54 protein-coding genes, 1 tRNA gene and 1 pseudogene (2 of these 56 only partly in view) are annotated in these 57,671 nt (G+C 44.1%); 42 read left to right on the top strand and 14 right to left on the bottom strand.

Annotated features, from left to right (window positions below; all coding sequences use genetic code 11):
• The 11 genes from MHI44_RS08200 to MHI44_RS08150 form a co-directional block, all read left to right on the top strand.
• On the top strand, window positions 1-121 hold the final stretch of the coding sequence (locus MHI44_RS08200; RefSeq protein WP_116315814.1) for a hypothetical protein. 239 nt of this gene lie to the left of the window's left edge; the window shows 121 of its 360 coding nt (coding positions 240-360); the start codon falls outside the window, past its left edge; the stop codon is at window positions 119-121.
• A 164-nt stretch (window positions 122-285) separates the two neighbouring features.
• Window positions 286-2,055 (top strand): multidrug resistance ABC transporter ATP-binding protein/permease BmrA, encoded by a 1,770-nt coding sequence (bmrA, locus tag MHI44_RS08195; protein WP_339203300.1) that lies wholly within the window; start codon window positions 286-288, stop codon window positions 2,053-2,055.
• Window positions 2,056-2,180: 125 nt separating this feature from the next.
• A complete protein-coding gene (locus tag MHI44_RS08190; protein ID WP_003242799.1) occupies window positions 2,181-3,635 on the top strand; it encodes a tetratricopeptide repeat protein in 1,455 nt (484 codons plus the stop codon).
• Window positions 3,636-4,015: 380 nt separating this feature from the next.
• A complete protein-coding gene (gene cwlO / locus MHI44_RS08185) occupies window positions 4,016-5,425 on the top strand; it encodes a peptidoglycan DL-endopeptidase CwlO (RefSeq protein ID WP_003228138.1) in 1,410 nt (469 codons plus the stop codon).
• A gap of 204 nt (window positions 5,426-5,629) precedes the next feature.
• On the top strand, window positions 5,630-6,580 hold the full coding sequence (gene trxB / locus MHI44_RS08180; protein ID WP_003228139.1) for a thioredoxin-disulfide reductase: 951 nt from the start codon (window positions 5,630-5,632) through the stop codon (window positions 6,578-6,580).
• A gap of 317 nt (window positions 6,581-6,897) precedes the next feature.
• On the top strand, window positions 6,898-7,374 hold the full coding sequence (locus MHI44_RS08175; protein ID WP_010886622.1) for an 8-oxo-dGTP diphosphatase: 477 nt from the start codon (window positions 6,898-6,900) through the stop codon (window positions 7,372-7,374).
• 24 nt (window positions 7,375-7,398) lie between these two features.
• Window positions 7,399-8,286 (top strand): RNase adapter RapZ, encoded by an 888-nt coding sequence (rapZ, locus tag MHI44_RS08170; RefSeq protein WP_003243903.1) that lies wholly within the window; start codon window positions 7,399-7,401, stop codon window positions 8,284-8,286.
• 1 nt (window position 8,287) lies between these two features.
• On the top strand, window positions 8,288-9,241 hold the full coding sequence (gene mgfK / locus MHI44_RS08165; RefSeq protein ID WP_003244450.1) for a gluconeogenesis morphogenetic factor: 954 nt from the start codon (window positions 8,288-8,290) through the stop codon (window positions 9,239-9,241).
• A 22-nt stretch (window positions 9,242-9,263) separates the two neighbouring features.
• The gene (gene whiA / locus MHI44_RS08160; RefSeq protein WP_003243775.1) at window positions 9,264-10,214 is read left to right on the top strand and encodes a DNA-binding protein WhiA; all 951 of its coding nucleotides are present in this window, start codon (window positions 9,264-9,266) and stop codon (window positions 10,212-10,214) included.
• Between the two features lie 23 nt (window positions 10,215-10,237).
• The gene (locus tag MHI44_RS08155; RefSeq protein ID WP_003219835.1) at window positions 10,238-10,495 is read left to right on the top strand and encodes an HPr family phosphocarrier protein; all 258 of its coding nucleotides are present in this window, start codon (window positions 10,238-10,240) and stop codon (window positions 10,493-10,495) included.
• Window positions 10,496-11,260, top strand: coding sequence for an arylamine N-acetyltransferase (locus MHI44_RS08150; RefSeq protein ID WP_015251150.1), 765 nt, complete (start codon window positions 10,496-10,498; stop codon window positions 11,258-11,260).
• 35 nt (window positions 11,261-11,295) lie between these two features.
• Here the strand turns inward: MHI44_RS08150 and MHI44_RS08145 are convergent, their stop codons facing one another.
• Window positions 11,296-11,505, bottom strand: a complete 210-nt coding sequence (locus MHI44_RS08145) for a hypothetical protein (protein WP_029318346.1) — start codon at window positions 11,503-11,505, stop codon at window positions 11,296-11,298.
• Window positions 11,506-11,651: 146 nt separating this feature from the next.
• Between MHI44_RS08145 and psdR the strand changes: the two genes are divergently transcribed.
• The 4 genes from psdR to psdB all read left to right on the top strand — a co-directional run bounded on the left by psdR (window position 11,652) and on the right by psdB (window position 16,206).
• Window positions 11,652-12,365 (top strand): two-component system response regulator PsdR, encoded by a 714-nt coding sequence (psdR, locus tag MHI44_RS08140; protein WP_003244535.1) that lies wholly within the window; start codon window positions 11,652-11,654, stop codon window positions 12,363-12,365.
• On the top strand, window positions 12,359-13,429 hold the full coding sequence (psdS, locus tag MHI44_RS08135; RefSeq protein ID WP_029318347.1) for a two-component sensor histidine kinase PsdS: 1,071 nt from the start codon (window positions 12,359-12,361) through the stop codon (window positions 13,427-13,429). Before psdR ends, psdS begins: the two co-directional genes overlap by 7 nt.
• Window positions 13,430-13,511: 82 nt before the next feature.
• Window positions 13,512-14,291, top strand: coding sequence for a lantibiotic ABC transporter ATP-binding protein PsdA (gene psdA / locus MHI44_RS08130; RefSeq protein WP_003228167.1), 780 nt, complete (start codon window positions 13,512-13,514; stop codon window positions 14,289-14,291).
• A complete protein-coding gene (psdB, locus tag MHI44_RS08125) occupies window positions 14,266-16,206 on the top strand; it encodes a lantibiotic ABC transporter permease PsdB (protein ID WP_024571588.1) in 1,941 nt (646 codons plus the stop codon). The genes psdA and psdB overlap by 26 nt, the downstream gene beginning before the upstream one ends.
• A 37-nt stretch (window positions 16,207-16,243) precedes the next feature.
• On the opposite strand, the gene MHI44_RS08120 is transcribed toward psdB, so the two are convergent.
• Window positions 16,244-17,221 carry a bifunctional glyoxylate/hydroxypyruvate reductase B gene (locus MHI44_RS08120; RefSeq protein ID WP_010886621.1) on the bottom strand — a complete coding sequence of 326 codons (978 nt, stop codon included), beginning with the start codon at window positions 17,219-17,221 and terminating at the stop codon, window positions 16,244-16,246.
• Window positions 17,222-17,603: 382 nt separating this feature from the next.
• On the opposite strand from MHI44_RS08120, the gene MHI44_RS08115 reads away from it, so the two are divergent.
• Complete coding sequence (locus MHI44_RS08115) at window positions 17,604-18,197, top strand: carbonic anhydrase (RefSeq protein WP_010886620.1); 594 nt, start codon at window positions 17,604-17,606, stop codon at window positions 18,195-18,197.
• A gap of 18 nt (window positions 18,198-18,215) precedes the next feature.
• Complete coding sequence (locus MHI44_RS08110; protein ID WP_003244488.1) at window positions 18,216-19,808, top strand: SulP family inorganic anion transporter; 1,593 nt, start codon at window positions 18,216-18,218, stop codon at window positions 19,806-19,808.
• 26 nt (window positions 19,809-19,834) lie between these two features.
• On the opposite strand, the gene MHI44_RS08105 is transcribed toward MHI44_RS08110, so the two are convergent.
• Window positions 19,835-20,155, bottom strand: coding sequence for a MazG-like family protein (locus tag MHI44_RS08105; RefSeq protein ID WP_015714766.1), 321 nt, complete (start codon window positions 20,153-20,155; stop codon window positions 19,835-19,837).
• A gap of 116 nt (window positions 20,156-20,271) precedes the next feature.
• Between MHI44_RS08105 and MHI44_RS08100 the strand changes: the two genes are divergently transcribed.
• From MHI44_RS08100 to pgmB, 10 genes are all read left to right on the top strand, one after another.
• Window positions 20,272-20,847: a TIGR00730 family Rossman fold protein gene (locus MHI44_RS08100; protein ID WP_003228180.1), complete on the top strand. Its 576-nt coding sequence runs from the start codon at window positions 20,272-20,274 to the stop codon at window positions 20,845-20,847.
• Between the two features lie 202 nt (window positions 20,848-21,049).
• The gene (locus MHI44_RS08095) at window positions 21,050-22,000 is read left to right on the top strand and encodes a LacI family DNA-binding transcriptional regulator (protein ID WP_044052450.1); all 951 of its coding nucleotides are present in this window, start codon (window positions 21,050-21,052) and stop codon (window positions 21,998-22,000) included.
• Between the two features lie 112 nt (window positions 22,001-22,112).
• Entirely contained in the window at window positions 22,113-23,882 is a 1,770-nt protein-coding gene (mdxD, locus tag MHI44_RS08090) for a maltogenic alpha-amylase (RefSeq protein ID WP_339203295.1), read from the top strand.
• Window positions 23,883-23,977: 95 nt separating this feature from the next.
• The gene (gene mdxE / locus MHI44_RS08085; RefSeq protein WP_326248625.1) at window positions 23,978-25,231 is read left to right on the top strand and encodes a maltodextrin ABC transporter substrate-binding protein MdxE; all 1,254 of its coding nucleotides are present in this window, start codon (window positions 23,978-23,980) and stop codon (window positions 25,229-25,231) included.
• Window positions 25,232-25,272: 41 nt separating this feature from the next.
• Window positions 25,273-26,580, top strand: a complete 1,308-nt coding sequence (gene mdxF / locus MHI44_RS08080; protein ID WP_029318351.1) for a maltodextrin ABC transporter permease MdxF — start codon at window positions 25,273-25,275, stop codon at window positions 26,578-26,580.
• Window positions 26,581-27,417, top strand: a complete 837-nt coding sequence (mdxG, locus tag MHI44_RS08075) for a maltodextrin ABC transporter permease MdxG (protein ID WP_015251161.1) — start codon at window positions 26,581-26,583, stop codon at window positions 27,415-27,417.
• A gap of 4 nt (window positions 27,418-27,421) precedes the next feature.
• On the top strand, window positions 27,422-28,306 hold the full coding sequence (locus MHI44_RS08070) for a DUF1189 domain-containing protein (protein ID WP_339203293.1): 885 nt from the start codon (window positions 27,422-27,424) through the stop codon (window positions 28,304-28,306).
• Window positions 28,284-30,557 (top strand): maltose phosphorylase, encoded by a 2,274-nt coding sequence (mdxK, locus tag MHI44_RS08065; protein WP_339203528.1) that lies wholly within the window; start codon window positions 28,284-28,286, stop codon window positions 30,555-30,557. Before MHI44_RS08070 ends, mdxK begins: the two co-directional genes overlap by 23 nt.
• Window positions 30,550-32,235 carry an oligo-1,6-glucosidase gene (malL, locus tag MHI44_RS08060; protein ID WP_192858031.1) on the top strand — a complete coding sequence of 562 codons (1,686 nt, stop codon included), beginning with the start codon at window positions 30,550-30,552 and terminating at the stop codon, window positions 32,233-32,235. Before mdxK ends, malL begins: the two co-directional genes overlap by 8 nt.
• Window positions 32,232-32,906, top strand: a complete 675-nt coding sequence (gene pgmB / locus MHI44_RS08055) for a beta-phosphoglucomutase (RefSeq protein ID WP_048655002.1) — start codon at window positions 32,232-32,234, stop codon at window positions 32,904-32,906. The genes malL and pgmB overlap by 4 nt, the downstream gene beginning before the upstream one ends.
• Before the next feature lie 61 nt (window positions 32,907-32,967).
• Here pgmB and clpP read toward each other — a convergent pair whose 3' ends face one another.
• On the bottom strand, window positions 32,968-33,561 hold the full coding sequence (gene clpP / locus MHI44_RS08050) for an ATP-dependent Clp endopeptidase proteolytic subunit ClpP (RefSeq protein WP_003228214.1): 594 nt from the start codon (window positions 33,559-33,561) through the stop codon (window positions 32,968-32,970).
• A gap of 269 nt (window positions 33,562-33,830) precedes the next feature.
• Here clpP and MHI44_RS08045 point away from each other — a divergent pair.
• Window positions 33,831-33,906: transfer RNA gene (locus MHI44_RS08045), tRNA-Arg, on the top strand.
• A 283-nt stretch (window positions 33,907-34,189) separates the two neighbouring features.
• Here the strand turns inward: MHI44_RS08045 and cotR are convergent.
• Window positions 34,190-35,152, bottom strand: a complete 963-nt coding sequence (gene cotR / locus MHI44_RS08040) for a sporulation hydrolase CotR (RefSeq protein WP_015251166.1) — start codon at window positions 35,150-35,152, stop codon at window positions 34,190-34,192.
• Window positions 35,153-35,507: 355 nt separating this feature from the next.
• Between cotR and MHI44_RS08035 the strand changes: the two genes are divergently transcribed.
• Together MHI44_RS08035 and MHI44_RS08030 are read left to right on the top strand one after the other, a co-directional pair.
• Window positions 35,508-36,851 (top strand): FAD-binding oxidoreductase, encoded by a 1,344-nt coding sequence (locus MHI44_RS08035; protein ID WP_003228217.1) that lies wholly within the window; start codon window positions 35,508-35,510, stop codon window positions 36,849-36,851.
• A 251-nt stretch (window positions 36,852-37,102) separates the two neighbouring features.
• Window positions 37,103-37,615 (top strand): DUF3231 family protein, encoded by a 513-nt coding sequence (locus tag MHI44_RS08030; RefSeq protein ID WP_003243249.1) that lies wholly within the window; start codon window positions 37,103-37,105, stop codon window positions 37,613-37,615.
• A gap of 35 nt (window positions 37,616-37,650) precedes the next feature.
• Here MHI44_RS08030 and MHI44_RS08025 read toward each other — a convergent pair whose 3' ends face one another.
• The 6 genes from MHI44_RS08025 to sacB form a co-directional block, all read right to left on the bottom strand.
• A complete protein-coding gene (locus tag MHI44_RS08025; RefSeq protein WP_003228222.1) occupies window positions 37,651-37,971 on the bottom strand; it encodes a QacE family quaternary ammonium compound efflux SMR transporter in 321 nt (106 codons plus the stop codon).
• Window positions 37,971-38,306, bottom strand: a complete 336-nt coding sequence (locus tag MHI44_RS08020) for an SMR family transporter (RefSeq protein ID WP_014480966.1) — start codon at window positions 38,304-38,306, stop codon at window positions 37,971-37,973. The genes MHI44_RS08025 and MHI44_RS08020 overlap by 1 nt, the downstream gene beginning before the upstream one ends.
• An 82-nt stretch (window positions 38,307-38,388) precedes the next feature.
• A complete protein-coding gene (locus tag MHI44_RS08015; RefSeq protein ID WP_003228226.1) occupies window positions 38,389-38,973 on the bottom strand; it encodes a TetR family transcriptional regulator in 585 nt (194 codons plus the stop codon).
• Between the two features lie 94 nt (window positions 38,974-39,067).
• Window positions 39,068-40,630 carry an aspartate/proton symporter AspP gene (gene aspP / locus MHI44_RS08010; RefSeq protein WP_015384716.1) on the bottom strand — a complete coding sequence of 521 codons (1,563 nt, stop codon included), beginning with the start codon at window positions 40,628-40,630 and terminating at the stop codon, window positions 39,068-39,070.
• A 107-nt stretch (window positions 40,631-40,737) separates the two neighbouring features.
• On the bottom strand, window positions 40,738-42,288 hold the full coding sequence (gene levB / locus MHI44_RS08005) for a 2,6-beta-fructan 6-levanbiohydrolase (RefSeq protein ID WP_192858030.1): 1,551 nt from the start codon (window positions 42,286-42,288) through the stop codon (window positions 40,738-40,740).
• A 73-nt stretch (window positions 42,289-42,361) separates the two neighbouring features.
• Window positions 42,362-43,783 (bottom strand): levansucrase, encoded by a 1,422-nt coding sequence (sacB, locus tag MHI44_RS08000; RefSeq protein WP_001022105.1) that lies wholly within the window; start codon window positions 43,781-43,783, stop codon window positions 42,362-42,364.
• Between the two features lie 538 nt (window positions 43,784-44,321).
• On the opposite strand from sacB, the gene MHI44_RS07995 reads away from it, so the two are divergent.
• The 4 genes and pseudogenes from MHI44_RS07995 to padC all read left to right on the top strand — a co-directional run bounded on the left by MHI44_RS07995 (window position 44,322) and on the right by padC (window position 47,412).
• Window positions 44,322-45,677, top strand: a complete 1,356-nt coding sequence (locus MHI44_RS07995; RefSeq protein ID WP_015251172.1) for a serine hydrolase — start codon at window positions 44,322-44,324, stop codon at window positions 45,675-45,677.
• A 15-nt stretch (window positions 45,678-45,692) separates the two neighbouring features.
• A complete protein-coding gene (gene racX, locus MHI44_RS07990; RefSeq protein WP_015251173.1) occupies window positions 45,693-46,376 on the top strand; it encodes a broad specificity amino-acid racemase RacX in 684 nt (227 codons plus the stop codon).
• A 130-nt stretch (window positions 46,377-46,506) separates the two neighbouring features.
• Window positions 46,507-46,904 (top strand): annotated as a pseudogene (locus MHI44_RS07985) (DUF3237 domain-containing protein).
• A gap of 22 nt (window positions 46,905-46,926) precedes the next feature.
• Window positions 46,927-47,412, top strand: coding sequence for a phenolic acid decarboxylase (padC, locus tag MHI44_RS07980; protein WP_003228238.1), 486 nt, complete (start codon window positions 46,927-46,929; stop codon window positions 47,410-47,412).
• A gap of 26 nt (window positions 47,413-47,438) precedes the next feature.
• Here the strand turns inward: padC and MHI44_RS07975 are convergent, their stop codons facing one another.
• From MHI44_RS07975 to slrR, 3 genes are all read right to left on the bottom strand, one after another.
• A complete protein-coding gene (locus MHI44_RS07975; RefSeq protein WP_003228241.1) occupies window positions 47,439-47,630 on the bottom strand; it encodes a hypothetical protein in 192 nt (63 codons plus the stop codon).
• A 2-nt stretch (window positions 47,631-47,632) separates the two neighbouring features.
• Window positions 47,633-49,102, bottom strand: coding sequence for a para-nitrobenzyl esterase (gene pnbA / locus MHI44_RS07970; protein ID WP_339203288.1), 1,470 nt, complete (start codon window positions 49,100-49,102; stop codon window positions 47,633-47,635).
• Window positions 49,103-49,177: 75 nt separating this feature from the next.
• The gene (gene slrR / locus MHI44_RS07965; protein WP_003228245.1) at window positions 49,178-49,636 is read right to left on the bottom strand and encodes a transcriptional regulator SlrR; all 459 of its coding nucleotides are present in this window, start codon (window positions 49,634-49,636) and stop codon (window positions 49,178-49,180) included.
• Between the two features lie 245 nt (window positions 49,637-49,881).
• Between slrR and MHI44_RS07960 the strand changes: the two genes are divergently transcribed.
• From MHI44_RS07960 to MHI44_RS07925, 8 genes are all read left to right on the top strand, one after another.
• On the top strand, window positions 49,882-50,586 hold the full coding sequence (locus MHI44_RS07960) for a YveK family protein (protein WP_003228247.1): 705 nt from the start codon (window positions 49,882-49,884) through the stop codon (window positions 50,584-50,586).
• Between the two features lie 5 nt (window positions 50,587-50,591).
• On the top strand, window positions 50,592-51,275 hold the full coding sequence (gene epsB, locus MHI44_RS07955) for a protein tyrosine kinase EpsB (RefSeq protein WP_003228249.1): 684 nt from the start codon (window positions 50,592-50,594) through the stop codon (window positions 51,273-51,275).
• A gap of 234 nt (window positions 51,276-51,509) precedes the next feature.
• Window positions 51,510-53,330 (top strand): nucleoside-diphosphate sugar epimerase/dehydratase, encoded by a 1,821-nt coding sequence (locus tag MHI44_RS07950; protein ID WP_192858026.1) that lies wholly within the window; start codon window positions 51,510-51,512, stop codon window positions 53,328-53,330.
• Between the two features lie 11 nt (window positions 53,331-53,341).
• Window positions 53,342-54,487: a glycosyltransferase family 4 protein gene (locus MHI44_RS07945; RefSeq protein ID WP_339203286.1), complete on the top strand. Its 1,146-nt coding sequence runs from the start codon at window positions 53,342-53,344 to the stop codon at window positions 54,485-54,487.
• Window positions 54,484-55,320 (top strand): glycosyltransferase EpsE, encoded by an 837-nt coding sequence (gene epsE / locus MHI44_RS07940; RefSeq protein ID WP_032722561.1) that lies wholly within the window; start codon window positions 54,484-54,486, stop codon window positions 55,318-55,320. The genes MHI44_RS07945 and epsE overlap by 4 nt, the downstream gene beginning before the upstream one ends.
• A complete protein-coding gene (locus MHI44_RS07935) occupies window positions 55,313-56,461 on the top strand; it encodes a glycosyltransferase family 1 protein (RefSeq protein ID WP_339203285.1) in 1,149 nt (382 codons plus the stop codon). The genes epsE and MHI44_RS07935 overlap by 8 nt, the downstream gene beginning before the upstream one ends.
• Window positions 56,458-57,561 (top strand): biofilm exopolysaccharide biosynthesis protein EpsG, encoded by a 1,104-nt coding sequence (gene epsG / locus MHI44_RS07930; protein ID WP_015714749.1) that lies wholly within the window; start codon window positions 56,458-56,460, stop codon window positions 57,559-57,561. The genes MHI44_RS07935 and epsG overlap by 4 nt, the downstream gene beginning before the upstream one ends.
• Before the next feature lie 24 nt (window positions 57,562-57,585).
• Window positions 57,586-57,671, top strand: partial view of a glycosyltransferase family 2 protein gene (locus tag MHI44_RS07925; protein ID WP_181217455.1) — the 5' end (the start) only. It continues 949 nt past the right edge of the window; the window shows 86 of its 1,035 coding nt (coding positions 1-86); its start codon is at window positions 57,586-57,588; the stop codon falls past the right edge of the window.

Below are 57,671 nucleotides of genomic sequence, written 5' to 3'. Positions count from 1 at the left end.
TGAGATGATAAAAGAAGAACATACCGCAAAAGTTGATCGGTACAAAATGATCATTGAAGACTTGCGGCAGCAGGATGTAACATTGACTTACAGAAAAAAGAAGCCTGTGAAAGATGTCTAACATAAAAATCTCCTATTCAAACAATGAGTGGGAGATTTTTATTTTGATCACGGCAAAAATATACTGAAAAAGTCTTTCTCCATTGATATGATTGAGAAGAGTAAAAATCATCCTTTTGCTATGACATTTCACCTTTCTGAACGCTGAAACAGGAGGAAAAATATATGCCAACCCACAAACAAAAATCTAAAAGTAAATTGAAACCTTTTTTTGCATTAGTAAGACGGACCAATCCTTCTTATGGAAAGCTTGCATTTGCGCTTGCCCTCAGTGTTGTAACCACGCTGGTCAGCCTGCTCATTCCATTATTAACGAAGCAGCTTGTCGATGGTTTTTCTATGTCAAATCTGTCAGGCACGCAAATCGGTTTGATCGCGCTGGTGTTTTTCGTTCAGGCGGGTTTAAGCGCTTATGCCACCTATGCGCTTAACTATAATGGACAAAAAATCATTTCCGGGCTGCGGGATTTATTATGGAAGAAATTAATTAAGCTGCCTGTCTCTTATTTCGATACAAATGCTTCCGGAGAAACAGTCAGCCGTGTAACGAACGATACGATGGTTGTCAAAGAATTGATTACAACCCATATCAGCGGATTTATTACAGGCATCATTTCTGTCATTGGATCATTGACAATCTTGTTTATTATGAACTGGAAGCTGACACTGCTTGTGTTAGTGGTCGTTCCGCTGGCCGCTCTTATTTTGGTGCCGATTGGACGGAAAATGTTCTCCATTTCACGGGAAACACAAGATGAAACAGCCCGTTTTACAGGCCTGCTTAATCAAATTCTCCCGGAAATCAGACTTGTCAAAGCTTCAAATGCGGAGGATGTCGAATACGGGCGCGGGAAGATGGGGATTTCCTCATTATTTAAGCTTGGCGTTCGTGAAGCCAAGGTTCAATCGCTTGTCGGCCCGCTTATCTCACTCGTGTTAATGGCAGCCCTTGTCGCAGTCATCGGATATGGCGGCATGCAGGTATCTTCAGGCGAGCTCACGGCCGGAGCTCTCGTGGCTTTTATTTTATATTTGTTCCAAATTATTATGCCGATGGGCCAAATTACAACATTCTTTACACAGCTGCAAAAATCAATCGGTGCAACAGAACGAATGATTGAGATTTTGGCAGAGGAAGAGGAAGATACAGTGACAGGAAAACAAATTGAAAATGCGCATCTCCCTATCCAGCTGGATTGCGTGTCTTTTGGATATAAGCCTGATCAGCTGATCTTAAAAGAGATCAGCGCCGTCATTGAAGCAGGGAAAGTCACAGCGATTGTCGGTCCGAGCGGCGGGGGAAAAACGACGCTGTTTAAGCTGCTTGAACGCTTTTATTCTCCGACTGCAGGGACCATTCGGCTGGGGGACGAGCCGGTCGATACTTACTCGCTTGAATCGTGGAGGGAGCATATCGGGTATGTATCACAGGAAAGCCCGTTAATGTCCGGGACAATCAGAGAAAATATTTGCTACGGGTTAGAACGAGATGTGACGGATGCTGAGATCGAAAAAGCCGCGGAGATGGCATATGCGCTCAATTTTATAAAGGAGCTGCCGAATCAGTTTGATACAGAAGTGGGCGAACGCGGCATTATGCTGTCAGGCGGACAAAGGCAAAGAATCGCGATTGCGAGAGCGCTTCTCCGTAACCCAAGCATTCTTATGCTCGATGAAGCTACCTCAAGTCTCGACAGCCAATCTGAAAAATCAGTTCAGCAGGCGCTGGAGGTGCTGATGGAGGGCCGCACAACGATTGTTATCGCTCACCGCCTATCTACCGTTGTAGATGCGGACCAGCTTTTGTTTGTTGAAAAAGGGGAAATTACCGGTCGTGGAACACACCATGAGTTAATGGCTTCCCATGGTCTTTATAGGGATTTTGCTGAACAGCAGCTGAAAATGAATGCAGACTTAGAAAACAAAGCCGGGTAAATTTTGGTCGAATCAGCCAATAAAAAAGAGGAGGGATTTTCCCAATCCTTCCTTTTGAACTATTGAGGGGCTTACGATTTATGGTATACTACTGACGGTAATATTGTATAAAACGGAGGGTAGTTGTGGGAAAACACACTTCTGAACATAAAAATCACGCACAAATTGTCCAGCTGCTTCAAGATGGACAATATTTTTTTCATAAAGGCTTGAAAGCGTATAAAGAGCGCAATCTAAAACGGGCAAGCAAACTGATTCAGCGCGCGGTTCATTTGGAGCCGGAGGATTCAGAGATGCTTTCACAGCTTGCGGTCATTTATTCGGAAATGGGCCAGTATCAAGAGTCGAACGATCTTCTTGACTATATCATGGCAAATCTGGAGGCCGAAATGCCGGAGTGCCATTACTTTAAAGCGAATAACTTTGCCCATCTGGGGCTCTTCCAGGAAGCTTATAAAGAAGCGGCCGCTTATTCTGATGCGGACCCGGATGGTGAATTCGCCGAAGAAAACGATAGTCTGCTTGATTTGCTCGATTTAGGAGACGACGGCATTGAGGATTCGTTGTATGATCAGGATGAACTGCTGGTGAAACAGGATCGGGCAAAGTCATTGCTGGAAAGCGGCCAGCTTGCTGAAGCGGTTGCGGCGCTTGAGGAAATCACAACTGAATATCCGGAGCTTTGGTCAGCATACAACAATCTCGCGCTTGCCTATTTCTATTCAGGAAACGTTGTAAAAGCGAAGCAAACCGCTTATGAAGTGCTTTCTCATAATGAAGGAAATCTTCACGCCTTATGCAATCTTCTCGTTTTCTACTATTATGAAAGAGAAGACGAAAAAGTGGCGGAATTGAGTGATCAGCTCTCCAATGTCTATCCGATGCTATTGGAGCAGCGTTATAAATTGGGTGCTACTTTGGCGCTTGTCGGCCGCTACGAGATCGGATATAAATGGCTCAAATCATTATATAAAACCGGCTTTGAAGGTGACGACACCTTCTTTTACTGGCTTTCCTGCTCTGCTTATTTTACGGGACATACCGACTTTGCCGAGACGATCTGGAGAAAAGTCGAGTCGCAATATCCCGGCGAAGACCGCCCGGCGCCTTGGATTGAGCGGAGGGAAGCTCTTCCTTCATCTGTGGAGCAGCGTCTCGCAGCCTATTATATCAGCAGCACAAAGGGAGAAACAGAGCATCTTGAAGCGGTGATACGCTCAAAGAGAATTACCGCTCCTTTTGAAACTCATTTTGTAAAGCTGCTTCTGAATGGAGATTCTGCTGCTGCTGACGTTTCAGAGGATGCACTTTTCGCTTATCAAACGGTCAAATTATTAGAGCAAGCTGAAAAAGAAGAGATGAAAACAGAAGTCATGAGCTGCTGGGTTTTCCATGTCATCCAGCAAATTCGTGCAGCTGCTCCGTTGAAGAATGAGAAAGGCTGGGCAGCAGCCATCTGTTATATTTGGAAAGAAGCCCATGGCAAGCAAGACACGAAAAAAGACACAGCGGCCCGATTCGGCATCTCTCCGGCAACTTTGACGAAATATATGAAATATATTGATGATATTCTAGAATAGTAAATTTTAAAGAGTCGATTTATTTAATCGACTCTTTTTTTGTTTGATAGATTATATTGAGAAAATAATATCGACAGTTTTTTTACACGCTTAAGAAAAATGACAAATGATGTGTGACTTGACATCTGTTTGAAACATAAATGTAATAAAATTTATCGCTAATTTGTCGAAACTTGATGGTATAATGATTCTCGTACATAAGGAATTAGTGTTTTTTACATATGATGTGAAATAAACGCTATACAACCAGAATAAGAGATGCACAGAATAATTAACCATAAACAACCATCATTCCTCGTAGAGTATGAGGAACGAAACTTGATGTTCAAAATACGATTCCAAATGAGGACAGGTTCACAGTAAAAGGGAGGATATAAAAAGTGAGAAAGAGTTTATTGACACTTGGTTTGGCTTCCGTCATCGGGACAAGCAGTTTTTTGATCCCATTTACAAGTAAAACTGCATCGGCGGAAACATTAGATGAAAAGAAACAAAAAATCGAAAGCAAGCAATCTGAGGTTGCTTCCAGCATTGAAGCGAAGGAAAAAGAATTAACTGAGCTTCAGGAAAATCAATCAAAGATTGAAAAAGAACTGAAAGACATTAACGCTAAGGCGCTTGATACAAGCAACAAGATCGAAGATAAAAAAGAAGAAAATGATAAAACAAAAGAAGAAATCAAAAAACTGAAAAAAGAGATTAAAGAAACTGAAGCACGCATCGAAAAACGCAATGAAATCCTGAAAAAGCGCGTTCGTTCTTTACAGGAAAGCGGCGGATCTCAAGGATACATAGATGTTCTTTTAGGATCAACAAGCTTTGGTGACTTTATCTCTCGTGCGACTGCGGTTTCATCTATTGTGGACGCAGACAAAGATTTAATCAAACAGCAAGAGCAGGATAAAGCGAAGCTCGAAGATTCTGAAGCGGATTTGAATGACAAGCTGAAAGAAGTTCAAGCTGCATTGGCTAAATTAGAAACAATGCAAAAAGACCTTGATAAACAGCTTAATGAAAAAGACAAGCTTTTCGACGAAGCAAAAGCAAGCCAAAAGAAAACGGCTAAAGCGATTTCTGAATTAAAATCAGAGGCGTCTGAACTTGCAAATCAAAAAGCAAATACTGAAGCTGAACAAGCACGCATCAAAAAAGAACAAGAAGCAGCGGCTGCTTTGATCAAAAAGCAGGAAGAAGCACAAAAAGCATCTGATGAAACACAAACAGATGACAGTCAAACGGCGACAACTGAATCAGCAAAAGCAAGCTCATCTGATGATTCTTCAGACAATTCTTCTAACGGTTCATCAAACAGCTCGTCAAACGGCTCATCTTCTAAGAAGAGCAGCGGCTCAAACAGCAATTCAGGCGGCACTGTTATCAGCAACTCTGGCGGAATTGAAGGCGCGATCAGCGTTGGTTCAAGCATTGTAGGACAATCTCCGTACAAGTTTGGCGGCGGACGCAGCCAATCTGATATCAACAACCGTATTTTTGACTGCTCATCATTCGTACGCTGGGCATACGCTTCTGCAGGTGTTAACCTTGGACCTGTAGGCGGGACAACTACTGATACGTTAGTTGGCAGAGGACAAGCTGTCAGCGCGTCTGAAATGAAACGCGGAGACCTTGTGTTCTTTGACACTTACAAAACAAATGGACACGTAGGAATCTACTTAGGAAACGGTACTTTCCTAAACGACAATACATCTCATGGCGTATCTGTTGACTCTATGAGCAATCCTTACTGGAAAAAAGCATTTAAAGGCGTTGTAAGACGTGTTGTTCAATAATAAATATGACAAGGGCCTTCTAAAACAGAAGGCTCTTTCTTTATTAACATATACCCTTTTCGAATACATTTAATCGTGTTGAGCAAAAAAATAGCGTATCACCATGAGATTTTATAGGATATGGGTAAGGAATACGTTTGATGGGGATTCTTATCTTATAAGAAAGAGCCCAAACTTGAAAAGATGGTTTAAGGAGTGAATAGTGTGTCAGAAGAAAAAATTTATGACGTGATTATAATCGGCGCGGGCCCTGCTGGGATGACGGCCGCTGTATACACATCAAGAGCGAATTTATCGACATTAATGATTGAAAGAGGAATTCCTGGCGGACAAATGGCCAATACGGAAGATGTAGAAAACTATCCTGGATTCGAAAGTATCCTTGGGCCTGAGCTTTCTAACAAAATGTTTGAACACGCGAAAAAATTCGGCGCTGAATACGCTTATGGCGATATTAAAGAAGTCGTTGACGGCAAAGAGTACAAAGTAGTCAAAGCTGGTTCAAAGGAATATAAAGCACGTGCTGTCATCATTGCTGCTGGTGCGGAATATAAAAAAATCGGCGTGCCTGGCGAAAAAGAATTGGGCGGCCGCGGTGTATCTTATTGTGCAGTATGTGACGGCGCTTTCTTTAAAGGCAAAGAACTAGTCGTTGTTGGCGGCGGAGATTCCGCGGTTGAAGAAGGCGTATATCTGACTCGTTTCGCTTCAAAAGTAACGATTGTTCACAGACGTGATAAACTCCGTGCTCAAAGTATTCTTCAAGCGAGAGCATTTGATAATGAAAAAGTTGACTTCCTATGGAACAAAACCGTGAAGGAAATTCATGAGGAAAACGGCAAAGTCGGTAACGTAACGCTTGTCGATACGGTAACCGGTGAAGAAAGTGAATTCAAAACAGACGGCGTATTCATTTACATTGGCATGCTTCCTCTGTCTAAACCGTTTGAGAATCTGGGCATTACGAATGAAGAAGGCTACATCGAAACAAACGACCGCATGGAGACAAAGGTTGAAGGAATTTTCGCTGCCGGAGACATTCGCGAAAAATCACTGCGCCAAATCGTAACGGCTACAGGAGACGGAAGCATTGCGGCGCAAAGCGTACAGCATTATGTTGAAGAGCTTCAAGAAACGCTGAAAACCTTAAAATAAAAAGGGCTGTCATACGAGTTTCACATTACGTTACTGGGTTTTAATTCCGCTGTAACACATGTGTAATGCTTTTCGGTTATGATTAATAAAGTAATTGACCCCCTTTTTATAATGAATACACTTTTTTGGCACGGATTCTCCAGTTATCCGTGTCCTTTTTTTGTCCATAAATAAAAGAGAATTCCAGTTACAGCAAAATCATCTGAATTAAGGAATGAATATGCTGTAAAATAGAAGAAAAGATTGTCAATGTCTCTTCATTGTGGGAGGCATCTTGAAGCGGTATAATAAAGAGACGATGACAGGACGAAGGTTAGGTGACGTACTTGCAAAGAGTGACAAATTGTGTGCTTCAGACGGATGACAAAGTTCTTCTGCTTCAAAAGCCGAGACGCGGATGGTGGGTCGCGCCGGGAGGCAAGATGGAGAGCGGAGAATCAGTCAGAGACTCCGTCATCAGAGAGTACAGAGAAGAGACTGGTATCTATATCATAAATCCTCAATTAAAAGGCGTTTTTACCTTTATTATTAAAGACGGTGACCACATTGTCTCCGAGTGGATGATGTTTACGTTTGTCGCTGATTCATATACAGGACAAAATGTATCAGAATCAGAGGAAGGCAAACTACAGTGGCACGATGTCAATGACATTCAGAACCTGCCTATGGCCCCTGGAGACGGCCATATCCTTGATTTTATGATGAAGGGACAAGGGCTGCTGCACGGCACATTTACGTATACACCGGAATTTGAGCTGCTCAGTTATCGTTTAGACCCGCAGCACATCAAATAGAAAGACAAGTCAGGGGGGAGAAAGATGAGTGTTAGTGAATCACATGATATTCAGCTTGTCATTATAACTGGAATGTCGGGAGCGGGGAAAACTGTCGCGATCCAAAGCTTTGAAGATCTCGGCTATTTCTGCGTCGATAATCTTCCGCCTTCATTGCTTCCGAAGTTTTTAGAGCTGATGAAGGAATCAAATTCGAAAATGAGCAAAGTTGCGCTCGTGATGGATTTGCGCGGCCGCGAATTTTTTGACCGGCTGATTGAAGCGCTGGATGAAATGGCCGAAAATCCGTGGATCACACCGCGAATTTTATTCCTGGACGCGAAGGATTCCATTCTCGTCACAAGATATAAAGAAACGAGACGCTCGCATCCGCTGGCAGCGACTGGCCTGCCGCTTGAAGGCATCGCGCTAGAACGAGAGCTGCTTGAGGAATTAAAAGGCCGCTCTCAAATCATTTACGATACGTCTGACATGAAGCCGCGTGATTTGCGTGAAAAAATCGTGAAGCACTTTGCGACAAACCAAGGAGAGACATTTACCGTAAATGTGATGTCATTTGGTTTTAAATACGGTATTCCAATTGATGCAGATCTCGTCTTTGATGTCAGATTTTTGCCGAATCCGTACTATATCGAAAGCATGCGGCCGCTGACTGGCAAGGATAAAGAGGTTTCCTCTTACGTCATGAAGTGGAATGAAACGCAAAAGTTCAATGAGAAATTAATTGATCTGCTGAGCTTTATGCTTCCATCTTACAAAAGAGAAGGAAAAAGCCAGGTTGTCATTGCGATCGGCTGCACAGGGGGCCAGCACCGCTCTGTGACATTAGCCGAGAATTTAGCTGATTATTTCAAAAAGGATTACTATACTCATGTTACTCACCGGGACATTGAAAAGAGAAGCCGGAAATAAGATGGGACAAAAGCCGAAAATCGCAATCTTTGGCGGCGGTACAGGTCTTTCTGTATTGCTTCGGGGCCTAAAGCATAAACCCGTTGACATCACGGCCATTGTAACAGTTGCCGATGATGGGGGGAGCTCTGGCCGTCTGCGGAATGAACTGAAAATTCCGCCTCCCGGAGACATCAGAAATGTGCTTGCCGCTTTATCCGATGTGGAGCCGCTTGTTGAAGATCTTTTTCAGCACCGCTTCAATAAAGGGAATGACTTAACAGGCCATTCTCTCGGGAATTTGATTTTGGCAGCGATGACAAATATAACCGGTGATTTTTTTCACGCTGTCACAGAAATGAGCAAGGTGCTGAATGTAAGAGGAAAGGTTTTGCCGGCTGCCAATGCCAGTGTCGTTTTGCATGCTGAGATGGAAGACGGCCGCGTGGTCTCAGGCGAGTCAACGATCCCGGAATACGGACAGCGTATTAAGCGTGTTTTTCTCACGCCTGAACAGATTGATCCGCTGCCGGAAACAATAGACGTGATCAGGGAAGCGGATTTGATTATTATCGGCCCGGGAAGCCTCTATACAAGCATTCTTCCCAATTTGCTCGTCCCAAAAATCGGGGAAGAAGTGATAAAGGCGCCGGCGAAAAAAGTATACATTTGCAACGTGATGACTCAGCCCGGCGAAACGCTCCATTACACCGCTGCTGATCATGTGAAAGCGCTCAATCAGCATATGGGCTGTGGTTTTATTGATACGATATTAGTAAACAGTGAAGACATTCCCGACGAAATAAAGCGTAAGTACGAAATGGAATCGGCGCGTCCTGTTGATTTTGATATTGAAGAGCTGAAAGCGATGGGGCTTGAAGTCATCAGAGATCAAATTGTAACGTATAAAAATGACGTAATACGTCACGATACACATAAAGTGGCCTCTCTTCTTGTTGATTTACTGAAAGAATGAAGCCTTGAAATGAGGTGGCTATATGTCATTTGCATCAGAAACAAAAAAAGAATTAACGAATCTGGAAGTGAAGGACTGCTGCATTAATGCCGAGCTGTCTGCACTCATTCGGATGAATGGAGCTTTATCATTTACAAACCGCCATCTCGTACTCGATGTTCAAACCGAAAACGCGGCGATTGCCCGCCGCATCTATACATTGCTGAAAAAACAATATGATGTGTCGGTCGAGCTGCTGGTCAGAAAGAAAATGCGGCTGAAAAAGAATAACGTTTATATTGTGCGTTTTTCAGAAAATGCAAAAGCGATCTTAGAGGATTTAAAAATACTCGGGGAGAATTTTGTGTTTGAACGAAGTATTTCGAAAGAGCTGGTCAAAAAGAGATGCTGCAAGCGTTCTTATATGAGAGGAGCATTTTTGGCAGGAGGTTCGGTCAATAATCCGGAAACCTCCTCGTATCATTTAGAAATCTTCTCTCTTTATAAGGAGCATAACGATTCATTATGTGACCTGTTAAATGAGTTTCAGTTAAACAGCAAAACGCTTGAACGGAAAAAAGGCTATATTACCTATTTAAAAGAGGCTGAAAAGATTACAGAGTTTCTGAACGTAATTGGCGCTCACAATTCGCTTCTGCGATTTGAGGATGTCAGAATCGTTCGGGACATGAGAAATTCGGTCAACCGCCTCGTCAATTGTGAAACAGCCAACTTAAACAAAACGATCGGCGCATCACTGAGACAGGTGGAAAATATTAAATACATCGATGAAAGAATCGGCCTGGAGGCGCTGCCTGAAAAACTTCGGGAAATTGCGCAGCTGCGGATTGATTATCAGGAAGTGACGCTGAAAGAGCTAGGGGAAATGGTAGCAAGCGGGAAAATCAGCAAATCAGGGATCAATCACAGGCTGAGAAAACTTGACGAAATCGCAGAACAGCTGCGGACAGGGCAAACCGTCACTTTAAAATAACCGTAAAGAAAAGGGGAGATCTTATGGTTCAACAGAAAGTGGAAGTTCGATTAAAGACAGGACTGCAAGCACGTCCTGCTGCTTTGTTTGTACAAGAAGCAAACCGGTTTACGTCAGATGTGTTTCTTGAGAAGGATGGGAAAAAAGTAAACGCCAAAAGCATCATGGGGCTGATGAGCCTTGCGGTAAGCACAGGCACTGAGGTTACCTTGATTGCCCAGGGAGAAGATGAACAAGAGGCGCTGGAGAAGCTGGCTGCTTACGTTCAAGAAGAAGTTTAGGTGATAAAAATGAGTGACTTTCTAAAAGACTGCTTTCAGAAAATCGGCTGGGAGAAAGACCATGTCAGCTTCGGCGATCTTCCCCTTTTTCTTAAAGCAATGGCATACCGTTTTCCATTCGAAAACCGTGCCGTACTTGCAAAAGAGAATTATAAGATCACAAAAGAAGAGCTATGGCGACGTCTGCTCAAAGATCAGCACGGCGGCCTATGCTACGATTTAAATGGTTTTCTTTATTTTGTCTTGCGTGAGGCTGGGTTTCATGTGAAGCTCATTCGAGGAACGGTTTATGCAGGCGATCAAGAGGGATGGGCACTAGAAGGGACGCATGCTGCTGTATGGCTGTCTGCGGAAAACGGCGATTACCTCGTTGATATCGGCTTCGGCATCAACCTGGCGCTCCAGCCGATACCGCTTTCCGGAGAAACGGTACAGTCACCAGTCGGGTCATTCCGAATCAAAAGAGAAGAGACAGAAAAGGGCAGCCATGTTCTGCTGATGGACAAGGGAGAAGGCTGGCAAATCGGGTACGCCTTTACTCTTGAAGAGAGTGATCTCGGTGATTTAGATAACATGAAGGACATCATTCACTCTCATGAAAAATCTCCTTTTAACAAATCCCCGCTTGCCTCAAAGCTGACGCCGAGCGGAAGGATGGTCATGTCAGAGCGCCATTTTACGATTCATGAAAACGGCAGTGACATTCAAAAAAGTGACATTGGCCCTTCAGAATTTGAAGAGAAATTAAATACTCATTTTTTGTAACGTGAAAAGCTTGCAGGTTATCTGCAAGCTTTTTCTTATGAACAAGTGTAGATTGCTGTATCAAATGCATCTTCTGGGATATACAGTTTTCCCTTTTCGTATTTATAAGGAATTTCATTCTCTTTAAAACACTCTTTTTCATATTCAGTTAGTGTATCCCCAATTTCTATGTATTTCCCGGTATAGTTGGGCTGACATGCTGAAAGAATTGACGTCATTGCCAGAAACAGCATGATTTTCTTCATCACGACACCTGCCTATTATGAAAATTTTACCTTTGTCATTCTATTATAACAAAAAGAAAAAGTCCGATTTACTATTCCGCACATGCTATAATAATTTTGGAATCTTCTAGAAAAATCATCGTGATGTACATATAAGGGGGATCAACGTGTATCGGATTTTGCTTGTGGAAGATGATGAGCGGATCGCTTCTTTGCTGGGCGGTCATCTTCAAAAATACGGATATGAAGTGAAAATTGCTGAACAGCTGAATGATATAAAATTGGAATTTGCAGAAATGAAGCCTGATCTTGTGCTGCTTGATATCAACCTGCCTTTTTTTGACGGGTTTTATTGGTGCAGGCAAATCCGTACCATTTCCAATGCGCCGATTATCTTTATATCGGCACGGACCGATGAGCTGAATCAGGTAATGGCGATTGAAAATGGCGGCGATGATTATATCACAAAGCCGTTCCATCTAGAGGTAGTGATGGCCAAAATCAAAAGCGTCCTGCGCCGCACATATGGTGAATATTCGCCCTCTTTGCCGCAGGAATCTAGAATAGTGGAGCTTGGCGGGCTGACGATTTATCCTGATCAGAATGAGGCCGAATGGAACAGCGTCCGGATTTTGTTTTCCCAAAAAGAATTCCAGCTTCTCTCGATTTTTGTGAGGGAGCATAAAAAAATTGTCTCTCGTGATGAACTATTGGAGGCGTTATGGGATGACGTTGATTTTGTCGATGACAATACGTTAACGGTCAATGTCAATCGGCTGCGGAGAAAACTGGAGAATGCAGGACTGACAGATTGCATTTCCACAATCAGAGGACAAGGCTATCAATTTCAAGTCAATCGGAAGGATGAAGCGGAATGTTAAAGACTTATCTCATCGACCGCTTAGCCATTATTCTATTTTCATTATTAGGGATAGGGTCCGCCATGCTGATTGCGTATTTAAGCATTGTAGAGAGCGGCGCAGAACCTTCCAAAGAAAATATGATGTACATATGGATTTTGCCCGGTACTCTTTTAGCCGCAGGTTTTGCTGCTGATTATGTTCGGCAATTTTCCTTTCTCACATATGTTAAAAAGCTTGCAGAACAAGCCTCTTCTTCGAATGACATCGGACAGTCTTTGAAAGCCAGAAAGCCAAGAACAGGAGAGCAAGCGCTTTGGACGAAGATGATCAACGCACTCGGGCAGCAATACGAAAGCAGGCTCTCACAATATATCAATCAGCAAAAACAGCATTACACCTTCACCAACCAATGGGTCCACCATATGAAAACACCGGTATCCGTCATATCCTTAATGATTCAGGAAGGAAAAAACGGAACCTCATCCTCTTTTCCGACGTTTTTAGAGGAGCTGGAGGATGAGAATGAGAGATTTCGCCACGGTCTTGATATGATGCTGCAAACGGCCCGGCTGGAGGAATTTGCATTTGATGTAAAGCCGCAAACCTTTGATTTGGCAGAAATGGTTCGTTCACTGATCAATCAGGAAAAACGTCAGTTTATTAAACGGCGCCTTTTTCCAACATTACATGTGCCGCCAAATGCCATTCAGATTTCCAGTGATCAAAAGTGGCTTTCCTTTGTTGTTGAGCAAATCCTTTTCAACGCCTTAAAATATTCCAAGCAAGGTGTGGGAGACCCTATTACAATCCGTATTGAAACGCAGGGACATGAGACGCGATTGTCGGTTGCCGACGAAGGAATCGGCATACCGCCGCAGGATCTGCCGCGGATTTTTGACGCGTTTTTTACCGGAGAAAACGGACGAACCATGAAAGAGGCAACTGGAATGGGCCTTTATTTAGCAAAACAGGTGTGCAGTCGTCTCGGCCATAAGCTATATGCGGAATCAAAAGAAGGGGCTGGCACTGTGATGACCATCGTGTTTTCAAGTGACACCCTCGTGAATGTGACAGCATTGTAAGGTTGGGGAGCGGAATTGCAAGAAAGTTCGATGGGAGGATGCTGACTTCCTTTTTATAATAAAGAAAAAGGAGGAGCAGAACATGAACGTGTTGCAAACAACGAACCTATCGAAAACGTACTATTCAAATAAAGGAACAATATCATACCAAGCGCTCAGCGCCTTTGATCTTAGTGTGTCAAAAGGGGAATTTGTCGGGATTATGGGGCCGTCGGGAAGCGGAAAAACCACGCTTTTGAATTTGCTGGCTACCATTGATAAGCCGACCCAGGGCGAGATGATGATCAACGGCATTCAGCCGAAAACGTTAAAGGACCAAGAGCTGGCTTTGTTTCGCAGAAGAGAACTCGGCTTCGTCTTTCAGGATTTTAATCTGCTTGATACGCTGACGATTCGTGAAAATATTCTCTTGCCGCTCGCATTGGATAAGGTAAAGCTGAGAGAAATGGAAGCCCGATTGGATGAACTGGCGGATACGCTGCAAATCAAGCACATTCTCGATCATCGCACATATGAGGTTTCGGGCGGACAGCAGCAGCGGGCAGCCTGTGCCAGAGCGATTATTCACAATCCGGCGCTCATCCTTGCCGATGAACCGACAGGAAACCTCGACTCAAAATCGGCAAAGCAAGTGATGAACACACTGGCTCAGCTGAATGAGGAAAAGGAAGCGACGATTCTGTTGGTTACGCATGATGCCACAGCAGCAAGTTTCTGTAAACGAATTGTTTTTATTAAAGACGGACGTTTCTTTTCAGAGATTCACAGAGGAACAAACAGGCAGGTGTTTTATCAAAGTATATTGGATACCTTGAGTGTGTTGGGAGGCGATTTTCATGAATTTGAGAACTATCGCCCGTAAAAACATTCTTGGGAATCTGCAACGGTATGTGGCCTACTTTTTAAGCTGTGTGTTTGCCGTTTCGGTGTTTTTTGTCTTCACATCATTTATTTTTCATCCTGATGTCAATGAAGACAATATATATGGAGGAAGCCTTGTCAAAACATGCTTGAGCGCAGCTCTTGTCGTCATCATTGTGTTTTGTATATTTTTCATCACATATTCCAATTCAGCGTTTTTGCAGGCAAGAAAGAAAGAGTTTGGGCTGCTGACACTGTTTGGCACATCAAAGCAGCAGCTTCGCAAGATGATTTATTATGAGCAGTCACTTATTTCTCTTGCGGCGATTGCGGCCGGCATTGGAGCAGGCCTGTTATTTTCAAAACTGTTTTTTATGATCATGACATGGATGCTCAGCGTGAAGGTGCCGATTTCGTTTGCCATTGTGCCGAAAGCGTTTGTGATGACAATTGCCGGCTTTCTCATCCTGTTTCAGACGCTGCTCATTTTATCACTGGGCCGGATTCGGAAGCTGGAAATCATTGAACTGATTAAATCGGCCAAAAAGCCGAAAAGTTTGCCGGTTTATTCGAAATGGCTCACTGTATTGTCTTTGCTATGTCTTGGCAGCGGTTATTATCTATCTGCAACAGCCAATGCCATTGACATGATGTTTCGGGTATTTCCAATTTTGATTTTAGTGTTAATTGGCACGTATTTCTTTTTTACACAAAGCAGTGTGGCGTTTTTCCGCATGCTTTACCGGAAGAAACACAGCTTCTACAAAGGCACGAATATCATTGTGCGTTCCAACATGATATTCAGGCTGAAGGATCATGCACGCATGCTGTTTTTAACCTCTGTCATTACAGCGGTCATACTAACAGCTACAGGTGTCATCTATATGTTTTATTCCGATTTACAAAGGCAGGAGGAGCAAAGCATTCCTCAGTCTGTTTCCTGGGTGGAAAAGGATGCTTCCCGCTTTCAGGTCATGAAGCCTGAGACAGCTGAGAATACATTGAAAAAAGCTCATGCTGTTATCAAGTATAAGGTGGATGCCACAGGGATTCCTGTCACTTTTCAGTCAGACTTGCCGTATGGAAATAAGAAGATGGAAGCGGAAGCTTTGCTGATTTCAGAAAAAGTCTATAATCAAGTCGCAAAGGAAAAAGGGTTCCCAGTTATTCATTTACAAGAAAATGAAGCATTTATTAATGTTTCTTTTCAAATGATGGTGAAAGACACATTTGGAGAAGGGGAAACAGCAGCATTTCATATGAAGTCAGGAAAAACCCTTTCCTATGTCATGAAAAAGCAGCAAAACAAAGGGATATTGATGTCTGTCGATGGAGTCAGCCGTTTATTGGTTGTCAGCGAAAAGAGCTTTGACAGTCTGTCACAGGATGTGCCGCTGAAGGAACAGATGAGAATGGTAGGTTATGAGCTTGAGCATTGGCAGGAGACGGTGGATGTCTCTGAAAAGCTTGAAAACATGGTGCCGAAAGAACATACATCTGATTTTCAAACACGTGCTCCTAGTTATCAAATTGTGAAGCAGGGAGTTGCATTAATGCTGTTTATTGGTCTGTTTGTCAGCGTGCTGTTTTTTATCGTGCAAGGAAGCATGCTGTATTTGCGGATGTTTACGGAAATAGAAGATACGAGAGTGCAGGTGTTAGCGTTAAAGAGGATAGGGGTTACGGACAAAGAGATTCACTCGATCCTTGGAAAGCAAATAGGATTTTTATTCTTCATCCCATTTATCGCAGGTACGATTCACGCGGGCTTTGCGTATGCAGCGTTAAGTAATATGCTGAATTCCAATTTATTTCTTGAGGCCGTAATTGTCATCTTCATTTATTTTGTATTCCAGGCTCTTTATTATATCGTCACCCGTCATATTTATAAGCGTGCTGTTCTTCAGCGTATGTAATATGAAATCCGGTCTGTTATCAGACCGGATTTTTGATTTATTGAAATTCTCTTGTAAGATTTTTCGGTGTTTGCCCTTGGATCGCTGCGAGCATATTTTCGGCGGCCTGTTTGCACATGTTGAAGCGCACTTTAGCTGTTGCTGAACCGATATGAGGAAGCAGCGTGACATTATCCAGCTGCAGGAGCGGATTATCTTGGGTGACAGGCTCTTTTTCGTATACATCTAAGCCGGCTCCCCTGATCCAGCCTTCCTGAAGAGCGCGAATCAGTGCTTTTTCATCAACTGTCTTTCCCCGGGAAATATTGACGAAAATTGCTGAATTCTTCATCAACTTAAATTCGCGTTCTCCTATCATGTGATAGGTTTCATCAGTCAGCGGCGTAATGAGAAGAATAAAATCAGATTGCTCCAGCAATGTATCAAGCTCTGCATACTTAACGCCGATGCTGTCTTCTGTTTCTTGTTTGCGATGTCGGTTATGATAAAGCACTTCCATATCAAAACCAAATTTGGCGCGTCTCGCTGCTTGTTCTCCAATTCTGCCCATGCCGATAATGCCTAGCGTTTGATGATGAACATCAATTCCGAAAAGCGCTTCCTCTTCCACGGTTCCCCATTTTCCTGCTCTGACAAAACGGTCCAGTTCGGCAACACGTCTGGCGGAAGACAGAATCAGTGAAAAAGCCAGATCTGCAACTGTGTCATCCAGTGTATAAGGTGTATGAGTCCCGACGACTCCTCTTTCTTTCATTGCTTCTATATCGAAGTTATCGTAGCCTACTGATTGGTTGCTGACCACTTTGAGCTTAGGCGCGTGTTCCAGCAACTCACGATTGATTGACGGTCCGGACGTCCCTGATGTTAAAAGCCCCTCCGCTTCTTTTAATTTTTCAAATAGCACGTCACTCGGAAGCGTATCCTCCTGCCATACTTCATAACGGCAATGTTCACCGATGAATGCTTCAATCTCTTCAGGAATCGGTTTTGTGATAAATACAAATGGTTTCAACAAGGCTCCCCCTTTATGGCTGTTGTCTAATTCATTATATCGAAAATAAATAGATGTTAAAAATATAGCTGCGTTTTTTTAATTTCTGGTTCTTTCGAACTTAAAATGAAGATCGAACAGCTAAATCTGCTTAAAAAAGTTTTTTAATTATCAGAATTCACCCATATTTTTTGTCAGACAAATCATCGATATACGAACTGCAGCCGGATTATAGGATGCATTAAATATAAATTTTATTATCTTTGAAAGATATAAATGTTTATGTTTTGATTCTACAGTCCAATTATAGTGTCTTTTTTTGAAAACCTTTTCTTGGCTTATTCCTATGCTATAATTCCTTACTGTAAGCTGGGTAAGAAGGCTTGCAAAATCATATGGATGGGAGATGAATCAAATGGTTTCTTTAACATCAATTTTGGAACACAATCAGCGGTTTGTCAGTGAGAAGAAGTATGAACCGTACAAAACGACAAAGTTTCCTTCGAAAAAGCTCGTCATTGTCACCTGTATGGATACAAGGCTTACAGAACTTCTTCCGCAAGCAATGGGGCTTAAAAACGGTGATGCTAAAATTGTAAAAAACGCGGGAGCCATCGTTTCTCACCCATTTGGAAGCGTGATGCGAAGCATACTGGTCGCGATTTATGAATTGCAGGCTGAAGAGGTATGCATTGTCGGCCATCATGAATGCGGAATGTCAGGGCTGAATGCGTCCTCGATTCTTGAGAAAGCAAAGGAACGCGGGGTGGAGGATAGCTGCCTGAATTTGCTGACGAGTGCCGGACTCGATTTGAAAACGTGGCTGACTGGTTTTCACAGCGTGGAAGAAAGCGTTTCCCACAGTGTGAACATGATTAAGAACCATCCGCTGCTTCCGAAAAAAGTGCCGGTTCACGGACTTGTCATTCATCCTGAAACAGGAAAACTTGATGTGGTCATTAACGGTTATGAAACTGAGCTAATAAACAATCACTCATAAGGGAGGTTATAACAAAATATGCGATTCTCAGGGAGATTCAAGGGATACAATTTACAGAAATTTCAGAAAGACTTAATTGCAGGTATCGTAGTAGGTGTCGTGGCAATTCCTTTAGGAATGGCGTTTGCCATTGCCTCGGGAGTCGAGCCCGAATACGGGCTGTACACTGTTGTTATAGCGGGGATTTGTATCTCTTTGTTCGGAGGATCTAAATATCAAATTGGCGGTCCGACAGGCGCCTTTGTCCCGATACTGTTCGGCATTATCATGCAGTACGGATTAGAGAATCTGCTGATTGCGGGGTTTATGGCAGGGGTAATGCTGGTGCTGTTTGGGCTGTTTAAGCTCGGAAAAATAATGAAATTTGTGCCTAAACCCGTTATCGTCGGTTTTACAGCAGGAATTGCCGTGTTAATCTTTACGGAACAAATCGCTAATTTTCTCGGATTGAGAAATGTTGAAAAACATGAGAACTTTCACCACAACATGTTTGAAATTGTGCAGCAGCTCGGCACCTTTAACGTGTATGCCATTTTGACAGCTGTGATCGGGCTCGTCATTTTGCTTGTATCCGCCAAGGTGATGCCTAAAGTGCCGGGCGCTTTGTTGGCGCTTCTTATTTCCACAGTGGTCGCGGTTGTCTTTTTCCCTGACCGCATGGCAACGATCGGGTCAACTTATGGAGAAATCCCCCGCCATTTGCCGGAATTTCAGTTTCCTGAGCTTACTTTGGATAAAATGGTTATGCTGTTTCCGGCTGCGCTTGTCATCGCGCTTCTTGGAGGACTTGAGTCGATTTTGTCCGCAATGGTCGCCGATAACATGAAGGGCTCAAAGCATGACAGCAACAAGGAGCTTGTCGGCCAGGGAATTGCGAATATGGCAGCGCCCCTGTTTGGCGGAATCCCGGCTACAGGAGCGATTGCGAGAACGGCGACCAATATAAAAAACGGAGCGGTTTCCCCTGTTTCCGGCGTCGTTCACGGCGTAGTCGTTCTCCTTGTCCTGCTTGTATTTGCGCCTTATGCGTCCCATGTGCCGCTCGCCAGTATGGCACCGATTCTCATGGTGGTCGCATGGAATATGAGTGAGCGCAAGGAAGTCGCAAACATGCTGAGACTGAAAAATGCTGATTCCTTTATTTTGGCGGCGACCTTCGCCCTTACGGTTCTGTTTGACTTAATCATCGGTGTGGCAACCGGATTGCTGCTTGCATTCGTGTTCTTTATCAGAAGAATGAGCGAAGCGACCCGCATCCACAATCAGGAAACGCATCCTGTTCTGGCGAAGAGAGAAGATCCATCTGTCAGCATGTATGCCATAGAAGGGCCGCTGTTTTTCGGATCAATTGATTCCCTTGAATCGTCATTGCTGGAGCATGTACAGAAAAAACCGAAAACCCTTATTCTGCTCATGAATAAGGTGCACTATATGGATACGTCAGCTGAAGCGGTGCTTGGGAACATTATGAATCGAATTAAGCGCCACAATGGAAAGCTGATGATTGTAGGATTGCAATCGCAGCCAAAGGAGCTGCTGCATAAAACAGGCCTTTTTCACAAAATAGGAAAGCAGCATTTCTTTGATCATCATGATGAAATCACAGGTTAAAAAAAGCGGCCATCGCGGCCGCTTTTTTATGCATGCTCAAATCGTTTTGTCAGTTTTTCTTGGTGTGCCTTCATGATGTCTTCTAAAGAGACACCATACATATCAGCAAGAATGGCGATATTTCCGATGACATCTCCCATTTCTTCAATCAATTCTTGTTTTTGCTCAGCGCGTGACGATTCTTTCTCATCCGGCCGGTCTCTGCCGATTTCATACGCCCTGACAGCCCGGGCCAGTTCTCCGGCTTCCTCCATTAAAAAGCCGACGCGAATAAAAGGTCCGTATTCTGTCCAGCCTCTTTTTTCGTAAAACTCTTTCATCCATTTTTCTGCATCAGCCAGCTCCAACCTCATCACTCCTGCATTCTTTATGTATTTCATATTGATATTATCACATGAAGATGGGACAATATATAGTGTGTTTTTGAATGTTTAACACGATATATAGATGCGGAGATGACAAGATGAAAACCATTTGTGTATTTGCGGGATCAAACCCTGGGGGAAATGAAGCGTATAAAAGAAAAGCGGCAGAGCTTGGCGTGTATATGGCTGAGCAGGGAATCGGCCTTGTCTATGGGGGCTCCCGCGTAGGCTTGATGGGCACGATTGCCGACGCGATTATGGAAAACGGCGGAACTGCAATCGGGGTCATGCCGAGCGGTTTGTTCAGCGGGGAGGTTGTCCATCAGAATCTGACTGAGCTGATTGAAGTAAACGGGATGCATGAACGAAAGGCTAAAATGAGCGAGCTGGCGGACGGCTTTATCTCGATGCCGGGCGGCTTCGGTACATATGAAGAATTATTTGAAGTGCTGTGCTGGGCACAGATCGGCATCCACCAAAAGCCAATCGGACTGTACAATGTAAACGGATATTTTGAACCAATGATGAAAATGGTGAAATACAGCATTCAAGAAGGGTTTTCTAACGAATCGCACTTAAAACTGATTCACAGCTCGTCACGGCCGGATGAGTTAATTGAGCAAATGCAAAATTATTCTTATCCGATTTTAGAAAAAAAGTGGACAGAAATTTAAAAAAGAGATTTTCTCATGGAAGTGGAGAGAATGAGTCAGCAACCTAGCGTATGAATCCATGAAAAATCGTGTTTTTAACAAAGTGAGGTTTCCTTAAGGAAATCTCTTTTTTATTTCTCTTTTGCCTGCATCGTATATTTAGCAGTAATAGAGGACTTTATCACTAGTTTGGATAATAAGCACAGATAAGGAGGGGATGAAAATGGCAACATTGTCAGATGTGGCAAAAAAAGCAAATGTTTCGAAGATGACGGTATCACGAGTGATCAATCACCCTGAGACGGTGACAGATGAATTGAAAAAGCTTGTTCATTCTGCGATGAAAGAGCTGAATTACATCCCTAATTATGCGGCGAGAGCGCTCGTGCAAAACAGAACACAGGTTGTGAAACTATTGATACTTGAGGAAATGGATACGACAGAACCATATTACATGAACCTGCTGACAGGAATCAGCAGGGAGCTGGATCGCAATCACTATGCTCTCCAGCTTGTGACAAGAAATTCTCTTAATATTGGCCAATGTGACGGCATTATTGCCACCGGCTTGAGAAAGACCGATTTTGAAGGTGTAATAAAAGCTTTTGAGAAGCCGCTCGTCGTATTTGGACAAAATGAAATGGGCTATGACTTTATCGATGTGAATAACGAGAAAGGCACTTTTATGGCAACCCGCCATGTTATGGGGCTGGGGGAGCGGGAAGTTGTCTTTTTTGGCATTGATTTAGATGAGCCTTTCGAACGTGCAAGAGAACAGGGGTATATACGGGCGATGAATAAAAGCTTTAAAAAATCGAATATGTTTCGGATCGACAACAGTTCTAAGAAAAGTGAAGGCCTTGCAAGAGAACTGCTGAAATCCATGGACAATCAGGCCGCATTTGTCTGCGCATCTGATCGAATCGCGCTCGGCGTCATTCGTGCGGCGCAATCCCTTGGAAAGCGAATTCCAGAAGACGTTGCGGTTACCGGGAATGACGGTGTGTTTCTTGATCGCATCTCCTCGCCGCGCTTGACTACGGTCAGACAGCCTGTTGTTGAAATGGGGGAAGCCTGTGCGAAAATGTTGCTGAAAAAAATGAATGAAGACGGTGCTGCACAAGGAAGTCTATTTTTTGAACCAGAGTTAATTGTACGAGAATCAACGCTGTAAGCGCCTTATTCTGTTATCGGTAACAGGGTGAAAAGGATTGTTCCCACAATTTCATCATGATACTTTCAAACTATGAGCCGGCCTCAATAAAACGGAAATCAAAGGGGGAAACATGATGGAATATGCAGCGATTCATCACCAGCCATTCAGCACAGATGCTTATTCTTATGATGGGCGGACTGTGCATATCAAGATTCGGACGAAAAAAGGTAATGCAGATCACATTCGATTCATTTGGGGTGATCCCTATGAGTACAACGACGGCAAATGGTCGGCAAACGAGCAGCCGATGAGGAAAATTGCTGCTACAGAAATGCATGACTATTGGTTTGCTGAAGTGGTGCCGCCATTTAGGCGTTTACAATATGCGTTTGTTGTAACAGACGATCATGAAGACATCTTTTTCGGAAGTTCGGGTGTATGCCCTTATAACAAAAAAACACTGGAAACGATTCATTATTACTTTAAATTTCCGTTTGTTCACGAGGCTGATACATTTCAAGCGCCTGAATGGGTCAAGTCAACGGTTTGGTATCAAATTTTTCCGGAGCGTTTTGCAAATGGAAGAGAAGACTTGTCACCGAAGAATGCATTGCCGTGGGGGAGCAAGGACCCGGACGTCAATGATTTTTTTGGAGGGGATTTACAAGGAATTGTTGACAAGCTTGATTATTTAGAGGATTTGGGGGTGAACGGCATTTATCTGACGCCGATCTTTTCCGCGCCTTCTAATCATAAATATGACACGCTGGATTACTTTTCTATTGATCCGCATTTCGGGGATCCTGAGCTTTTTCGTACATTGGTCAGCCAGCTGCATCAGCGGGGGATGAGAATTATGCTTGATGCGGTTTTTAACCATATAGGAAGCGCGTCTCCGCAATGGCAGGATGTCGTCAAAAACGGAGATCAATCCCGCTATAAGGACTGGTTCCATATTCACTCTTTTCCCGTCACAGACGACAATTATGACAGATTTGCTTTTACAGCTGATATGCCGAAGCTAAACACGGCTAATCCCGAGGTGCAGAAATATTTGCTTGATATTGCTTTGTACTGGATTCGGGAATTTGACATTGACGGCTGGCGTTTGGATGTCGCAAATGAAGTGGATCACGTGTTTTGGAAGACATTCAGGCAGGCTGTATCAGCAGAAAAGCCTGATGTTTATATTTTAGGTGAGATCTGGCATTCTGCCGAACCCTGGCTTAGAGGGGATGAATTTCATGCGGCGATGAATTACCCTTTTACAGAGCCTATGATTGAATACTTTGCTGACCAGACGATCTCAGCTTCACGTATGGCTCACCGTGTCAATGCACATTTGATGAATGGGATGAAGCAGGCCAATGAGGTGATGTTTAATTTACTGGATAGCCATGATACAAAGCGCCTTTTGACCAGATGCCGCAATGATGAGAAGAAAGCACGCGCGTTGCTGGCCTTTATGTTTGCTCAGGCAGGTTCTCCCTGCATTTATTACGGAACAGAAATCGGGCTGGACGGCGAAAATGATCCATTATGCCGGAAATGTATGGTTTGGGAAAAGGAGAAGCAAAACCAAGACATGCTGCAATTTATGAAACGGTTAATTGCTTTACGCAAGCAGGAAAACACTTTATTGACTGAAGGACATCTTGAGTGGAATCGGCTGGACGACAAAAATGATTTCATTAGCTTTTCGCGGACTCTTGATGAAAAAATACTGATTTATTTCTTTAATCAAGGGAATGTGGTTCAACACGTCAGTTTACGAGAGTTGAATATTGATAGGAATAAGAAAATCTGTGATGCATGGACAGAGCAGCCGCTTCATCATCACGATGTCATTACCGTTCAGTCGGGAGAATTTTTGATTTTGAGTGCTGCCGCCCCTGTATAACATTCTGTTATCGGTAACAAATCGAAAGTTGTTGTAACCGCTTTCTACAGGACAATACAATTGTTATAGTTTCGTAAATAGAAGGGGGAAAAGAGATGGTTCTTTTTAAAAAGGGGTTCGCCATATTGGCGGCATCATTTCTGGCAATCGGCCTTGCCGCCTGCTCAAGTTCAAAAAATCCAGCAAGCGCTGATGGCAAAAAGGTGCTGACTGTGTCTGTCGAAGAAACGTATAAAGAATACATTGAAAGCATAAAAACAAAGTTCGAAAAAGAGAATGATGTCACAGTAAAAATTGTTGAAAAGCAAATGTTCGAACAGTTGGAGGCGCTTCCTCTTGATGGCCCGGCGGGTAATGCGCCTGATGTTATGCTTGCTGCATATGACCGGATCGGCGGTTTGGGACAGCAAGGACATTTACTTGACATTAAGCCATCTCATACAAAAAGCTTTGGTGATAAAGAAATGCAGCAGGTGACAGTTGACGGCAAAGTGTACGGAATGCCGCTAGTCATTGAGACACTTATTTTGTATTACAACAAAGATCTTTTAAAAACAGTGCCAAAAACATTTAAAGACCTTGAAAAGTTAACGGAAGATCCTCGATTCGCGTTTGCTTCGGAAAAAGGAAAATCAACCGGATTTTTAGCAAAATGGACTGACTTTTATATGTCGTACGGCTTATTGGCTGGATACGGCGGATATGTGTTTGGAAAAAACGGCACAGATTCCGGGGACATCGGCCTGAACAATAAAGGAGCTGTAGAAGCGGTGAAATATGCGGAGAAATGGTTTGAAACATATTGGCCGAAAGGAATGCAAGACAATTCAAGCGCAGACGACTTTATTCAGCAGATGTTTTTAGAAGGCAAAGCGGCTGCGATCATTGGCGGTCCTTGGTCAGCTGCCAATTATAAAGTGGCTAAATTGAACTACGGAGCGGCTCCCATTCCGACATTGCCCAATGGAGAAGAATATGCCCCTTTTGCGGGCGGGAAGGGCTGGGTAGCTTCAAAATATACAAAAGAGCCCGAGCTGGCTGAAAAATGGCTTGAGTATGCTGCAAATGATGCCAATGCTTACGCTTTTTATGAGGATACAAACGAAGTTCCGGCCAACACGGCTGCAAGGAAGAAAGCCGATGAGCAAAAGAATGAGCTGACGTCGGCTGTGATTAAACAATATGAAACAGCGACGCCGACTCCAAATATTCCGGAAATGGCTGAAGTATGGACAGGAGCGGAAAGTTTGATTTTTGATGCAGCTTCAGGAAAAAAATCGACACAAACATCAGCGAATGATGCTGTAAACGTCATAAAGGAAAATATTAAAGAAAAGTATGTGAAATAAAACGGCGGGATAGCGTCCGGAAGAATAGAGGGCGGAAAAAAATGAATAAACATCACACACTTGCAAAGCAAAAACGAAAGGCAGGGCTTTTATCGATCATTCCAGGACTTGGGCAGATTGCGAATCAGCAATTGTCAAAGGGGCTCTTATTTCTTGCCATCACAGGCTTGTTTGCTTTTGAATTATGCGTTTTCGGTATACAGGCGCTAACCGGATTGATGACATTGGGAAGTGTTCCCGGTGAAGATCACTCGCTGTTTATGCTGATTGAAGGCACGCTGCAATTGATCGTGACAATGATTTTCCTCATGTTCTATATCTTTAATATTCATGATTCGCGTAAGACCGCCGCAATGAAAGCGGCGGGTTTGGAAGTCAATACAACAGCCAAGGATATGATCTGTCATGCGGGCGATAAAGGGTTTCCATATCTATTTACACTTCCGGCATATATCATGATGGTGTTTGTGATTATTTTTCCGGTTTTGGTGACTCTGTTTGTTGCATTAACAAACTATGATTTTTATCATATTCCCCCTAATCGTCTGATTGACTGGGTCGGGTTTAAAAATTTCTTAAATATTTTTTTCCTTGGCTCCTATCGTGAAACATTTGTGAATGTACTGGGCTGGACGGTTATCTGGACAATCTGTGCAACAACGCTGCAAATCATTTTAGGTATTGTGACGGCACTTTTCGTCAATCAGGATTTTATAAAAGGCAAGCGGATATTTCGAATGATTTTCTTATTTCCATGGGCTGTTCCGGCGTTTATTACAATCATGAGTTTTTCCAACATGTTTAACGACAGCATAGGAGCGGTGAATGCACAGGTGATACCATTATTCAATCACCTGCCGTTTGTCGAGCTGCCTGCGATCGCGTGGAAGACCGATCCTTTCTGGACAAAGACAGCCCTCATTATGATTCAAACGTGGCTCGGCTTTCCATATATATATGTCATGGTAACGGGAGTGCTTCAGGCGATTCCAGGTGAATTGTATGAAGCGGCAAAGATTGACGGGGCCACTTTTATTCAGCGTTTTCGGCATATTACATTCCCGATGATTTTATTTGCCACAGCACCCGTGATGATTACTCAGTATACGTTTAATTTCAATAATTTCTCGATCATCTATTTATTTAATGAGGGAGGGCCAGGCAGTGCGGGAGCCGGGGCCGGGTCGACCGATATCTTAATTTCGTGGATTTATAAACTGACAACAGGCACATCACCCCAATATTCCGTTGCGGCGGCTGTGACACTGTTAATTTCTTTCATTGTCATTGGAATTTCACTGATTGCTTTCAAAAAATCGAATGCTTTTGGCAATGAGGAGGTTATGTAGGTGAACGCGAGCACTGCCAGAATGCTTAATAAAATCTGTACGTATTTATTTTTGACGCTTTTAAGTATTGTCATTATATATCCGTTGCTGATTACGGCATCATCAGCCTTCCGTGTGGGGAATTCGGCGGCTTTTCAGCTCGATTTTTCGGGTTCTTGGACATTGGATCATTTTAAGCGGCTATTTGACGAAACGCTTTATCTCAATTGGTACAGCAATACACTTGTCATCGCGCTATCGGTCATGGTTTTGCAGGTTACGATTGTGACACTTGCCGGGTACTCGTACAGCCGCTATCGGTTTGCAGGCAGAAAAAAGAGCCTGATATTCTTTTTAATCATTCAAATGGTGCCAACAATGGCGGCGCTGACTGCTTTTTATGTCTTGGCGATGCTGATAGGCGCACTCGATCAATACTGGTTTTTAACAGCGATCTATATCGGCGGCGGAATTCCGATGAACACGTGGCTGATGAAAGGTTATTTTGATACTGTGCCGAGAGAAATTGATGAAGCCGCGCGAATTGACGGAGCGGGACATCTGAGGATTTTCGCTTCAATTGTTCTGCCGCTTGTTAAGCCAATGCTCGCGGTGCAAGCGCTTTGGGCGTTTATGGCACCGTTTGGCGACTATTTGCTGGCGAAATTTCTGCTTCGCTCACCGGAAAGGCTGACCATCGCTGTAGGATTACAATCCTTTATTTCTAATCCGCAGCAGCAAAAAGTAGCTCTATTTGCAGCCGGTGCCATCCTTGCCGCACTGCCGATATGCGTTCTATTCTTTTTTCTCCAAAAGAACTTTGTGTCCGGTTTGACGGCCGGCGGAACAAAGGGGTAATTCAATGAAGAATCTGGAGAATAAAAGCTTTATCATCCGCTGCCTGAAAGCGGCTGCATCTCCATCAGGTGTTTGCCGCTATGGGAATACTTTCAGCTGGCTGCAGCTCTCTTTTCTCTTTATGTTTTTAACGGCCTGCTTAATGGCGCCGTTAACGATTTCGTTTGTGAAAATGGATCGCTTCAGCGTTGCATCTTTCATGCCGTCAGCGATTCAAGGGGTTAATGATCAATTTGCTGATCAATTACAGGGTTTACAAATCAGGAACGGAAAACTAATAGGCGGGAAGAGCTCTGAGAGGATTGAAGATGGGCAGAATGTGATGGCAGTCGATATGAAGCATGAATATGATACAAGCGATGAAAATGGGCGATTGAAAGTAACTGGATTTGAAAACGCCATCATATTTCAACCTGATCAACTGGTGATCACCGATCAAAACGAAACGGGGTTTTCTGTTGGCTATGCGAAAATGGACGTTAAGCTCGAGAAACCAAACGTCCATGATGTAGAGGTTTTGATCGATACATTATGGTTGGCACAGTATAAGCCGATGATCATGATGCTGGCATATGCGGTAATCTTTATGATCCAGCTTTTGTTAACGTTTGTTCTTGCAGGTGGCCTCCAGATCACAAAAATATCAAACATGATCTCTATTGCGTCATTCAAGGAAGCAGTATCTACGGCGATTTGCGCCTCGGCACTGCCGGCATTTGCGGCAGCTGCTATCGGCATGGTTCATTTTGATTTGATTACTGTATTGATGATCCATTCGTGTGGCGTTACTTTGATGATTTCTTTTGCATTTAGATATTTGACCAAAACCCGCCGTGATAATGGAAACTTACATTCGGGAGGAAATGATGATAAATCAGCGGTTATTTGAGATTGATGAATGGAAAATCAAAACAAATACATTTAATAAGGAGCATACACGGCTGCTGGAAAGCCTGACGTCTCTTGCCAATGGCTATATGGGGGTCAGAGGAAATTTTGAAGAAGGCTATTCAGGCGACAGTCACCAAGGCACATATATTGCAGGCGTGTGGTTCCCCGACAAAACGCGAGTAGGCTGGTGGAAAAACGGGTATCCAGAATATTTCGGAAAAGTGATCAATGCGATGAACTTTATGGGCATAGGCCTATATGTTGACGGTGAAAAAATCGATCTCCATCAAAACCCAATCGAATCATTTGAGGTAGAACTCAATATGAAAGAGGGGATTCTGCGGCGAAAAGCTGTTGTCCGCATTCAAGATAAAACCGTCAGAATCAGGTCAGAGCGGTTTCTTAGCCTTGCTGTAAAAGAACTCTGTGCGATTCATTATGAAGCGGAGTGCCTGACGGGAGATGCTGTCATTACGCTTGTTCCTTACCTGGATGGAAATGTGGCAAATGAAGATTCTAACTACCAAGAACAGTTTTGGCAGGAGGAAGCGAAAGGTGCTGATTCTCACAGCGGCCATTTAGCGGCAAAAACAATCGAAAATCCATTTGGAACACCGCGCTTCACGGTTTTAGCCGCAATGGCAAACGAGACGGAGGGTTTTGTCAATGAAAGCTTTAAAACGACTGAAATGTATGTCGAGAATCGCTACAGTTATCAAACGAAGGCATCATTGAAAAAGTTTGTGATTGTCACGACTTCACGTGATTTTCGTGAGGAAGAGCTTTTATCGAAAGCCAAGGAGCTTTTGGCGGATGTGGTTGAGTACGGCTATGAAAAAGCAAAACGGAGGCACACTGATCGATGGAAGGAAAGATGGGCAAAAGCGGACATTGAGATTAAAGGAGATGAGGAGCTACAACAAGGAATCCGCTACAATATCTTTCAGTTATTCTCGACATATTACGGGGGCGATGCCCGTTTGAATATCGGGCCGAAAGGATTTACTGGCGAGAAATATGGAGGTGCCGCATATTGGGATACTGAGGCGTACGCCGTTCCGATGTATTTGGCGACAGCCGAGCCGGAGGTGACGAAAAACCTGCTTTTGTATCGCTTTCATCAGTTGGAGGCTGCCAAACGAAACGCTGCAAAATTGGGGATGAAGGGGGCACTTTATCCGATGGTGACGTTCACCGGTGATGAATGCCACAACGAATGGGAAATCACCTTTGAAGAAATTCACCGCAATGGCGCGATCTGTTATGCGATCTACAATTATATCAATTATACAGGCGACCGAGACTATATGGAAGAATACGGGATAGACGTACTTGTGGCAGTCAGCAGATTTTGGGCCGACCGTGTTCACTTCTCGAAACGAAAAAATAAGTATATGATCCATGGCGTCACTGGGCCGAATGAATACGAAAACAACGTTAACAACAATTGGTATACGAATGTCATTGCGGCTTGGACGTTGGAGTATACTCTACAAAGTCTCGAAAGTATCTCAGCGGAGAAACGCCGCCTTCTGGATGTGCAGGAAGAAGAATTGAAAGTCTGGAGAGAAATCATCCAGCACATGTACTATCCGTATAGTGAAGAACTGCAAATTTTCGTTCAGCATGACACGTTCTTGGACAAAGACCTGCAAGCAGTAGATGAATTAGATCCAGCGGAGCGGCCTCTTTATCAGAATTGGTCATGGGACAAGATTCTCCGCTCCAATTTTATTAAGCAGGCAGATGTTCTCCAGGGCATTTATCTTTTTAATGACCGTTTTACAATGGAAGAAAAACGGCGAAACTTTGAATTTTATGAGCCGATGACTGTTCATGAATCAAGCCTATCGCCCTCTGTCCATGCGATTCTCGCAGCCGAACTCAAGCTGGAAAAGAAAGCGCTCGAATTATATAAGCGCACAGCAAGGCTTGATCTTGATAATTACAATCATGATACGGAAGAAGGCTTGCATATTACTTCAATGACGGGGAGCTGGCTGGCAATCGTTCATGGCTTTGCAGGCATGCGCACCGCGAATGAGACGCTGTCATTTGCTCCGTTTTTGCCGAAAGAATGGGACGAATATTCATTCAACATCAATTATCGAAATCGATTAATCAATGTGACGGTTGACGAAAAGCGCGTTATTTTTGAGCTTGTAAAAGGCGAGCCGCTGCACATGAACGTTTATGAGGAACGAGTTGTCCTACAGGGACGATGTGAAAGGAGAACGCCTAATGAGTGAATGGTGGAAAGAAGCTGTCGTTTATCAAATTTACCCGCGCAGTTTTTATGATGCCAATGGAGATGGATTCGGGGATTTGCAAGGTGTGATTCAAAAGCTGGATTACATCAAAAATCTCGGGGCGGATGTCATCTGGCTCTCCCCGGTATTTGATTCCCCGCAGGATGACAACGGATATGATATCAGCGATTACAAAAACATGTACGAAAAGTTTGGGACAAATGAAGATATGTTTCAGCTGATTGATGAAGTCCATAAACGCGGAATGAAAATCGTCATGGATTTGGTCGTGAACCACACGTCGGATGAGCATGCTTGGTTTGCTGAAAGCCGCAAGTCGAAGGACAATCCTCACCGGGATTATTATTTTTGGAAAGATCCTAAATCGGACGGCTCAGAGCCGAATAATTGGGGATCGATCTTTTCAGGCTCAGCGTGGACATACGATGAAGGAACAGGGCAGTATTATTTGCACTACTTTTCGAAAAAACAGCCTGATTTAAATTGGGAAAACGAAGCCGTTCGCCGGGAAGTTTATGATGTAATGAGATTCTGGATGGATAGAGGCGTTGACGGCTGGCGGATGGATGTGATCGGCTCTATTTCTAAATACACCGATTTTCCGGACTACGAAACGGATCACAGCCGCAGCTATATTGTTGGCCGTTATCACTCTAACGGCCCACGTCTTCATGAGTTTATTCAAGAGATGAACAGGGAAGTGCTTTCTCATTACGACTGCATGACAGTCGGAGAGGCAAACGGCTCTGATATTGAAGAGGCGAAAAAGTACACAGATGCAAGCAGGCAAGAGCTGAATATGATCTTTACATTTGAACATATGGATATTGATACAGAACAAAACTCGCCAAATGGGAAATGGCAGATCAAGCCGTTTGATTTGATTGCTTTAAAAAAGACGATGACAAGGTGGCAGACCGGGTTAATGAATGTCGGCTGGAATACCCTGTATTTTGAGAACCATGACCAGCCGAGGGTTATTTCCCGCTGGGGCAATGATGGGAAGCTGCGTAAAGAATGTGCGAAGGCATTTGCAACGGTTCTGCACGGCATGAAAGGAACGCCGTTTATTTACCAGGGAGAAGAAATCGGCATGGTCAACAGCGATATGCCGCTGGAGATGTATGATGATCTTGAAATAAAGAATGCATATCGTGAACTAGTCGTCGAAAACAAAACGATGTCAGAAAAAGAGTTTGTCAAAGCCGTGATGATAAAAGGAAGGGATCATGCGAGAACACCGATGCAGTGGGATGCCGGAAAACATGCGGGATTCACAGCCGGAGACCCGTGGATACCGGTAAATTTCCGCTATCAAGATATCAATGTGAAAGAGTCTTTGGAAGATCAAGATTCGATTTTCTTTTACTATCAGAAGCTCATTCAATTACGAAAGCAATATAAGATTATGATATATGGCGATTATCAGCTGTTGCAGGAGAATGATCCGCAGGTCTTTTCTTACCTTCGAGAATATCGAGGGGAAAAGCTTCTTGTCGTTGTGAATTTATCGGAAGAAAAGGCTCTGTTCGAAGCGCCTCCAGAACTGATTCATGAGCGTTGGAAAGTGCTGATTTCAAACTATCCGCAGGAGCGGGCTGACTTAAAGAGTATTAGCCTCAAACCTTATGAAGCTGTGATGGGCATTAGTATATGAAAGCGGTCATTTTTGATTTAGACGGAGTGATAACAGATACTGCTGAATATCATTTTCTCGCTTGGAAGCACATCGCAGAACAAATCAATATCCCTTTTGACAGAGACATGAATGAAAGGCTAAAAGGAATCAGCAGAGAAGAGTCACTTGAAAGCATATTGATCTTTGGCGGTGCGGAAACAAAGTATACAAATGCGGAGAAACAAGAGCTTATGCATCGGAAAAATCGCGATTATCAAATGCTGATCAGCAAATTGACGCCGGAAGATCTTTTACCGGGGATTGGCAGGCTCCTATGTCAATTGAAAAACGAAAATATAAAAATCGGGTTAGCATCTTCAAGCCGCAATGCTCCTAAGATTTTAAGACGCTTGGCAATTATCGATGATTTTGATGCCATTGTTGATCCGACGGCTCTTGCGAAGGGGAAGCCTGATCCTGACATCTTTTTAACAGCTGCAGCGATGCTCGATGTTTCCCCTGCTGATTGCGCGGCAATAGAAGACGCAGAAGCAGGCATTTCCGCAATCAAATCTGCCGGGATGTTTGCGGTTGGTGTCGGTCAAGGACAGCCGATGCTTGGTGCTGATCTAGTTGTGAGGCAGACGAATGATTTGACACTTGAGCTGTTACATGAGGAATGGGAGCAGTATAGAATAAAAAGTGTTTAAGGGAGTCAATTCTTTGAAATGAAAAAACCTGCAAGAGACGCAGCTCTTGCAGGTTGTGTTATTACTTTTTGTCTTCTGTGTGAGTCAAAATTTTGTCAATCAGGCCGTATTCAAGCGCTTCTTCAGCAGACTTGAAGTTATCACGGTCTGTGTCACGTTCGATCACTTCAAGCGGCTGGCCAGTACGTTCAGCTAGGACTTTGTTTAATTTGTCACGAAGCAAGAGAATGCGTTTCGCAGCAATTTCAATTTCTGTCGCTTGACCTTGCGCACCGCCAAGTGGCTGGTGAATCATGACTTCACTGTTTGGAAGCGCATAGCGTTTGCCTTTTTCGCCGGCTGCAAGCAGGAACGCGCCCATTGACGCAGCCATACCGATACAAATTGTAGATACCTTCGGCTTAATAAACTGCATGGTATCATAGATCGCCATACCGGCTGTAATAGAGCCGCCCGGGCTGTTGATGTAAAGAGAAATTTCTTTTTCAGGGTCTTCTGCTGCTAAGAATAAAAGCTGTGACACGATGGAGTTCGCAACGTTGTCATCAATCGCAGATCCAAGCATGATGATACGATCCTTTAATAGACGAGAATAAATGTCATACGCTCTTTCCCCGCGGTTCGTTTGTTCAATGACTGTAGGTATTAAATTCATAATGCTCCTCCTTCACCTTTTAGGTAAGTATGTAGTTACATGATACATTTTTGGTCAATAAAGGTCAAACAAAAAGCTGGCCTGATATGCAAAGTCGTCTCTTTTTCCCATTTTCCCCAAAAATACAGGGGTTCAAACCATCGTATGTCAGATTGCCAATTAAGATGCTTTGTCTATTTAAAAAACGGCCTCTCGAAATAGAGGGTTGTTATTTGAAAGGAATTATCGTATAATTAGTTGTGCTGACGTTCTCATAACGCAGTCATTCTGCGCTCGTAGCTCAGTTGGATAGAGCGGTGGTTTCCGGTACCACGTCTGTCGGGGGTTCGAATCCCTCCGAGCGCGTCCAATAGAACAACAGGAAAGACAAGGGTTTGGCGATTTGCCGCTCTTGTCTTTTTTGTGTGAAAAAGGGAATTGCATACCTTAGAGTAACATTTCAATTATATTCTTTAGTTTGAACCCTCACTTTCAAAAGAAGAAGTATGAATTGAGTTTTTCATTCATCTTATTAGCTTGTGATTAACAAACCTTTAAAAAAATCCGGTTCTACCCATTGCCTGTATTTATTTTGAGAATCTTCTCTTGGACAAAATTGGATAAGCGAGAATAGTTTTAAAATAAAAATTTATTTGCTTCCCCAGTTCTTCTCTATAAATTGAATTGCAGGCTGTAAGTTGGTTTTGTTCGCAATTTCAATGACAGCGGGAACGACGGCAGGGTCCGTTTTGGAGAAGTTCGGAATCCGCGGATCTAACCGGAAAAAACGATCTCCCAGAAGATTCGCACTGACCATGGATTCATAGTACCCATTACCGCCAGCAATCATCTGAAGAAATGGCAGTAAAGGTTCATTAGGCGACCTGTCCAAAAGGACTCCCCAATTTGGAGGAAGGTTCTTCAGATTTTCGGGACGTATGTTATCTGCACTTACCATTCCCCATCCCCTCGTATCTCTTCTTAACCGAGTCGGGGCTTCACCTGTTCCGATGGACAATACCGCAATTTGATCCAATGGCACGTTGGCTTTACCAACTGCAAACGCGATACTGGCTGTACTAGGGTTCGTTGCTACTACATACCCATCCACATAGTTTTGATAGGCGCGTTGCGTCGCGGGAGCACCGCTGCTCCGCAGTATGACATCACTCACTTTTTCATTTAAATAGGGAGAGCCGGGAAAATTGTGAAATAAGACAGGAGTCCAACGGTCCAGTTTTTGAGAGTATAATTTGAATGATGGGACAACAATTCGTTTTCTTAAATCTATAAGTTGAAGATCTGCTGGGAAAAAATTTCTTACCGCTTTAATAAAACCGGAATAGGGTAATTGTTGGTTGAAAACAGGTCCGCCTGGCCGGGAAATGCTGAATGCGGGTAGGATTTCATCCTCAAAATACTGAAGTGTTTCCCTCGGAGATCTTCCGCTTGCTAATGCAAGGGCAGTAAATGAACCGATTGAATTTCCCGAAAATACATGGGTTCGACTAATTAACTTCGGGTTTTGCCTAGCCAATCTGTTTAATAGTTGTAAACTTAAAGCACCTAAGGTACCGCCGCCGTCAAAGGTCATAATCCGATATTTTGCCAAAGCTGATGTCTCCTTTCTACATACATTCAGTATATGATGATCTAGAGTCTGTTGTATGGATGTATACCTCTGGTACTAAACACTTCTTCATCTCTCTTTTCTTTTGGCCTAAACGAATATTCACTCCGAAAAAAACTGGACACTGCTCCTAAAAACGATAAGAAAAAACGCTTGTTGGAGGATTGGACAGGAAGTTTGCTCAAAATTGTTTGAAAAATGTTTCTCAGCAGACCTCACCGACGAAAAAGGCCTTAGCGTATTATATTTATAGTTCGTAGATCATTTGTCTATGCGATTATCCAGCTCCTGCATATTTTAGTATCTGAATCGAATTTCTTTGGGAGTGAAATAATATATGGGATCAACACAGTTGACAGGGCGTGTAATCTTCAAAGGAGACCCCGGCTATACAGAGGCTATTAAGAATTGGAACCCTTATGTGGATGTCTATCCTCTTGTCTTTGTTTTTGCGCAAAATTCATACGATGTAAGTAATGCCATTAAATGGGCTCGTGAGAATAAAGTGCCCTTACGTGTCAGAAGCGGTCGCCATGCTTTAGATAAGAACCTTTCAGTAGTAAGTGGAGGAATTGTTATTGATGTGAGTGACATGAATAAAGTTTTCTTAGATGAAGAAAACGCTATTGCAACCGTTCAAACTGGTATTCCCGTTGGCCCGCTTGTAAAGGGATTAGCTCGAGACGGTTTTATGGCTCCGTTTGGAGATAGCCCAACAGTTGGAATCGGGGGAATTACGATGGGCGGCGGATTTGGTGTACTCTCACGATCGATTGGCCTTATAAGTGATAACCTTCTCGCGCTGAAAACGGTAGATGCAAAAGGAAGGATTATTCACGCAGATCAATCTCACAATGAGGATTTGCTATGGGCTTCTAGAGGCGGAGGAGGAGGTAACTTTGGATATAATACCCAATATACATTCAAAGTTCATCGTGCCCCTAAAACTGCAACCGTCTTCAATATTATCTGGCCGTGGGAACAATTAGAAACGGTATTTAAAGCTTGGCAGAAATGGGCTCCGTTTGTAGATGAACGATTAGGATGCTACCTTGAAATTTACAGCAAAATAAATGGTTTGTGTCATGCAGAAGGAATTTTCCTCGGTTCGAAAACTGAATTGATTCGATTATTAAAACCTTTATTACATGCGGGAACTCCAACAGAAGCAGATATCAAAACATTATACTATCCAGATGCTATAGATTTCTTAGACCCTGACGAACCCATCCCTGGCAGAAATGATCAGAGTGTTAAATTCTCCTCGGCATGGGGTCATGATTTTTGGTCTGACGAACCCATTTCAATCATGAGAAAATTTTTGGAAGATGCTACTGGAACAGAAGCCAATTTCTTTTTTATCAATTGGGGTGGTGCTATAAGCAGAGTCCCTAAAGACGAAACTGCCTTTTTTTGGCGCCATCCATTATTTTATACGGAATGGACGGCTAGTTGGAAAAATAAATCACAAGAAGATTCAAATCTTGCATCAGTTGAAAGAGTGCGTCAGCTGATGCAACCATATGTAGCAGGTTCATATGTTAATGTTCCAGATCAAAACATTGAAAACTTCGGAAAAGAATATTATGGCGCAAACTTTGCGCGGCTTCGAGAAATAAAGGCGAAATATGACCCCGAAAATGTATTTCGTTTTCCGCAAAGCATCCCGCCATCTCGTTAAAGTTTATTAAAGACAGAATCAATGACTCATACTAAAAAGCACTTGAATGGTTTCCGGTATCTTGTCTGTCGGGGTGCGAATCCCTTCAGTGCGTCCAATCAAACAACAGGAAAGACAATGGTTTGGCAACTTGCCGCTCTTGTCTTTTTTGTTTTGTTTCATTTCATAAATCTTTTCCGCTGAAACATAAATGTTCCTCCGCTTGGGCACGTTATGAAATGTGCAATATTGAATATGGGAGGAGGATGAACATGGGTATTTTAAGCGGAAATCCGCAGGATGAACCGATGCATTACGGTGAGGTATTCGGCTTGTGGAGTTATGTGATGGCGGGCAATAAAATGGTCGGCAATTACCAAATGCTATTGAATCATGTCGGTGATGACGACCTGAAGAAGCTGCTTCGTGAGTCTATTGAGAAATGCCAAGATGAAATCAAACAGGTCAGCACGATCCTGAAAGAAAACGGGGTGGCGCTGCCGCCGGCTTCTCCTGAACCGCCGACAGCAGATCTTAACGACATTCCGCCTGGCGCACGGTTTCTCGATCCGGATGTGGCGGCCTCCGCGGCAGCAGAAAATGCTGCAGGTCTTGTGACATGCAGCAAAATGATGGGGCAATCGATTCGTGAGGATATTGCCATGATGTTTGGGCAATTTCATATGTCGAAAGCGGCAACAGGCGCAAAATACTTAAGGCTGCTAAAAAACAAAGGCTGGCTCATCCCGCCGCCGCTTCATCTTCAAAAACATCACGAAGCTTAATGGCAAAGGCATATACAGCTGTATATGCCTTGATTTTATGAAGATGACGTAAGACGCAGGCCGATGACGCCAGCTAGGATAAGGCAAAGTGAAATCACCTGTGAAAGCTGAAACCGCTCCTTAAACCAGATGAGCCCGACCGCCGAAACACCAATGCTTCCAATGCCAGTCCAGACGGCATATGCAACTCCGGCAGGCAGGACGATCATCGCTTGGGAAAGGCAGTAAAAGGATAAGCCGAATCCAACAGTCATCACAATGATTGGCCATTTTTTTCTTGTTCCGTCTATATATTTCATGGCAATGGCAGCTATAATTTCTTCTATGCCGGCAATCACTAATAAAAACCATGCCATTATTGTTCACCTCCCGGCTGAGATTTGCTTTCTTTCGTAAATAATTTCATTCCTAAAATGCCAGCCAGCAATAAAGCTAAAAAGAACATTTGGGCTGCTGAGAAGGATTCGCCCAGAACAATTCCAGTCAGATATGTTCCGACGGTTCCGATTCCCACAAACACAGTGTACGCCGCGGCCATCGGGATTTTTTGATAAGAGCGGATCAACAGGATAAAGCTGACCGCGATTAAGATAAAAATGATGATCCAATCCAAAAGCGAATCGGCATGTTTGAGGGAAGAGGCCCAAACAACCTCTAAAAGCCCTGCAATAAAAACAAGAACCCAATTCAAATGAAACACCTCTCTATTTTTATGAATGAACGTCAGTCATTTTTAGAACATTAAAAAATGAGCGGTGTTACCCAGTCATTTTTTAAGCAGTACCTAAGCTCCGTTTTAAGAAAGTGAAAATTTCCTTTTTATACACTTCAACATTTTCATCTTGTTCAAATCCGATATAGAATCGTTCCGCAGTATTCTCGACCAAGTTGATAATCGTTCTGGCCGTCCATTTTGAATTGATTCCTTCCGTTACCTCATGGTTTGCAATGGCCTTGTTGATGATTTGTTCAAGCCAGGAATAATAAGGCTGATAGATCGTCTCCCATTTTTCCATGGAGTGGTCGATCGCAAGCCCGGAATAACAGAGGACAATAATATCCTTATGGCGTTCTGTAATGAGAAATGTCTCATCAATTAATATATCTAAAACGGTCCAAAAATCTTCGTCCCCATGCAGCCTACCTTTGATTTGATCAAGTGTATGGGTGAGAAGATTTTCTGCAATGGCCGGTATGAGGGCATTTTTAGATGAAAAATACAAATAGAATGTTCCTTGGGCAGTGCCGGCCTTTTTGACAATATCAGAAATAGAAGCCTTGTCGAGGCCTTTTTCAGAAATGACTTCTATGGCAGCCTGCAGAATTTTTTCATATTTGCCCGATGTTTGTTTTGGCATGAGGAACACCTCCAATAATGACTGACTCTCATTCATTTTATCGCGTGTATGTTTGTTTGTAAAGAATAAAGAAGCAAGAAAACCTCTTGCTTCTTTATTTATCGTAATCAATGGCGGCTTTTGGGAGACCGGTATACTTTGCCCAGTAATAAATCGCAAGTGAGCCGATCGCGACTAAAATGAGGTCGACGGGATTGCTGATAATCCCTAAACCATGTCCGAAAGAACCGATGTAGGAAAAGATCAGCATCATAATATAAAACCCGATAAGCCACCAGGCTGATTTCAGCTGCTGAGCAAGGCTGACATCTTCTTTAGGCGTATATTTGCTGAAACAGAGATAGATCAAAAACATCACGAGTTGTGAACCGAGCAGCCAGGAGACTGTTTTCCATCCTGACCAGTACACGATAAACGCTGTAAATATAAAGGAAAGCGGCCCGATAATGCTCATTCCCTTTAAATAAAACGGCCTGTTTAAGTCCTTCGCGTTGACCCTCAGCGCAGCTGAAGAAATGGGTGCAATCGCATATGAAAGAATGAGCGCGACTGAACAGACATTGACGAGCGCGTTCCACGAAGGAAAGGGAAGTGTCCAGAAAATGGACAGGGCAAACGAAAGCCAAAGCGAAGCGCGGGGTGTCCCCGTATCTTTATTGACCTTTGAGAATATGCCAAATAATGTGCCGTTACGCGCCCAGGCGTAAACAAGGCGGGATGTCGTATTCATAAAGATATTCCCGTTTCCTCCGGGAGACAGAATGGCGTCTAAAATGACAAGCGTTGCAAGCCAGCCTAACCCGAGCATGACCGCAATATCCTTAAACGGCAATGAGAACTCCCGGCCAATTGCCGGCCAGCCATGTTTCAGTGTTTCTGTCGGGATTGCACCAATAAAGGTGACCTGCAAAACAGTATAAATGATGGTTGAAACGATGATGCAAATGATTAAAGCGATCGGGATATTGCGTTTTGGATTTTGGACTTCACCTGCTACAGATACAATCGGATGCAGGCCGAGATACGCAAACATCACGCCGCCTGTCGAGATGGCAGCCTGAATACCTGTAAATCCAAACGGTGCAAATCCTTCAACAGATAAATTCTCCGGCTGAAAATGAAAGATCAGCACAATAATGATGGTAATCGGCACAATATATTTAAAAATCGATATGATGAAATTCGCCTTAGCGAAGGTTTTGACGCTCCAATAATTCAGCAGGAAAAACAAGCATAATAGGGCAAACTGCAAGATCCAGCCGGAAATGGTCGGCGAATCAGACCCTTTAATGGTCAGGCCGGGAAACCAATAGGCCACATACTGGCGCACAGCTGTCACTTCAATTGAAATCAAGCTTGTATAAGCGACAATCGTGACAAACGAAATTAAGTAGCCGACAAGGTGGCCATGTGAATAAACGGGGTATCGAATGATGCCTCCGGTACGGGGCAGAGCGGCTCCGAGCTCCGCATATACAAGCCCGATTAACAAAATAATGGCTCCTCCGAGGATCCAGGAAAAAGCGCCGGAGGGCCCTGCTTTTGAAGCGACATTACTGACAGCGAACAGCCACGCTGATCCAAAGATGGCTCCCATCCCAATCAAAATCAGATCAAACAGCGACATTGATTTTTGAAAATTTCCTTGTTTAGACATTCGCTTCCTCCTTTGAAACCAGCCTTATATTCCTTACAATGCCCAATATGTAACAGAGAATACCGCTCCTAATAAAAAAACAGGGGCAGCCTGCGCCGCCCCTGTTTTTATTCATGAATCGAATCAAAGTGTTTCACTGTTATATTTTTGAAGGAGGCTGTGCCGCCGTCAGAATAAAGGGTAATTCCTTTATCTTCAGGCTTTGGGAAGACTTCATTTGAAAAAACGGTTTTCCCGTCGCCAACAAATACTTCTATCGTTGTTTTATCGACAAGTATTTTCAAATGCACCTTACGTTTGCTTACATCATAAGGAGCTTTGCTTTCGACATAGGTATTGCTTTTGTCAGGCTGATTTGTGGCTGCTCTATTGACATAAGCATAGCCGCCTTCAGCGAAAATACCGACATCAATATGGCGTTTTTGGTCTTCTGATTCTCTGAGCCTGACGCCTGCATTCTTTAGCTCTGACCAAGAAAGGTCCGTATCAAGCTGGTACGTATCACCTGTTATCGACAATGTTTTTGATCCGTTCACATCCTGATCCTCTATTTCGTCAGTTGAAACAGTCAGCTGCTCCAAAGCTTCAATCGGCTGTGAGACGAGGCTGTATGTTCCATCCTGCTCCTTCAGCCGGATTTCGCGTATGACAGAATCTGTGCCGTTAAAGCCGTTCTTCATTGTCGGGGTGTTGTTGGCATAATCCCAATTGTTCATCCAGGCAAGCGCATACCGCTTTTCTAATGGATCTGTGCTTTTGCTGTCTTCGAACGTCACACCGCCATACCAGTCGAAGCCATAGTCAAGCCATTGGGCTTCAGTCTGATCCGCTTTGAATTCTTTTCCGTCGAAGCTTCCGGTCCAGTAGGCGTACGTATTTGGTTTGCCCCACGGTTTGCCATTCGCGCTGGCACCGAGAACCCACTTATTCGTTCCGTCGCTTGCCCGCATCATGTAGAGGTCGGGACATTCCACCATTCCCGTCTGTTCTGGGAAGAATCCGCTTGTGTAATGCCAGTCCTTAAGATTATCGGATTCATAAAAGCCGATTTTTGATCCTTCAGCCATGACCATGACCCATTTGTTATCCTGGTCATCCCATATGACTTTCGGATCTCTGAAATCGTCTGTACCCGGATTAGGCATAACGGGGTTGCCACTGTAGAATTTGAATGATTTTCCTTTGTCTGTGCTGTACCACAAATATTGCTCCTGTTTTTTGTCTTTGGCTGAGGGCTGTGTCACAATCGCGACAAGCGCATTTTTCCCGAAGCCGGCTGTGTTCTCTTTATCCACCACGACGGAACCGGTCCAAATATCACCGTCCGGGTTTGTATATTTCGGAATCGCCACGCCTTCATCTGTCCAGTGCACCAAATCGTCTGAGACGGCATGGCGCCATTCTGTGCCGTTGCCTTTTGGATAATCCCGGTTATATAGATAGAAATAATGATACTTGCCATCAAAATAGATCGGTTTTTGAGGGTCATTTTTCCATTTATCCGGCGTCGTAAAATGATATGCCGCCCGGTAGTCCGGCTTCTGTTTTGATTTTGTTTTTTGGTCATGTCCTTCTTTTGGAAATAAGTCGATAAACAGCAATATTCCTAAAAAGGTTAGGAATACGGTTAGCCATTTGCCTGCTTTTATATAGTTCATATGGGATTCACCTTTATGTTGATAAGAAATAAAAGAAAATGCCAATAGGATATCGGCATTTTCTTTTGCGTTTTTATTTGTTAACTGTTAATTGTCCTTGTTCAAGGATGCTGTCTTTGACAACAGATGTTTTCTTGCCTTTGATGTTCAGCAGGAAGCTTGGCGCAAACGTTGATTGTTTGTCTGCGTAGAATCCTCTGTTTGTCATATAGCTTGTAATCACGACATTGTTTCCTTTCGCTTGAGGTACAGCGAAGTGTGAGTAAGTAAAGGTTACATCGTTAGGATCAAGATCCATTTTTAACACAAGGCCAGTTTTGTTCAGCGGCTTGTATGGGCCAGTTAAAGAATTAGAAACATAGCCAAGCATGTAAATATCGTTAGACGTGATGCCGTCAATCGTCATTTTTGACCCGCGAGAGTCAGTGAACAGGTACCATTTGCCGTTCATTTTAAAGACGTTCGCGCGTTCAATTTCATCTGTTACTGTGTTAGATGCAATCAGCGGTTTCATCACTTTTTTCAGTGTGTAATCATCGTTTAGCTCAATCATGCCGAGAGCGCCGTTAGCTAATTCAGCAGTGCGTTTTTTATCACTTTGCAGAAGCTTTTGACTTTCTTGACGGAAGAATGATGTGCTTTTGCCATAGTATGCTTTGTTAAATAAAGATTCTTCGCCTTGGTAGCCATCTTCAGTTCCAGTGTTTGCTTCAAATACTAAGTATTTGTGGCCTTTATCTTCTACGTAGTGAGGATCTCTCAGCGTATGGTTGTCGCCTGAGCTGTAGTTGCCTTCATCGATGAACTGCTGTACATTTTGATACGTTTTGCCGTCACCGTCAAAGATTGATTTATAATCCTCTACACCGTTGATGTTCAGAGAGCTGTCTGATGCTGATACGTTAACCTGTGCAGTTGTCAGTGTTTGTTTGCCGTAATGTTTACCGGAGAAATCAGTGTAGAATAAACGGATTTTTCCGTCAGATGTAAATGTAGCTGAACCTGACCATTCTTGCGTTTGGTCTTTTAGGATAGAATCATTTGCATCGAATTTGTCGCTGTCTTTAAAGACGCGGCCAGCGTTTTTCCAGCTGTCAATAGAAGTTTCGCCGACTTTTTGATAGAACATGTAAATCGATGTGTCATCCGCATTTTTAGGATCACCGGCTAATGCAAAGACGATGTGGTAGCCGTGATAGTTTGCGACTGTGCCGTCAGCGTTTTGTAATGGCCAGCTGTCCCAAACGTCCAGGCCTTTTGCAGAAGAGATATTTTTAATTGTGGACGAATCGAATTCAGGCACTTGATATTTTTCATTTTTTTGCTGTTCAGGGATTTGCAGCATATCATGGCGTGTAATATGGGAAATGCCGTATGTTTCCTTATATGGCTTTTGGTTCGTTTCTTTCGCAAACGCTTGAGTTGCGCCTCCTGCCAGCAGTGCGGTAGTAAAGGTTAATACTGTTGCTTGTTTTGCAAACTTTTTGATGTTCATCGTTCATGTCTCCTTTTTTATGTACTGTGTTAGCGGTCTGCTTCTTCCAGCCCTCCTGTTTGAAGATGGCAAGTTAGTTACGCACAATAAAAAAAAACCTAAAATATGTAAGGGGTGACGCCAAAGTATACACTTTGCCCTTTACACATTTTAGGTCTTGCCTGCTTTATCAGTAACAAACCCGCTCGATTTACTTTTCGACCTCATTCTATTAGACTCTCGTTTGGATTGCAACTGGTCTATTTTCCTCTTTTGTTTGATAGAAAATCATAAAAGTATTTACGGTCTACGGGCCTAAAGAACTAAAAAATCTATCTGTTTCTTTTCATTCTCTGTATTTTTTATAGCTTCTGTTGCATGGGCATAAAGTTGCCTTTTTAATCATAATTCAGAAAATATCATAATATCTCATTTCACTAAATAGTAGTGAACGACAGGTATACGTGATGGGTTAAAAAGGATCTCTAACTGAAGGGTTTTTCAAAATATTTGAAACGTTAGTAGGTTAGTAACGTACAGAGATATGGGAGGTGGAGGAATGAAGCAGAATAAAAGAAAGCATCTTCAGACGTTATTTGAGACATTAGGCGAAAAACATCAGTTTAACGGGACGGTTCTGGCTGCGGAGGGTGGCGATATTTTATATCACCACTCTTTTGGCTATGCGGAAATGACGGAAAAACGCCCGTTGAAAACCAACTCTTTGTTTGAGTTAGCGTCTTTGTCAAAGCCTTTTACAGCATTGGGAATCATCTTGCTGGAGGAGAAGGGGATTCTTGGCTATGAGGATAAAGTGGATCGCTGGCTGCCCGGTTTTCCGTATCAGGGCGTAACGATTCGGCATTTATTGAACCATACGTCAGGGCTTCCTGATTATATGGGATGGTTTTTTGCCAATTGGGATTCACACAAGATTGCGGTGAATCAGGATATTGTCGATATGCTGATGAATGAGGGGCTATCTGGTTATTTTGAACCGAATGAAGGCTGGATGTACAGCAATACGGGGTATGTGCTGCTGGCGGTTATCATTGAAAAAGCATCTGGCATGAGCTATGCGGATTTTATGAAAACAAGTATTTTTTTACCGGCAGGCATGAATGAAACAAGAGTGTATAACAGGAGGCTTTCGCCTGAGCGAATTGATCATTATGCATATGGATATGTGTATGATGTACATTCCGAAACATACGTCCTCCCTGATGAGCTGGAGGAAACGAACTATGTTGTGTATCTCGATGGCATACAGGGGGATGGGACCGTGAACTCTGTCACAAGCGATTTGTTTCGATTTGATCAGGCTTTATATCAGGACGATTTCATCAGCAAGGCTTCTAAGGAATCTGCGTTTTCTCCAGTGCGCCTCAACAATGGAGAAACAATTGATTATGGCTTTGGCTGGGTACTGCAAAATAGTCCTAAAAAAGGGCGGATTGTCAGCCACAGCGGAGGATGGCCCGGCTATTCGACGTTGATGATCCGATATATCGATCATCGTAAAACGCTGATCTATTTGAGTAATAAGGAAGAGGATACTGAATATGAACAAGCGATTCTGAAGGCGGCGGAACATATTCTATTTGGCCAGCCATATGAGGTCCCGGAACGTCCTGCTGATAAAAAGAAAAAAGCAATTGATACGGCGATATACAGCCGCTATGTTGGCAGCTACCTGTTGCAGGATGGAACGGCTGCACAGGTGACAGCCGAGAATGAACGGCTTTATTTGGAGATCACCGGACAGCTGAGACTGGAGTTATTTCCTTCCTCGGAAACCCGTTTCTTTCTGCGAGCATTGTCTGTTGAAGTCGAGTTTATGTTAGGCGGGGATGCTGCGAAAAGCTTTATCCTCTATGAGGATGGCTCAGAAGAAGAAGCGGTCCGTACAAATTAGAAAGGAATGAATTTGATGATCGGAATATTAGCCGGAATGGGGCCGAAATCGACCTCGCCGTTTATTGATAAGGTGATTGATTACTGTCAGAAGCTGTATGGGGCTTCAAACGATATTGACTACCCGCACATGATGATCTATTCATGCCCGACGCCCTTCTATGCAGATCGTCCAATTGACCATGACGAGATGAAAAAAGCGATTATCGACGGAGCGGTAAAGCTCGAGAAAACAGGCGTGGATTTCATTGCGCTGCCTTGTAATACGGCGCATGTCTACTATGAAGAGATTCAGCAGGCATTGTCGGTTCCTATGTTGCATATCGTTGAGGAAACGATAAAAGAGATTCCGCATCCTGCAAAAAAAGCGGTGGTTTTAGGAACAGAGCCAACCATCCAATCCGCCATCTACCAAAAAGTTCTGAAGGCAAATGGACAAGAAGTTGTTCACAAGGACCATTGGCAGCAGGCTGTGAACCAGCTTATCGCCGCAATCAAACAGCCAAATCATATGCAGCATTCAAAAGCATTGTGGCAGACGCTATATGAAGAAATCAGTCAGCATGCAGACATCATCATTTCAGCCTGCACGGATTTAAATGCGGTGTTAGATCATACTCAAAGTGAGATTCCGATTATAGATTCCTCTGCCTGTCTTGCCAAAAGCACTGTCAGCACATATCTTGCTTATCAAAGCTAGCTTCAGACAAGGACTGTCTTCAAACAGTCCTTGTTTTTTTATGTTCCTATTGTTTGACAGTTAACTGCAATGATGTTAAAGTAAACATGTAAATAGTTACATGATTTTTTCTGAAGGTGAGGTGGTTCTCGTGAAGAAGCCGGTTTTAAAACCATTCGCCTCTTTAGAAATCAAGGTTGATCCGCCTATCACGATTGGTGAGACAAGCCTGGGACTGAGACGATTCATTCCGATTCGCAAATGATTCGCGCTGACGGCAGAACCGATTTATCTGCCAGGTATGTGATCGAAACAGCAGATCATGAACTGATTTACATTGAAAACAATGGAATACGGCAAGTCAGCGAGCCGTTTCAAAAACAAGCGGCAGCCGGGGAAATCATTGATCCGGAGCATGTTTATTTTCGTACGGTACCGACGTTTGAAACAGGCAGTAAAGTCTATCAATGGCTCCATGACCGCTTGTTTATCGGTTCCGCAGAAAGAACCCCTGATTACGTTCGACTAGACATTTATGAAGTGCAGTAAAAGACTAAGGAGAGTGTGAAAAATGGAAAACTTTATCGGAAGCCACATGATTTATACGTATGAAAACGGCTGGGAATACGAGATTTATATTAAAAATGACCATACAATTGATTATAGAATTCATAGCGGAATGGTTGCCGGACGCTGGGTTCGGGATCAGGAAGTGAATATTGTCAAACTGACAGAAGGCGTATATAAAGTGTCTTGGACAGAGCCGACTGGCACGGATGTTTCATTAAACTTTATGCCAAATGAAAAACGCATGCACGGCATTATTTTCTTCCCGAAATGGGTGCATGAACATCCTGAAATTACGGTTTGCTACCAAAATGACCACATTGATTTGATGGAAGAATCCCGCGAAAAATATGAAACGTATCCAAAATACGTTGTACCTGAATTTGCGGAAATTACATTTCTGAAAAATGAAGGAGTCGACAACGAAGAAGTGATTTCGAAGGCTCCTTATGAGGGAATGACAGACGATATTCGCGCGGGAAGATTATAATAAACATAAAAACCCGGAAAAGAGAATTACTTCTCTTTTCCGGGTTTTCTTTTTGCTGAGTATGCGGGAACCATCACAATTCCCGCGAAAAACAGTATGATGCCAGTCCAGCGCATAGGCTGGTAATAGACTGTGTCCCGTAAACATACCACGGCCGACAAAATAATGATACAAGCTGCCACAACAATGGCAGCACCAATGTATCCTGTTTTCCCCATATTTATTCTCCTTTTGAAGGGAATAGCTTCTGCCTTTTTTCAGATTCGGGATCGTTTTCGATCGTAATCTCTGAGTCTAAAATCAGCGTCTCTCTCGTTTCTTCCTGATACGCAGGCCAATTCACAGCTTCGGTGCTTGGGTTTCCTGTTTTAGCGAACGTGATCCACGCTGATTGTATCGTGTGAGAAAGCTGTTTCACCTCATCCGTAATCTCCGTTTTTGCCATTCGTTCCAATCCGTCCAGATTTCCAAAGACAAAAGGAAGCTCTAATGCGTGAAACGCTTTATTGTACGGCAGCTTCTCCGGGTGCCAATCGAACCTGTACATCCAGACAGGGGCGTAATGAGACTGTGCGGATGCATAGGCGACGGCAGGGCGCCAAAATAATAAATCAGTCATCATATGAATTTGGCTTTCCAGAGAACGCGGATACAAATCGGCAGCTTTCTCTGCCAGCGGCTTCCCTAGTAAATACTCGAGTGCTGCATCAAGCGTTTCCTGAGAATGAACGTCTGAATCCGGGGTGAAAAATAAATATCCTTCATCACGGGTTGTTCCAATCAATAGCGGAATGCCGGAAGCAGCCCCTTCTGCGATCGCTTTTTCTGGTTCTTCAGGCAGCGTTTTCGGATCAAGGGCGGGCTGGAAGAACAGCTGAAAGATATTTTCTTTTTCTGCAATCCGAAGCTGATCAGCCGCTTTTAGCAAATCTTCCGCAGAAACCGTATGCAATTTATCCAGTTGGCCCTCGTCAATCCCAAGGACCTGTAAAAAGGCTGCCGAGGTGCTCGCCGCTTGTTCTTTCGTCATCGTTCGAGAAGCGCCGCTTTCCATGATTGCTTTCTGGAACAGGCCTTTTGCCGCAGGCATAGCGAGAAGCGCGGCAATGCTCATCCCGCCGGCGGATTCTCCAAATACTGTTACGTTATCGGGATCACCGCCAAACGCTGAAATATTCTCCCGCACCCATTTCAGTGCGGCGGCTTGGTCTAAAAGCCCAAGGTTATCGGAATACGCCTCATCAAACGAAGACAAGTGCAAAAAGCCAAACGGCCCCAGCCGATAGTTCAATGTAACGACAATGACTTCTCCCTGTGCCGCAAGTTTTGATCCGTCATACAATGGCTCACTGCCCGCTCCAAGATAAAAAGCGCCTCCGTGAATCCACACCATGACAGGAAGATTTTGACTTGGAGTGTCAGGCGCAAATACATTGACATACAAGCAATCCTCGGACTGGCGGGGCAGCTCTGTATACGACAGTGAGAGCAAATCAGACGGCTGCGGGCAAATAGGGCCGTACGCTGTGGCATCAAGGACATCTTCCCACACTTCAGGCGGCTCAGGTGCTTTAAAACGCCATTGTCCGACAGGCGGCTTGGCATAGGGGATGCCTTTCCACTTATGTACGCCGTTTTCCGTTGTGCCTTTTACTTTGCCGTATTGAGTCGTTACTATTTGATGAGTCATTGTGTTCTCTCCCTTTTTCCCCCATTATAAACAGATTTACCCCTATAGATGCGAACGTTAGCCCTTAACCGATCATCATCTTCCCATTGTTTTTAAAAAGGATTTGACTTCATGGACAGTCAGACCGATTTCTCTTGCTTCCGCCATCAGCGCTTTCCATTCTTCTATATTGGATTCCGTCAGTTTGCGGTTGCGGTAAGAGGCAGTTTCAGGCTGTTCTTTCTTTAGCCTGTTCGTAAAAGTGAACAATTCTTCCTTTTCCATCCCGGCTTGTACGGCTTGCACTAAATGTACGCGCCATTCTTCTTCACCGCCGCTGATTTTTTCATACATCATTGTTTCTGCGTCAAATAATTCTGTTAATTCAACTTCCAGTGTGGCAGAAACTTTTTTTAAAAATTGAACGGACGGATTCGTGTGAACGCCTCTTTCAATCTTGCTTAAATAGGATTTGGATACGCCTGACTCAACAGCCAGCTGATTAATAGAATAGCCTTTTCTTTTACGGTACAAACGGATAATTCTTCCAATCATAATATGAAATTCTCCTCTATTCCTGTCGTTATTTTGTTCATTATAAGGAATTTTTCGTTCTTTATAAAATTTAAAATAATAAGGGAAGTGCAGTAAATTAGAGGAAAATCATGATTTTGTTCTCTAAAGAGAACTTATTGGCTTATTTTGCAATTTTTAAATAATAACGTTTTCTTTTATAATCCAATCATTAACAGAAAGGGGCGCGGGAAGCCAGCCGCGGGAAGGCTGAAGGCTATGAATACATGAATGAGAATATGAGTTTCAAAGAATTATATGCGATTGTCAGACACAGATTCGTGCTGATTCTGCTCATCACAATCGGCGTCACCCTTATTATGGGTTTTGTGCAATTTAAGGTCATTTCACCGACCTACCAGGCGTCGACACAGGTGCTGGTTCATGAATCAGACGGTGAAGAAAACTCGAATCTCAGTGACATCCAGCGAAATCTTCAGTATAGCAGCACGTTCCAATCGATTATGAAAAGCACTGCCTTGATGGAAGAAGTTAAGGCGGAATTGCACCTATCTGAATCGGCTTCCTCGCTGAAAGGAAAAGTGGTTACCAGCAGTGAAAATGAATCAGAAATAATCAACGTTGCCGTTCAGGATCACGATCCGGCGAAAGCAGCTGAGATTGCGAACACGTTAGTGAACAAGTTTGAAAAAGAAGTAGATGAAAGAATGAATGTACAAGGCGTACATATATTATCAGAGGCGAAGGCTTCTGAAAGCCCGATGATCAAGCCAGCCAGGCTGCGAAATATGGTCATGGCTTTTGGCGCTGCTGTCATGGGCGGCATTACACTGGCATTTTTTCTGCATTTTCTCGATGATACTTGCAAAAGCGCACGGCAGCTCAGCGAGAGAACCGGATTGCCATGCTTAGGCTCCGTTCCTGATGTCCACAAAGGGCGGAATCGCGGGATAAAACATTTCGGGGAGTGAAGCGAGTGATCTTTAGAAAAAAGAAAGCAAGGCGAGGTTTGGCTCAAATATCTGTTTTACACAATAAATCAGTTGTTGCGGAACAATATCGCACCATTCGGACAAACATTGAGTTCTCATCTGTCCAGACCAACTTGCGATCTATCCTCGTCACCTCCTCTGTGCCTGGTGAAGGTAAATCGTTCAGTGCAGCGAATCTTGCGGCTGTCTTTGCGCAGCAGCAGGAAAAGAAAGTACTGCTGGTGGATGCCGATTTAAGAAAGCCGACCATCAACCAGACGTTTCAGGTTGATAATGTAACCGGGCTGACAAATGTGCTGGTCGGCAATGCTTCACTCAGTGAGACGGTGCAAAAGACGCCGATCGATAACTTATATGTACTGACAAGCGGGCCGACCCCGCCAAACCCGGCAGAACTGCTGTCTTCAAAAGCAATGGGAGATTTAATATCTGAGATCTATGAACAATTCAGCCTCGTCATCTTTGATTCCCCTCCGCTTTTGGCTGTTGCAGATGCTCAGATTCTAGCAAATCAAACAGACGGCAGCGTGCTCGTCGTTTTAAGCGGAAAAACAAAAACCGATACCGTTCTGAAAGCAAAAGATGCACTGGAACAATCCAATGCGAAGCTGTTAGGCGCTCTTTTAAACAAAAAGAAAATGAAAAAATCGGAACACTATTCCTACTAGTTTTTGTAAAGGTGATGTCTCCTGACCTGTATCAATGGAGGCACTCGGCTCTGCTGTGGGCAGCTGAAGTTGCTGCCTTAGATGCTGGTCGTCGCTGGCGGGGCGTGAGGATGGGTTAAATGCCCACTTATCTGATATATACATAGGACGTGTTGTCGGTTTAGCTGCTGCCGATTTTTTGGAGAGACGAAAACCGCCGCAGCTAAACCGATAAAAGAATTAGGGGGGAAAAGGTTGAGTTACCGGAGAAGACTGTCAATGATTATTGCGCTGGATACTTACCTCGTTTTAAATTCAGTTATTGCAGGATATCAATTTTTAAAAGATTCCTATCAATTTTATGACTCCGGAGCATTACTGCTTACCGCTGTCAGCTTGCTCCTCAGCTATCATGTGTGTGCTTTCCTGTTCAATCAGTATAAACAGGTGTGGACATACACCGGACTTGGCGAGCTGATTGTCCTGCTTAAGGGCATTACGCTTTCCGCCGCTGTGACCGGCGTCATTCAGTATGCTGTGTATCACACGATGTTCTTCCGTCTGTTAACCGCGTGCTGGGTGCTTCAGCTTTTGTCTATTGGAGGGACCCGTATTTTATCCAGAGTATTAAACGAAAGCATCAGGAAAAAACGCTGCGCCTCGTCCCGCGCGCTGATTATCGGGGCGGGCTCAGGTGGGACTCTGATGGTCAGGCAGCTGCTTTCGAAAGATGAACCTGATATCATACCTGTCGCTTTTATTGATGACGACCAAACGAAGCATAAATTAGAAATTATGGGGCTGCCCGTAATCGGCGGAAAAGAAAGTATCATGCCTGCGGTGCAAAAGCTCAAAATTAATTATATTATTATTGCCATTCCTTCACTCCGCACCCATGAGCTTCAGGTGTTATATAAAGAATGTGTGCGAACCGGAGTAAGCATTAAAATTATGCCTCATTTTGATGAAATGCTGCTTGGCACACGAACTGCCGGACAAATCAGAGATGTAAAAGCTGAGGACTTGCTCGGCAGAAAGCCGGTAACCCTCGACACTAGCGAAATTTCGAACCGCATCAAAGGAAAAACAGTTCTCGTCACGGGAGCGGGCGGATCAATCGGCTCGGAAATCTGCCGTCAGATCAGCGCGTTTCAGCCTAAGGAAATCATTCTGCTCGGCCATGGGGAAAACAGCATTCATTCGATTTATACAGAGCTGAACGGACGATTCGGCAAACACATTGTGCTCCATACGGAAATCGCTGATGTGCAGGACCGCGATAAAATGTTTACCTTGATGAAAAAATACGAGCCGCATGTTGTCTATCATGCAGCTGCCCATAAGCATGTGCCTTTAATGGAACACAATCCAGAAGAGGCGGTCAAAAACAATATTATCGGAACAAAAAATGTCGCGGAAGCAGCCGATATGTCGGGAACAGAGACATTCGTGCTGATTTCATCGGACAAAGCGGTGAACCCAGCCAACGTAATGGGGGCGACAAAACGATTCGCAGAGATGATTATTATGAATCTTGGGAAAGTCAGCAGAACCAAATTTGTCGCTGTTCGCTTCGGCAATGTACTCGGGAGCCGCGGCAGCGTCATTCCAATTTTCAAAAAACAGATTGAAAAAGGCGGCCCGGTGACAGTAACACATCCGGCAATGACCCGCTATTTCATGACGATTCCCGAGGCATCAAGGCTTGTGATTCAGGCTGGGGCACTGGCGAAAGGGCGTCAGATTTTCGTTCTCGATATGGGAGAGCCCGTAAAGATTGTGGATCTTGCCAAAAACCTCATTCATTTGTCCGGCTACACGACTGAGCAGGTTCCAATCGAATTCACAGGCATTCGTCCGGGCGAAAAAATGTATGAAGAATTGCTGAACAAAAATGAAGTCCATGCTGAACAAATCTTTCCAAAAATTCACATCGGTAAAGCGGTGGACGGCGATTGGCCGGTGCTGATGCGCTTTATCGAGGATTTTCATGAGCTGCCGGAAGCCGACCTGAGAGCGAGGCTGTTTGCGGCAATCAATACATCAGAAGAAATGACGGCTGCCAGCGTTCATTAGGGGGAGTGAAAATGACGAAAAAGATATTGTTTTGCGCGACTGTTGATTATCATTTTAAGGCCTTTCACCTCCCTTATTTTAAATGGTTCAAGCAAATGGGCTGGGAGGTTCATGTCGCTGCGAACGGACAAACCAAGCTGCCGTATGTGGATGAGAAATTCTCCATCCCGATTCGCAGGTCACCTTTTGATCCTCAGAACCTGGCCGTTTATAGGCAGCTGAAGAAAGTGATTGACACCTATGAATACGACATTGTCCATTGCCATACACCGGTCGGCGGCGTTCTCGCCAGACTGGCGGCGAGGCAGGCACGGCGGCACGGAACAAAGGTGCTGTACACAGCGCACGGCTTTCACTTCTGCAAAGGGGCACCGATGAAAAATTGGCTTCTTTACTATCCGGTTGAGAAATGGCTTTCAGCATATACAGACTGCCTGATTACGATTAATGAAGAGGATTACATACGGGCGAAAGGACTTCAAAGGCCGGGCGGAAGGACGCAGAAAATTCACGGCATTGGCGTCAATACCGAGCGTTTCCGGCCTGTCAGTCCGATAGAGCAGCAAAGACTCAGAGAAAAGCACGGGTTCCGTGAAGATGATTTTATATTGGTTTATCCGGCTGAGCTCAATCTGAACAAAAACCAGAAGCAGTTAATTGAAGCCGCAGCCTTGCTAAAAGAAAAAATTCCTTCGCTTCGCCTTGTGTTTGCCGGGGAAGGGGCAATGGAACAAACGTATCAAACGTTAGCTGAAAAGCTTGGCGCCTCCGCCAATGTCTGTTTTTACGGCTTTTGCAGCGACATACATGAGCTGATTCAGCTTGCGGATGTATCTGTCGCATCCAGCATTAGAGAGGGCCTCGGCATGAATGTGCTTGAGGGAATGGCGGCAGAAAAACCGGCGATCGCCACAGATAATCGCGGGCATCGGGAAATCATCCGCGACGGAGAAAACGGTTTTCTGATCAAAATCGGTGACAGTGCTGCTTTTGCCCGCCGGATTGAACAGCTTTACCATAAGCCGGAGCTCTGCCGAAAGCTGGGACAGGAAGGCCGAAAAACAGCCTTGCGCTTCTCGGAGGCGCGAACGGTGGAAGAAATGGCAGATATTTATTCCGCGTACATGGATATGGATACAAAGGAGAAAAGCGTATGAACTCAGGACCGAAAGTTTCTGTCATTATGGGCATTTATAATTGCGAACGCACATTGGCAGAAAGCATAGAATCCATACTCAGCCAATCCTATAAAAATTGGGAGCTGATTTTGTGCGATGATGCGTCAACAGACGGCACGCTCCGCATCGCGAAGCAGTATGCCGCTCATTACAGCGACCGCATCAAACTGATTCAAAACAAAACAAATAAGCGGCTTGCCGCATCATTAAATCATTGTCTTTCGCATGCGACAGGCGATTATATCGCACGTCAGGATGGAGATGACCTTTCGTTTCCGCGCCGTCTGGAAAAGCAGGTCGCGTTTTTAGAAAAGCACCGACATTATCAGGTGGTTGGCACCGGCATGCTTGTGTTTGATGAATTTGGCGTAAGAGGCGCCCGCATTCTGCCTTCTGTTCCGGAGCCGGGCATCATGGCAAAAGGGACCCCATTTTGCCACGGCACGATTATGATGAGAGCGAGTGCCTACCGTACGCTGAAAGGCTACCGGTCGGTGCGGCGGACGAGACGAATGGAAGATATTGATTTGTGGCTTCGCTTTTTTGAAGAGGGCTTCAGGGGCTATAATCTTCAGGAAGCCTTGTATAAAGTGAGGGAAGACAGCGATGCATTCAAACGGCGGTCATTTACGTATTCAATTGACAATGCCATCCTTGTCTATCAGGCGTGCAGACGCTTGAAGCTTCCTTTATCTGATTACATATATATCGCAAAACCGTTAATCCGCGCCTTTATGCCTCCAGCCGTGATGAATCGCTACCATAAAAAAAGAGTGATGAACCAAAAGGAAGGGCTTGTCAAGCATGAATAGCAGCCAAAAGCGCGTGCTCCATGTTCTCAGCGGCATGAACAGGGGCGGCGCGGAAACCATGGTAATGAATTTATATCGGAAGATGGACAAAAGCAAAGTGCAATTTGACTTTTTAACGTATCGAAATGATCCGTGCGCTTATGATGAAGAGATTTTATCTTTAGGCGGGCGGCTTTTTTATGTCCCGAGCATTGGGCAAAGCAATCCCCTTACATTTGTGAGGAATGTGAGAAACGCGATAAAAGAAAACGGGCCGTTCAGCGCCGTTCATGCGCACACGGATTTCCAAACGGGTTTTATCGCCCTTGCGGCAAGGCTCGCCGGAGTGCCGGTCAGGGTATGCCATTCCCACAATACGTCTTGGAAGACCGGCTTCAATTGGAAGGATCGCTTGCAGTTGATGGTGTTCAGGCGGCTCATTTTGGCAAATGCGACAGCGCTGTGTGCCTGCGGAGAGGATGCGGGCAGGTTTTTATTTGGACAGTCCAATATGGAGCGTGTTCACCTTCTTCCTAACGGGATTGACCTTGAGTTGTTCGCCCCAAATGGGCAGGCGGCTGATGAAGAAAAAGCAGCACGCGGCATTGCAGCCGACCGGCTCATCATCGGCCATGTGGCCCGGTTTCATGAAGTGAAAAACCACGCGTTCCTGCTGAAGCTTGCCGCACATCTCAAGGAAAGAGGCGTTCGCTTGCAGCTCGTTCTGGCGGGAGACGGGCCGTTGCGCGGGGAGATAGAGGAGGAGGCGCGGCAGCAGAATTTACTATCAGACGTCCTCTTTTTAGGCACGGAAGAACGGATCCATGAACTGATGCGAACATTCGATGTATTTGTCATGCCGTCTCTGTACGAAGGCTTGCCGGTTGTGCTTGTGGAAGCGCAGGCATCGGGGCTTCCATGCATCATTTCAGACAGCATTACAGAAAAAGTCGACGCCGGTCTCGGGCTTGTCACAAGATTAAGTCTTTCTGAGCCGATCAGCGTCTGGGCTGAAACCATTGCAAGGGCGGCCGCCGCAGGCAGGCCGAAGCGTGAGCTCATCAAGGAAACACTCGCCCAACTTGGCTACGATGCACAGCAAAATGTAGGAGCGCTGCTGAATGTATACAACATCAGCACGGAAAAGGACCATAACCGATGATTGTATATGCCGTCAATATGGGGATTGTATTTATTTGGTCTTGGTTCGCTAAAATGTGCGGCGGCCGGGACGATTCGCTTGCCACGGGGTATCGGCCGAATAAGCTTTTGATCTGGATTCCGCTCGCTTCACTTGTGCTCGTGTCAGGTCTCCGCTATCGAGTCGGCACGGATTTTCAGACGTACACGCTGCTGTACGAATTGGCGGGCGATTATCAAAATGTGTGGCAGATATTCGGTTTCGGCACAGCGAAAACAGCGACCGATCCGGGGTTTACCGCACTCCTTTGGCTGATGAATTTCATCACGGAAGATCCTCAAATCATGTATTTTACGGTGGCGGTCGTGACCTACAGCTTTATTATGAAGACACTCGCCGACTATGGCAGGCCGTTTGAGCTGAGTGTCTTTTTGTTTTTGGGAACCTTTCATTACTACGCGTCTTTTAACGGCATCAGGCAATACATGGTCGCAGCTGCTTTGTTTTGGGCGATCCGTTATATCATCAGCGGGAACTGGAAGCGATATTTCCTGATTGTGCTGGTCAGCTCGCTCTTTCATTCGTCGGCGCTGATTATGATTCCGGTGTACTTTATTGTCAGAAGAAAAGCCTGGTCACCGGCGATATTCGGCCTATCCGCTTTATTTCTCGGCATGACATTTTTATATCAAAAATTTATTTCTGTGTTTGTCGTTGTACTTGAAAACAGCTCATACAGCCATTATGAAAAATGGCTCATGACGAACACAAATGGAATGAATGTGATCAAAATCGCTGTTTTGGTTCTGCCGCTGTTCCTTGCATTTTGCTATAAAGAACGATTGCGGAGTCTGTGGCCGCAAATCGATATTGTCGTCAATTTGTGCCTGCTTGGTTTTTTGTTCGGCCTTTTGGCCACAAAGGACGTGATTTTTGCCAGATTCAATATTTATTTCGGTCTGTATCAAATGATCTTAGTCCCTTATTTTGTCAGGATATTTGATGAAAAATCGAACGCCCTTATCTATATCGCTATCGTTGTTTGTTATTTTCTTTACAGTTATTTGCTTATGCCGGTTGATTCATCGGTTCTGCCTTACAGAACGATTTTTTCCCGGTAATTTATGCACGAGGAGCCGGTCATTATGGAAACACCTGCGGTTAGTCTGTTAGTCGCTGTTTATAACACAGAAACATATATCAGAACGTGTCTCGAATCACTGCGGAACCA

Origin of the sequence: Bacillus sp. FSL K6-1366 (genome assembly GCF_037976695.1) — a bacterium.
Lineage (GTDB): Bacteria > Bacillota > Bacilli > Bacillales > Bacillaceae > Bacillus > Bacillus subtilis.
The sequence above is the reverse complement of the archived record's forward strand: the minus strand, read 5'-3'. Positions and strand labels throughout refer to the sequence as shown.

Coding starts and splice junctions, on each gene's coding strand:
- bmrA (WP_339203300.1), top strand. CDS start 286: ATGCCAACCCACAAACAAAAATCTAAAAGTAAATTGAAACCTTTTTTT.
- rapZ (WP_003243903.1), top strand. CDS start 7,399: ATGAGTGTTAGTGAATCACATGATATTCAGCTTGTCATTATAACTGGA.
- mgfK (WP_003244450.1), top strand. CDS start 8,288: ATGGGACAAAAGCCGAAAATCGCAATCTTTGGCGGCGGTACAGGTCTT.
- whiA (WP_003243775.1), top strand. CDS start 9,264: ATGTCATTTGCATCAGAAACAAAAAAAGAATTAACGAATCTGGAAGTG.
- MHI44_RS08155 (WP_003219835.1), top strand. CDS start 10,238: ATGGTTCAACAGAAAGTGGAAGTTCGATTAAAGACAGGACTGCAAGCA.
- MHI44_RS08145 (WP_029318346.1), bottom strand. CDS start 11,505: ATGAAGAAAATCATGCTGTTTCTGGCAATGACGTCAATTCTTTCAGCA.
- psdS (WP_029318347.1), top strand. CDS start 12,359: ATGTTAAAGACTTATCTCATCGACCGCTTAGCCATTATTCTATTTTCA.
- psdA (WP_003228167.1), top strand. CDS start 13,512: ATGAACGTGTTGCAAACAACGAACCTATCGAAAACGTACTATTCAAAT.
- psdB (WP_024571588.1), top strand. CDS start 14,266: ATGAATTTGAGAACTATCGCCCGTAAAAACATTCTTGGGAATCTGCAA.
- MHI44_RS08115 (WP_010886620.1), top strand. CDS start 17,604: ATGAATCAAATGGTTTCTTTAACATCAATTTTGGAACACAATCAGCGG.
- MHI44_RS08110 (WP_003244488.1), top strand. CDS start 18,216: ATGCGATTCTCAGGGAGATTCAAGGGATACAATTTACAGAAATTTCAG.
- MHI44_RS08100 (WP_003228180.1), top strand. CDS start 20,272: ATGAAAACCATTTGTGTATTTGCGGGATCAAACCCTGGGGGAAATGAA.
- MHI44_RS08095 (WP_044052450.1), top strand. CDS start 21,050: ATGGCAACATTGTCAGATGTGGCAAAAAAAGCAAATGTTTCGAAGATG.
- mdxD (WP_339203295.1), top strand. CDS start 22,113: ATGATGGAATATGCAGCGATTCATCACCAGCCATTCAGCACAGATGCT.
- mdxE (WP_326248625.1), top strand. CDS start 23,978: ATGGTTCTTTTTAAAAAGGGGTTCGCCATATTGGCGGCATCATTTCTG.
- mdxF (WP_029318351.1), top strand. CDS start 25,273: ATGAATAAACATCACACACTTGCAAAGCAAAAACGAAAGGCAGGGCTT.
- MHI44_RS08070 (WP_339203293.1), top strand. CDS start 27,422: ATGAAGAATCTGGAGAATAAAAGCTTTATCATCCGCTGCCTGAAAGCG.
- mdxK (WP_339203528.1), top strand. CDS start 28,284: ATGATAAATCAGCGGTTATTTGAGATTGATGAATGGAAAATCAAAACA.
- malL (WP_192858031.1), top strand. CDS start 30,550: ATGAGTGAATGGTGGAAAGAAGCTGTCGTTTATCAAATTTACCCGCGC.
- pgmB (WP_048655002.1), top strand. CDS start 32,232: ATGAAAGCGGTCATTTTTGATTTAGACGGAGTGATAACAGATACTGCT.
- clpP (WP_003228214.1), bottom strand. CDS start 33,561: ATGAATTTAATACCTACAGTCATTGAACAAACGAACCGCGGGGAAAGA.
- MHI44_RS08035 (WP_003228217.1), top strand. CDS start 35,508: ATGGGATCAACACAGTTGACAGGGCGTGTAATCTTCAAAGGAGACCCC.
- MHI44_RS08030 (WP_003243249.1), top strand. CDS start 37,103: ATGGGTATTTTAAGCGGAAATCCGCAGGATGAACCGATGCATTACGGT.
- MHI44_RS08025 (WP_003228222.1), bottom strand. CDS start 37,971: ATGGCATGGTTTTTATTAGTGATTGCCGGCATAGAAGAAATTATAGCT.
- MHI44_RS08015 (WP_003228226.1), bottom strand. CDS start 38,973: ATGCCAAAACAAACATCGGGCAAATATGAAAAAATTCTGCAGGCTGCC.
- aspP (WP_015384716.1), bottom strand. CDS start 40,630: ATGTCTAAACAAGGAAATTTTCAAAAATCAATGTCGCTGTTTGATCTG.
- levB (WP_192858030.1), bottom strand. CDS start 42,288: ATGAACTATATAAAAGCAGGCAAATGGCTAACCGTATTCCTAACCTTT.
- sacB (WP_001022105.1), bottom strand. CDS start 43,783: ATGAACATCAAAAAGTTTGCAAAACAAGCAACAGTATTAACCTTTACT.
- MHI44_RS07995 (WP_015251172.1), top strand. CDS start 44,322: ATGAAGCAGAATAAAAGAAAGCATCTTCAGACGTTATTTGAGACATTA.
- racX (WP_015251173.1), top strand. CDS start 45,693: ATGATCGGAATATTAGCCGGAATGGGGCCGAAATCGACCTCGCCGTTT.
- padC (WP_003228238.1), top strand. CDS start 46,927: ATGGAAAACTTTATCGGAAGCCACATGATTTATACGTATGAAAACGGC.
- MHI44_RS07975 (WP_003228241.1), bottom strand. CDS start 47,630: ATGGGGAAAACAGGATACATTGGTGCTGCCATTGTTGTGGCAGCTTGT.
- pnbA (WP_339203288.1), bottom strand. CDS start 49,102: ATGACTCATCAAATAGTAACGACTCAATACGGCAAAGTAAAAGGCACA.
- slrR (WP_003228245.1), bottom strand. CDS start 49,636: ATGATTGGAAGAATTATCCGTTTGTACCGTAAAAGAAAAGGCTATTCT.
- MHI44_RS07960 (WP_003228247.1), top strand. CDS start 49,882: ATGAATGAGAATATGAGTTTCAAAGAATTATATGCGATTGTCAGACAC.
- MHI44_RS07945 (WP_339203286.1), top strand. CDS start 53,342: ATGACGAAAAAGATATTGTTTTGCGCGACTGTTGATTATCATTTTAAG.
- epsE (WP_032722561.1), top strand. CDS start 54,484: ATGAACTCAGGACCGAAAGTTTCTGTCATTATGGGCATTTATAATTGC.
- MHI44_RS07935 (WP_339203285.1), top strand. CDS start 55,313: ATGAATAGCAGCCAAAAGCGCGTGCTCCATGTTCTCAGCGGCATGAAC.
- epsG (WP_015714749.1), top strand. CDS start 56,458: ATGATTGTATATGCCGTCAATATGGGGATTGTATTTATTTGGTCTTGG.